General features: G+C 61.9%; 61 protein-coding genes and 1 tRNA gene (2 of these 62 running past the window's edge). 29 read left to right on the forward strand and 33 right to left on the reverse strand.

What is annotated here, in order from left to right; all coding sequences use genetic code 11:
- The 3 genes from Q5Y75_RS02205 to Q5Y75_RS02215 form a co-directional block, all read right to left on the reverse strand.
- Window positions 1-26, reverse strand: partial view of a DUF2927 domain-containing protein gene (locus Q5Y75_RS02205; protein ID WP_306193870.1) — the 5' portion only. The gene continues 1,342 nt to the left of window position 1, outside the view; 26 of the gene's 1,368 nt are visible here — the first part of the coding sequence; the start codon lies at window positions 24-26; the stop codon falls past the left edge of the window.
- A gap of 2 nt (window positions 27-28) precedes the next feature.
- Entirely contained in the window at window positions 29-475 is a 447-nt protein-coding gene (locus tag Q5Y75_RS02210) for a GNAT family N-acetyltransferase (protein WP_306193871.1), read from the reverse strand.
- Window positions 476-649: 174 nt separating this feature from the next.
- Entirely contained in the window at window positions 650-1,495 is an 846-nt protein-coding gene (locus Q5Y75_RS02215; protein WP_306193873.1) for an AAA family ATPase, read from the reverse strand.
- A 434-nt stretch (window positions 1,496-1,929) separates the two neighbouring features.
- Here Q5Y75_RS02215 and dksA point away from each other — a divergent pair, with 434 nt between their 5' ends.
- The gene (gene dksA / locus Q5Y75_RS02220; protein WP_306195672.1) at window positions 1,930-2,352 is read left to right on the forward strand and encodes an RNA polymerase-binding protein DksA; all 423 of its coding nucleotides are present in this window, start codon (window positions 1,930-1,932) and stop codon (window positions 2,350-2,352) included.
- 71 nt (window positions 2,353-2,423) lie between these two features.
- Window positions 2,424-3,605 (forward strand): FAD-dependent monooxygenase, encoded by a 1,182-nt coding sequence (locus Q5Y75_RS02225; protein ID WP_306193875.1) that lies wholly within the window; start codon window positions 2,424-2,426, stop codon window positions 3,603-3,605.
- A 6-nt stretch (window positions 3,606-3,611) separates the two neighbouring features.
- Here the strand turns inward: Q5Y75_RS02225 and xth are convergent, their stop codons facing one another.
- Together xth and Q5Y75_RS02235 are read right to left on the reverse strand one after the other, a co-directional pair.
- Window positions 3,612-4,391 (reverse strand): exodeoxyribonuclease III, encoded by a 780-nt coding sequence (gene xth / locus Q5Y75_RS02230; protein WP_306193876.1) that lies wholly within the window; start codon window positions 4,389-4,391, stop codon window positions 3,612-3,614.
- Between the two features lie 105 nt (window positions 4,392-4,496).
- A complete protein-coding gene (locus Q5Y75_RS02235; RefSeq protein WP_306193877.1) occupies window positions 4,497-4,820 on the reverse strand; it encodes a HesB/IscA family protein in 324 nt (107 codons plus the stop codon).
- A gap of 54 nt (window positions 4,821-4,874) precedes the next feature.
- Between Q5Y75_RS02235 and Q5Y75_RS02240 the strand changes: the two genes are divergently transcribed.
- A complete protein-coding gene (locus tag Q5Y75_RS02240) occupies window positions 4,875-6,056 on the forward strand; it encodes a deoxyguanosinetriphosphate triphosphohydrolase (protein ID WP_306193878.1) in 1,182 nt (393 codons plus the stop codon).
- A gap of 58 nt (window positions 6,057-6,114) precedes the next feature.
- On the opposite strand, the gene Q5Y75_RS02245 is transcribed toward Q5Y75_RS02240, so the two are convergent.
- Entirely contained in the window at window positions 6,115-6,651 is a 537-nt protein-coding gene (locus tag Q5Y75_RS02245) for a hypothetical protein (protein WP_306193879.1), read from the reverse strand.
- Between the two features lie 123 nt (window positions 6,652-6,774).
- On the opposite strand from Q5Y75_RS02245, the gene argS reads away from it, so the two are divergent.
- The 6 genes from argS (at window position 6,775) to Q5Y75_RS02275 (ending at window position 12,426) form a co-directional block, all read left to right on the forward strand.
- On the forward strand, window positions 6,775-8,520 hold the full coding sequence (gene argS, locus Q5Y75_RS02250; RefSeq protein ID WP_306193881.1) for an arginine--tRNA ligase: 1,746 nt from the start codon (window positions 6,775-6,777) through the stop codon (window positions 8,518-8,520).
- Between the two features lie 86 nt (window positions 8,521-8,606).
- The gene (locus Q5Y75_RS02255; RefSeq protein ID WP_306193883.1) at window positions 8,607-9,686 is read left to right on the forward strand and encodes an SPOR domain-containing protein; all 1,080 of its coding nucleotides are present in this window, start codon (window positions 8,607-8,609) and stop codon (window positions 9,684-9,686) included.
- Window positions 9,683-10,690, forward strand: coding sequence for a beta-N-acetylhexosaminidase (nagZ, locus tag Q5Y75_RS02260; RefSeq protein ID WP_306193884.1), 1,008 nt, complete (start codon window positions 9,683-9,685; stop codon window positions 10,688-10,690). The genes Q5Y75_RS02255 and nagZ overlap by 4 nt, the downstream gene beginning before the upstream one ends.
- A complete protein-coding gene (locus Q5Y75_RS02265) occupies window positions 10,680-11,474 on the forward strand; it encodes a segregation and condensation protein A (RefSeq protein ID WP_306193886.1) in 795 nt (264 codons plus the stop codon). Before nagZ ends, Q5Y75_RS02265 begins: the two co-directional genes overlap by 11 nt.
- A gap of 46 nt (window positions 11,475-11,520) precedes the next feature.
- Entirely contained in the window at window positions 11,521-12,132 is a 612-nt protein-coding gene (scpB, locus tag Q5Y75_RS02270; protein ID WP_306195673.1) for an SMC-Scp complex subunit ScpB, read from the forward strand.
- 72 nt (window positions 12,133-12,204) lie between these two features.
- Window positions 12,205-12,426, forward strand: coding sequence for a hypothetical protein (locus tag Q5Y75_RS02275; protein ID WP_306193887.1), 222 nt, complete (start codon window positions 12,205-12,207; stop codon window positions 12,424-12,426).
- Window positions 12,427-12,438: 12 nt separating this feature from the next.
- Here Q5Y75_RS02275 and Q5Y75_RS02280 read toward each other — a convergent pair whose 3' ends face one another.
- The 8 genes from Q5Y75_RS02280 to Q5Y75_RS02315 all read right to left on the reverse strand — a co-directional run bounded on the left by Q5Y75_RS02280 (window position 12,439) and on the right by Q5Y75_RS02315 (window position 17,855).
- A complete protein-coding gene (locus Q5Y75_RS02280; protein ID WP_306193888.1) occupies window positions 12,439-13,518 on the reverse strand; it encodes a 2'-deoxycytidine 5'-triphosphate deaminase in 1,080 nt (359 codons plus the stop codon).
- A gap of 58 nt (window positions 13,519-13,576) precedes the next feature.
- Window positions 13,577-13,653 (reverse strand) — tRNA-Pro (locus tag Q5Y75_RS02285).
- A gap of 69 nt (window positions 13,654-13,722) precedes the next feature.
- Complete coding sequence (locus Q5Y75_RS02290) at window positions 13,723-14,370, reverse strand: MerR family transcriptional regulator (protein WP_306193889.1); 648 nt, start codon at window positions 14,368-14,370, stop codon at window positions 13,723-13,725.
- 12 nt (window positions 14,371-14,382) lie between these two features.
- The gene (gene ihfA / locus Q5Y75_RS02295) at window positions 14,383-14,688 is read right to left on the reverse strand and encodes an integration host factor subunit alpha (RefSeq protein ID WP_306193890.1); all 306 of its coding nucleotides are present in this window, start codon (window positions 14,686-14,688) and stop codon (window positions 14,383-14,385) included.
- Window positions 14,689-14,785: 97 nt separating this feature from the next.
- Window positions 14,786-15,757 (reverse strand): beta-ketoacyl-ACP synthase III, encoded by a 972-nt coding sequence (locus Q5Y75_RS02300; RefSeq protein WP_306193891.1) that lies wholly within the window; start codon window positions 15,755-15,757, stop codon window positions 14,786-14,788.
- An 18-nt stretch (window positions 15,758-15,775) separates the two neighbouring features.
- Window positions 15,776-16,888 carry a phosphate acyltransferase PlsX gene (gene plsX, locus Q5Y75_RS02305; RefSeq protein WP_306193893.1) on the reverse strand — a complete coding sequence of 371 codons (1,113 nt, stop codon included), beginning with the start codon at window positions 16,886-16,888 and terminating at the stop codon, window positions 15,776-15,778.
- An 18-nt stretch (window positions 16,889-16,906) separates the two neighbouring features.
- On the reverse strand, window positions 16,907-17,113 hold the full coding sequence (rpmF, locus tag Q5Y75_RS02310; RefSeq protein WP_306193894.1) for a 50S ribosomal protein L32: 207 nt from the start codon (window positions 17,111-17,113) through the stop codon (window positions 16,907-16,909).
- 205 nt (window positions 17,114-17,318) lie between these two features.
- Window positions 17,319-17,855 (reverse strand): YceD family protein, encoded by a 537-nt coding sequence (locus Q5Y75_RS02315; protein ID WP_306193896.1) that lies wholly within the window; start codon window positions 17,853-17,855, stop codon window positions 17,319-17,321.
- A gap of 117 nt (window positions 17,856-17,972) precedes the next feature.
- Between Q5Y75_RS02315 and Q5Y75_RS02320 the strand changes: the two genes are divergently transcribed.
- The 3 genes from Q5Y75_RS02320 (at window position 17,973) to Q5Y75_RS02330 (ending at window position 21,117) form a co-directional block, all read left to right on the forward strand.
- The gene (locus Q5Y75_RS02320) at window positions 17,973-18,419 is read left to right on the forward strand and encodes an outer membrane protein assembly factor BamE (RefSeq protein WP_306193898.1); all 447 of its coding nucleotides are present in this window, start codon (window positions 17,973-17,975) and stop codon (window positions 18,417-18,419) included.
- An 86-nt stretch (window positions 18,420-18,505) separates the two neighbouring features.
- Window positions 18,506-19,243, forward strand: coding sequence for a GNAT family N-acyltransferase (locus tag Q5Y75_RS02325; RefSeq protein ID WP_306193900.1), 738 nt, complete (start codon window positions 18,506-18,508; stop codon window positions 19,241-19,243).
- Window positions 19,244-19,311: 68 nt separating this feature from the next.
- Window positions 19,312-21,117, forward strand: a complete 1,806-nt coding sequence (locus Q5Y75_RS02330; RefSeq protein WP_306193902.1) for an ABC-F family ATP-binding cassette domain-containing protein — start codon at window positions 19,312-19,314, stop codon at window positions 21,115-21,117.
- Between the two features lie 104 nt (window positions 21,118-21,221).
- Here Q5Y75_RS02330 and Q5Y75_RS02335 read toward each other — a convergent pair whose 3' ends face one another.
- Window positions 21,222-22,133: a LysR family transcriptional regulator gene (locus tag Q5Y75_RS02335; RefSeq protein WP_306193903.1), complete on the reverse strand. Its 912-nt coding sequence runs from the start codon at window positions 22,131-22,133 to the stop codon at window positions 21,222-21,224.
- Between the two features lie 119 nt (window positions 22,134-22,252).
- Between Q5Y75_RS02335 and Q5Y75_RS02340 the strand changes: the two genes are divergently transcribed.
- On the forward strand, window positions 22,253-22,846 hold the full coding sequence (locus tag Q5Y75_RS02340) for a sulfotransferase family protein (protein WP_306193905.1): 594 nt from the start codon (window positions 22,253-22,255) through the stop codon (window positions 22,844-22,846).
- A gap of 152 nt (window positions 22,847-22,998) precedes the next feature.
- Here the strand turns inward: Q5Y75_RS02340 and Q5Y75_RS02345 are convergent, their stop codons facing one another.
- The 4 genes from Q5Y75_RS02345 to tyrS all read right to left on the reverse strand — a co-directional run bounded on the left by Q5Y75_RS02345 (window position 22,999) and on the right by tyrS (window position 26,181).
- Complete coding sequence (locus tag Q5Y75_RS02345) at window positions 22,999-23,541, reverse strand: sugar O-acetyltransferase (RefSeq protein WP_306193908.1); 543 nt, start codon at window positions 23,539-23,541, stop codon at window positions 22,999-23,001.
- 10 nt (window positions 23,542-23,551) lie between these two features.
- The gene (locus Q5Y75_RS02350; RefSeq protein WP_306193909.1) at window positions 23,552-24,307 is read right to left on the reverse strand and encodes an SDR family NAD(P)-dependent oxidoreductase; all 756 of its coding nucleotides are present in this window, start codon (window positions 24,305-24,307) and stop codon (window positions 23,552-23,554) included.
- 78 nt (window positions 24,308-24,385) lie between these two features.
- Window positions 24,386-24,832, reverse strand: coding sequence for a universal stress protein (locus Q5Y75_RS02355; RefSeq protein WP_306193910.1), 447 nt, complete (start codon window positions 24,830-24,832; stop codon window positions 24,386-24,388).
- A 92-nt stretch (window positions 24,833-24,924) separates the two neighbouring features.
- A complete protein-coding gene (gene tyrS, locus Q5Y75_RS02360; RefSeq protein ID WP_306193911.1) occupies window positions 24,925-26,181 on the reverse strand; it encodes a tyrosine--tRNA ligase in 1,257 nt (418 codons plus the stop codon).
- Between the two features lie 63 nt (window positions 26,182-26,244).
- Between tyrS and Q5Y75_RS02365 the strand changes: the two genes are divergently transcribed.
- The gene (locus Q5Y75_RS02365; protein ID WP_306193913.1) at window positions 26,245-27,357 is read left to right on the forward strand and encodes an anhydro-N-acetylmuramic acid kinase; all 1,113 of its coding nucleotides are present in this window, start codon (window positions 26,245-26,247) and stop codon (window positions 27,355-27,357) included.
- A gap of 31 nt (window positions 27,358-27,388) precedes the next feature.
- On the opposite strand, the gene Q5Y75_RS02370 is transcribed toward Q5Y75_RS02365, so the two are convergent.
- The gene (locus Q5Y75_RS02370) at window positions 27,389-28,303 is read right to left on the reverse strand and encodes a fatty acid desaturase (protein WP_306193915.1); all 915 of its coding nucleotides are present in this window, start codon (window positions 28,301-28,303) and stop codon (window positions 27,389-27,391) included.
- Window positions 28,304-28,333: 30 nt separating this feature from the next.
- Window positions 28,334-28,753 (reverse strand): cupin domain-containing protein, encoded by a 420-nt coding sequence (locus tag Q5Y75_RS02375; protein ID WP_306193917.1) that lies wholly within the window; start codon window positions 28,751-28,753, stop codon window positions 28,334-28,336.
- An 87-nt stretch (window positions 28,754-28,840) separates the two neighbouring features.
- Between Q5Y75_RS02375 and Q5Y75_RS02380 the strand changes: the two genes are divergently transcribed.
- The 6 genes from Q5Y75_RS02380 to Q5Y75_RS02405 all read left to right on the forward strand — a co-directional run bounded on the left by Q5Y75_RS02380 (window position 28,841) and on the right by Q5Y75_RS02405 (window position 34,231).
- Window positions 28,841-30,259: a protein adenylyltransferase SelO gene (locus Q5Y75_RS02380; RefSeq protein WP_306193919.1), complete on the forward strand. Its 1,419-nt coding sequence runs from the start codon at window positions 28,841-28,843 to the stop codon at window positions 30,257-30,259.
- 63 nt (window positions 30,260-30,322) lie between these two features.
- Window positions 30,323-31,027: an endonuclease/exonuclease/phosphatase family protein gene (locus Q5Y75_RS02385; protein WP_306193921.1), complete on the forward strand. Its 705-nt coding sequence runs from the start codon at window positions 30,323-30,325 to the stop codon at window positions 31,025-31,027.
- Between the two features lie 82 nt (window positions 31,028-31,109).
- On the forward strand, window positions 31,110-31,523 hold the full coding sequence (locus Q5Y75_RS02390; protein ID WP_306193923.1) for a Fur family transcriptional regulator: 414 nt from the start codon (window positions 31,110-31,112) through the stop codon (window positions 31,521-31,523).
- Window positions 31,524-31,589: 66 nt separating this feature from the next.
- Window positions 31,590-32,495, forward strand: a complete 906-nt coding sequence (locus tag Q5Y75_RS02395) for a DMT family transporter (protein ID WP_306193925.1) — start codon at window positions 31,590-31,592, stop codon at window positions 32,493-32,495.
- 79 nt (window positions 32,496-32,574) lie between these two features.
- A complete protein-coding gene (eno, locus tag Q5Y75_RS02400; protein ID WP_306193927.1) occupies window positions 32,575-33,852 on the forward strand; it encodes a phosphopyruvate hydratase in 1,278 nt (425 codons plus the stop codon).
- 211 nt (window positions 33,853-34,063) lie between these two features.
- Window positions 34,064-34,231, forward strand: coding sequence for a hypothetical protein (locus tag Q5Y75_RS02405; protein WP_306193929.1), 168 nt, complete (start codon window positions 34,064-34,066; stop codon window positions 34,229-34,231).
- A 32-nt stretch (window positions 34,232-34,263) separates the two neighbouring features.
- Here the strand turns inward: Q5Y75_RS02405 and Q5Y75_RS02410 are convergent, their stop codons facing one another.
- The 4 genes from Q5Y75_RS02410 to mazG form a co-directional block, all read right to left on the reverse strand.
- Window positions 34,264-34,716, reverse strand: coding sequence for a GNAT family N-acetyltransferase (locus Q5Y75_RS02410; protein WP_306193933.1), 453 nt, complete (start codon window positions 34,714-34,716; stop codon window positions 34,264-34,266).
- Window positions 34,713-35,225 (reverse strand): GrpB family protein, encoded by a 513-nt coding sequence (locus tag Q5Y75_RS02415; protein ID WP_306193936.1) that lies wholly within the window; start codon window positions 35,223-35,225, stop codon window positions 34,713-34,715. The genes Q5Y75_RS02410 and Q5Y75_RS02415 overlap by 4 nt, the downstream gene beginning before the upstream one ends.
- On the reverse strand, window positions 35,222-36,163 hold the full coding sequence (locus Q5Y75_RS02420) for a nucleoside hydrolase (RefSeq protein WP_306193939.1): 942 nt from the start codon (window positions 36,161-36,163) through the stop codon (window positions 35,222-35,224). Before Q5Y75_RS02420 ends, Q5Y75_RS02415 begins: the two co-directional genes overlap by 4 nt.
- 88 nt (window positions 36,164-36,251) lie before the next feature.
- Entirely contained in the window at window positions 36,252-37,085 is an 834-nt protein-coding gene (gene mazG / locus Q5Y75_RS02425; RefSeq protein WP_306193941.1) for a nucleoside triphosphate pyrophosphohydrolase, read from the reverse strand.
- A 64-nt stretch (window positions 37,086-37,149) separates the two neighbouring features.
- Between mazG and Q5Y75_RS02430 the strand changes: the two genes are divergently transcribed.
- From Q5Y75_RS02430 to Q5Y75_RS02445, 4 genes are all read left to right on the forward strand, one after another.
- Entirely contained in the window at window positions 37,150-38,316 is a 1,167-nt protein-coding gene (locus Q5Y75_RS02430; RefSeq protein ID WP_306193943.1) for a M20 aminoacylase family protein, read from the forward strand.
- Between the two features lie 16 nt (window positions 38,317-38,332).
- Window positions 38,333-39,295, forward strand: coding sequence for an agmatinase (gene speB / locus Q5Y75_RS02435; RefSeq protein WP_306193945.1), 963 nt, complete (start codon window positions 38,333-38,335; stop codon window positions 39,293-39,295).
- A gap of 148 nt (window positions 39,296-39,443) precedes the next feature.
- On the forward strand, window positions 39,444-40,391 hold the full coding sequence (gene speB / locus Q5Y75_RS02440) for an agmatinase (protein WP_306193947.1): 948 nt from the start codon (window positions 39,444-39,446) through the stop codon (window positions 40,389-40,391).
- 42 nt (window positions 40,392-40,433) lie between these two features.
- Window positions 40,434-40,853 carry a DUF1499 domain-containing protein gene (locus Q5Y75_RS02445; protein WP_306193949.1) on the forward strand — a complete coding sequence of 140 codons (420 nt, stop codon included), beginning with the start codon at window positions 40,434-40,436 and terminating at the stop codon, window positions 40,851-40,853.
- On the opposite strand, the gene Q5Y75_RS02450 is transcribed toward Q5Y75_RS02445, so the two are convergent.
- On the reverse strand, window positions 40,842-41,075 hold the full coding sequence (locus tag Q5Y75_RS02450) for a hypothetical protein (RefSeq protein WP_306193951.1): 234 nt from the start codon (window positions 41,073-41,075) through the stop codon (window positions 40,842-40,844). The two genes, Q5Y75_RS02445 and Q5Y75_RS02450, sit on opposite strands and share 12 nt — an antisense overlap.
- Before the next feature lie 63 nt (window positions 41,076-41,138).
- On the opposite strand from Q5Y75_RS02450, the gene prfA reads away from it, so the two are divergent.
- From prfA to Q5Y75_RS02465, 3 genes are all read left to right on the forward strand, one after another.
- Complete coding sequence (gene prfA / locus Q5Y75_RS02455; protein ID WP_306193953.1) at window positions 41,139-42,194, forward strand: peptide chain release factor 1; 1,056 nt, start codon at window positions 41,139-41,141, stop codon at window positions 42,192-42,194.
- Complete coding sequence (gene prmC / locus Q5Y75_RS02460; RefSeq protein ID WP_306193955.1) at window positions 42,191-43,036, forward strand: peptide chain release factor N(5)-glutamine methyltransferase; 846 nt, start codon at window positions 42,191-42,193, stop codon at window positions 43,034-43,036. Before prfA ends, prmC begins: the two co-directional genes overlap by 4 nt.
- 231 nt (window positions 43,037-43,267) lie before the next feature.
- The gene (locus Q5Y75_RS02465; protein ID WP_306193958.1) at window positions 43,268-43,849 is read left to right on the forward strand and encodes a DUF4167 domain-containing protein; all 582 of its coding nucleotides are present in this window, start codon (window positions 43,268-43,270) and stop codon (window positions 43,847-43,849) included.
- An 87-nt stretch (window positions 43,850-43,936) separates the two neighbouring features.
- Here the strand turns inward: Q5Y75_RS02465 and Q5Y75_RS02470 are convergent, their stop codons facing one another.
- From Q5Y75_RS02470 to lptF, 7 genes are all read right to left on the reverse strand, one after another.
- A complete protein-coding gene (locus Q5Y75_RS02470; RefSeq protein ID WP_306193960.1) occupies window positions 43,937-44,098 on the reverse strand; it encodes a hypothetical protein in 162 nt (53 codons plus the stop codon).
- Window positions 44,099-44,306: 208 nt separating this feature from the next.
- The gene (gene rsmA / locus Q5Y75_RS02475; protein WP_306193962.1) at window positions 44,307-45,149 is read right to left on the reverse strand and encodes a 16S rRNA (adenine(1518)-N(6)/adenine(1519)-N(6))-dimethyltransferase RsmA; all 843 of its coding nucleotides are present in this window, start codon (window positions 45,147-45,149) and stop codon (window positions 44,307-44,309) included.
- Window positions 45,146-46,129 (reverse strand): 4-hydroxythreonine-4-phosphate dehydrogenase PdxA, encoded by a 984-nt coding sequence (gene pdxA, locus Q5Y75_RS02480; RefSeq protein WP_306193964.1) that lies wholly within the window; start codon window positions 46,127-46,129, stop codon window positions 45,146-45,148. The genes rsmA and pdxA overlap by 4 nt, the downstream gene beginning before the upstream one ends.
- Window positions 46,126-47,364 (reverse strand): peptidylprolyl isomerase, encoded by a 1,239-nt coding sequence (locus Q5Y75_RS02485; protein WP_371933220.1) that lies wholly within the window; start codon window positions 47,362-47,364, stop codon window positions 46,126-46,128. Before Q5Y75_RS02485 ends, pdxA begins: the two co-directional genes overlap by 4 nt.
- Window positions 47,349-49,505: an LPS-assembly protein LptD gene (locus Q5Y75_RS02490; protein ID WP_306193968.1), complete on the reverse strand. Its 2,157-nt coding sequence runs from the start codon at window positions 49,503-49,505 to the stop codon at window positions 47,349-47,351. Before Q5Y75_RS02490 ends, Q5Y75_RS02485 begins: the two co-directional genes overlap by 16 nt.
- Window positions 49,505-50,602, reverse strand: coding sequence for an LPS export ABC transporter permease LptG (gene lptG, locus Q5Y75_RS02495; protein ID WP_306193970.1), 1,098 nt, complete (start codon window positions 50,600-50,602; stop codon window positions 49,505-49,507). The genes Q5Y75_RS02490 and lptG overlap by 1 nt, the downstream gene beginning before the upstream one ends.
- Window positions 50,599-51,738 carry an LPS export ABC transporter permease LptF gene (lptF, locus tag Q5Y75_RS02500; protein WP_306193972.1) on the reverse strand — a complete coding sequence of 380 codons (1,140 nt, stop codon included), beginning with the start codon at window positions 51,736-51,738 and terminating at the stop codon, window positions 50,599-50,601. The genes lptG and lptF overlap by 4 nt, the downstream gene beginning before the upstream one ends.
- A 135-nt stretch (window positions 51,739-51,873) precedes the next feature.
- Between lptF and Q5Y75_RS02505 the strand changes: the two genes are divergently transcribed.
- Window positions 51,874-53,346 carry a leucyl aminopeptidase gene (locus Q5Y75_RS02505; RefSeq protein ID WP_306193974.1) on the forward strand — a complete coding sequence of 491 codons (1,473 nt, stop codon included), beginning with the start codon at window positions 51,874-51,876 and terminating at the stop codon, window positions 53,344-53,346.
- Window position 53,347: 1 nt separating this feature from the next.
- Window positions 53,348-53,684: the 5' portion of a DNA polymerase III subunit chi gene (locus Q5Y75_RS02510; protein WP_306193976.1), read on the forward strand. Its footprint extends 128 nt past the window's final position; the window shows 337 of its 465 coding nt (coding positions 1-337); the start codon lies at window positions 53,348-53,350; its stop codon lies beyond the right edge, outside the window.

A 53,684-nucleotide genomic window follows, 5' to 3' on the forward strand; every position in this document is an offset into this window, starting at 1 on the left:
ACAGGGAACAATAAACGTTTAAACATAATTACCTTTGGTACTTGATAAATGGCGTAACGCTGCCAACTCGATCATACAACTTTCTTGCGGTTTCGTTAAAGTCCTGTGTGAGCCAGTAGACCGTCGGGCAGTCCCGCGCATCCGCTGCGGCATAGACCGCCTCGATCAGGGCGCGTCCGGTGCCGGTTCCGCGGGCCTCTGGGCGGGCATAGAGATCCTGAAGATAGCAGACCTCTTCGATCTTCCAGGCATGGCGATGAAACAGATAATGGGTCAGCCCGACCAACCGCCCGTCCTGTTCCGCCACCAGGCAAGAGAAATCGGCGGGGTCATCCCCCAGCAGACGCGCAAACGTGACGTCATTGACCTCGGCCGAAACCGAGCTCTCATAGAAGTCCAGATAGGCTGTCCATAGCTCAGCCCATTCCGACCTGTCGCCGGACCGCAATGCGCGGATCGTCGTCACAGACGCCATGCTACTTCTGCCCCCACTCAGAAGTTAACGATCGGAGCAGTTGATCCGCAATCTGACGCAAGGTCAATGGGCGCGAGGGGGGATTCGCGCCCTGGTTGGGAAATGACGAAGGTTTGAGAAACAATCACCGCAACGCCCGGCATTCGTTTCCCCTATGGGGCCGTTAGGCAAGGTTTATCGCTGTCCGCGCGCCATGAAGGCCAGACGTTCGAACAGATGCACATCCTGCTCGTTTTTCAGCAGAGCCCCGTGCAGCTTTGGCAGGGCATTGGCGCCGTCGCGCTTGAGGTCCTCGGGCGTCAGATCTTCGGCCAGCAGCAGCTTGAGCCAGTCGAGCACCTCTGAGGTCGACGGCTTCTTCTTCAATCCGGCCGTGTCGCGGATTTCGTAGAACTGGGTCAGCGCGGTGGTCAGCAGCGCCTCTTTGATGCCCGGATGATGGACCTCGACGATCTTACGCATCGTGGTCTCATTCGGAAAGCGGATGTAGTGGAAGAAGCAGCGGCGCAGGAAGGCGTCGGGCAGTTCTTTTTCGTTGTTCGAGGTGATGATCACGATCGGGCGCTGACGTGCCTTGATGGTCTCGCCGGTCTCGTAGACATGGAACTCCATCTTGTCGAGTTCCTGCAGCAGGTCGTTGGGAAACTCGATATCGGCCTTGTCGATCTCGTCGATCAGAAGAACGGTTTTGCGTTCCGACTCAAAGGCCTGCCAGAGCTTGCCCTTCTTGATGTAGTTACCCACATCATGCACGCGCTCATCGCCCAACTGGCTGTCGCGCAACCGGCTGACCGCGTCATATTCATACAAGCCCTGCTGCGCGCGCGTGGTGGATTTGATGTTCCACTCGATCATGTCGAGCCCCAGCGCACCGGCCACCTGACGCGCCAGTTCGGTCTTGCCGGTGCCCGGCTCACCTTTGACCAGAAGCGGGCGTTCCAGGGTCACGGCGGCATTCACCGCAATGGTCAGATCGTCGGTTGCGACATACTCGGCCGTACCCTCGAAACGTGTGGTCATCTTTCGTGCTCTCCAAACCGTGGAAATTGCTGAACGGGCATGCGCAGAAAAACGCCCCTTGGCCCTAGCGACGCACGGGGCGATTTGCAAGCCGCGCCGCCCCTTTGCTACGCTGCGTGACGCGATCCGGTGCACGCGCTGGCCGCTTTTACAAAGCCAGCGGAAACAGGGTCTGAGTGCTTTGCCTCTCCGGGCAGCTGGATTGGCGGCCATCGCGCACTATTTGTGCGGGTTTGTGACTAATTTCACAGAAAAACAACAGTTTGTGACGTAGCATTTTAATTGCAACACGATCCGCGAATTTGGGGGTGTTGAGGTAGCTTTGACTAGTGACAATCTTCTGCGCGTCAGATAAACGCTGCGTCAGAAGGGGCGCCAATGGTCTTGGAACAAAAGACATGACGGACATAGTTGGCCACACCGAGGGAGCCAAGATGAAACAGGAAGTGTTTCTGCCGGAGGATTACCGTCCGGCAGAGGATGAACCATTTATGAATGAGCGTCAGCTCGAATACTTCCGCCGCAAGCTGAACAACTGGAAAAGCGAATTGCTGGCGGGCAGCCGCGATACGATCGAAGGGCTGCAGGATAACACACGCAACATCCCCGATGTCGCAGACAGGGCAAGCGAAGAGACCGACCGCGCGTTGGAATTGCGCACCCGCGACAGGCAGCGCAAGCTGGTTGCCAAAATCGACTCGGCCCTGCGCCGGATCGACGAAGGCGAATACGGGTATTGCGAAGTGACCGGTGATCCGATCTCGTTGCGTCGTCTGGACGCGCGTCCGATCGCCACCATGAGCCTTGAGTCGCAAGAACGTCACGAGCGCCGCGAGCGGGTCCACCGCGACGACTAACCGCGCCTGACGCGACGAAGAACCAAGCGCCGGGGCCTGTCGCCCCGGCGTTTTTGCGTTAAACGGGCGCCATGAGTATTCGCGATCAGAAAATCGTTGTGGTCGGGGCCGGTATTGGCGGGCTTTCAGCAGCGCTTGCCCTGCGACAGCGCGGCGCCGATGTGACGGTTCTGGAACAGGCCGCCGCGATCAGCGAAGTGGGCGCAGGCCTGCAGATCTCGCCCAACGGGGTGGCGGTGATGCGCGCGCTTGGTCTGGCGGATGAACTGATCGCGGCAGCTGTCAAGGCGCGTGCGGTATCGCTCAGGGATTATCGCCGCCCCGGAGAGGTTTTGCGGCTGGATCTTGAAACCTATGCACCGGATCTGAGCTATTGTTTTGTGCATCGCGCCGATCTGATCACAATTCTGGCCGATGCGGTGCGCGCCAGCGGTGTGACCATCCGGTTGCTGCAAAGGCTCGATTCGGTCGATCTGGACGAGCAGGTGGTCCTGAACATGGGCAATGGGGCCCGCATCCGGGGCGATCTGGTGGTGGGTGCGGATGGGATGCACTCGCGGCTGCGCAGCCATCTCAACCCCGCTGAGCAGCCGTTCTTCACCGGGCAGGTGGCCTGGCGCACCACGGTTGCCAACAGTATCGACATGCCGCCCGAGGCGCAGCTCTATATGGGGCCGGGGCGGCATCTGGTCTGTTACCCGCTGCGCGATGGCCACCTCGTCAATATCGTGGCTGTAGAAGAGCGCAAGAATTGGACCGCCGAGGGCTGGAACCATCAGGACAGGCCCGAGACTCTCAGGCGTGCTTTCGCGGAGTTCCGAGGCGCGCCCAAGGCGCTGCTGGATCAGGTGTCAGAGGTCAACCTCTGGGGATTGTTCCGGCACAAGGTGGCGGAGCGTTGGCACAGCGCCAACGCGGTGCTTCTGGGCGACGCGGCGCATCCGACGCTGCCATTCCTGGCACAGGGGGCCAACATGGCGCTGGAGGATGCCTGGGTTCTGGGCGATGAATTGGCGCGCGCGGACAGTCTCGAAAGCGGGCTGGCGCTTTATCAGGCGCGCCGGCACGCCCGCGCAAAGCGGGTGATCGCGGCGGCCAATGGCAATGCGTGGAAATACCATCTGAGGTTTCCACCATTGCGCGGGGCGGCGCATCTTGCGCTGCATCTGGCCGGTCGTGTTGTGCCCGCGCGCATGGTGGGGCAGTTCGACTGGCTCTACCGCCATGATGTCACCCAGGAGCGTGCCGCCTGAGCGGCGTCAGTTGTCGAGCGTCACCCAGACTGGCACGTGATCCGAAGGCTTTTCATGGCCGCGCACCGCTGCGTCGATCTGGCAATCCGTCATCAGATCGGCGGCTTGTGGGGTGAGCAGAAAATGATCGATGCGAATGCCGTCATTACGGTTCCAGGCTCCGGCCTGATAATCCCAGAAGGAATAGTGCTCGGGCCCCCGCGTGCGAGCGCGGAAGGCTTCGGTAAAGCCCAGATTCAGAATGCGCCGGAACGACGCCCGGCTTTCGGGGCGAAACAGCGCATCCTCGCGCCAGGTGTCCGGGCGTTTGGCATCTTCGGCCTGTGGGATGATGTTGTAATCGCCCGCCATCAGCGCCGGGATCTCCTCGGCCAGCAGGGCTTGCGCGCGCTTGTATAGCCGTTCCATCCAGGCCAGCTTATAGTCGTATTTCGGCCCCGGCACCGGGTTGCCATTGGGCAGGTAGAGCCCGCAGATGCGCAGCGCCTGTTTGCCCACGACCGTGGCCTCGATCCAGCGCGCCTGCTCGTCACTGTCATCGCCGGGCAGGCCACGGCTGACATCCTCCAGCGGCAGTTTCGACAGAATCGCCACCCCGTTGAAACTTTTCTGCCCATGGGTTTCGACATTGTAGCCACGCTCCTCGAAAATCTCGCGCGGGAAGTTCTCGTCGACCGATTTGATTTCCTGCAACAGCACGATATCGGGCTGCGCCTCATCCAGCCAGCGGGGCAGCGCCTCGGCTCGGGCCTTGATGCCGTTGATGTTGAATGTGGCGATTTTCATGGGTGGGTCTCCGGCTGCCTGTGATGATCTATCGCCCAGATAGAAGGGCGGAGCAAGATCAGGACAGCCGCGAATGTGTGAGGCTCTGCCTCACGCACCCGATCCCTACATCGAGAAGCTGGTGCCGCAGCCGCAAGAAGCGGTGGCGTTCGGGTTGTCGATCACGAATCGCGCGCCGATCAACTCTTCGCTGAAATCGATCACCGCGTTTTCCAGAAATGGCAGCGAGACCGAATCCACCACGACACGTTCGCCCTGACCTTCGAGCACCAGATCATCATCGGCAGGCGCGTCCAGCGCGATCTCGTACTGAAAACCGGAACAGCCGCCGCCTTCCACTGCGACGCGCAGCGCCTGACCCTGATCGGCGGCGCCGATCTCAGCAAGACGGGCAAAGGCGCGGTCTGTGACTTTGGGCGGCAGGTTCATGGGGCCAACTCCGGCGGTTTTCTTATTGAGCGAGGACCAATATAGAAAGCCTTGATGCAGGCGACAAGGACAGGACGTATGGAACGGGCAGGTTTCGCCTCGGATCCCGCAAAAGCGCGGGGCAGGCTGGTAGCGGAAGAAGAAAGCAGTTTTCGGTCATGTTTCCAGCGTGACCGCGACCGGATCATCCACGCCAGCGCCTTTCGGCGGCTGAAACACAAGACGCAAGTGTTTGTCGAACATGAGGGCGACAATTATCGCACAAGGCTGACCCATTCGATCGAAGTGGCGCAGGTGGCCCGTACCATCGCGGGGACTTTGCGGCTGAACCCGGAACTGACCGAGGCCGTGGCGCTGGCCCATGATCTGGGCCACACGCCGTTTGGGCATACCGGAGAGGACGCGCTGCACGCCTTGATGGCACCTTATGGCGGGTTCGATCACAACGCGCAGGCCATCCGTATCGTGACCCGGCTGGAACGGCATTACGCGGCATTTGACGGGTTGAACCTGACCTGGGAAACCCTTGAAGCCATTGCGAAACATAACGGACCGGTGCTGGGAGAGCTGCCCTGGGCACTGGCGGAATGCAACGCGGCGTTTGATCTGGAACTGCATACCCATGCCAGTGCCGAGGCACAGGTGGCCGCGCTTGCCGACGACGTTGCGTATAACAATCACGATCTGCATGACGCCCTGCGCGCCGGGCTGTTTTCCGACGATGACATCGCGACCCTGCCCATAATCGGCGCCTGTTACGGCGAGGTCGACACGCTCTGGCCGGGGATCGAGGCCAAGCGGCGGCGGCATGAGGCGCTGCGGCGGGTCTTTGGCGTGATGGTGTCGGACGTGATCGAAACCTCGCGCTCCCGGCTTGCGGCAAGCGGGGCCGAAACGGTCGAGGACATCCGCGCGCTGGATCATCCGGTGATTGCCTTCTCGGACGCGCTTTGGCGCGATCTGAAAGAGATACGGGCCTTTCTGTTCACCCGCATGTACCGTGCGCCCAGCGTGATGAAGAAGCGCGCGGAAGTCGCTAAGGTCGTTGAGGAATTATTCCCGATCTATCTGGGTGACCCGCATCAGATGCCCCAGCGATGGCACCCGGAGATCGACGCCGCGCCGGACGAGACCGCATTGGCGCGGATTGTGTCGGACTATATTTCAGGCATGACCGACCGCTTTGCGGTGCAGGACCATGCGCGCCTGACCGGGGCCGATCCGGCGCGGCTATGAAGCGCGACCCGCAAAGTGTGAAGCGGTTTTCGGAACAAATTGGGCGCTCAAAACGGGCTTACTCGATCCCGATATAGGCCACCGCCCAGACCTGCAGGTTGCCAAGCTCTTCGGTCAGCGCCGGGTCTTCGACTTTGGGAAAGATCACCACCGAGGGGCCGTAACCGCCCAGGGCCAGCGGTTTTTGATCGGCATGGGTGGCCAGGATCGGCTCGAACCTCTCGATCTGTTCCCAGGAGATTTCAGCGCGGTAGCCGTCCAACGCGATGGGGATGGCGATTTTTCCGGTCGCCCCGGCCTGTGCCATCACATCAGCCAGTCGCGGGCCGGTCATGGCGCGGTCAACCGCCTGACCGGGCGGGCCGAAGGGCACGGTCAGCTCATATTGCTCCATCGCACCGAGAGCGTTGGCATCAAAGCCCATCCCGTTGGCATAAGTGATGTCAAGGAACCCGAACAACCCGCCATCGTCCTCGCCGCGCGCGGGCAGGTTGGAAGTGGCCAGATCGCCCCCCAGCGTCACCAGAACCGGTCCCTGCGCCTTGGCCATCAAGGGCAGGCAGAGCGCCAGAGCCAGTATGATCATGCGTTTCATCGCGAAACTCCCTGTTGTTTTTCGGCAGGCTACAGGGTTGGGGCGCGAATCCAAGCGGTGATCGCCCGCATTGACCTTGGCGGCTTGCGTGGTAAACCGCCCGCAACCAAGAGGACGCAAGTCATGAACCTATTTTCCGAAATCCGCAGCCTTGTGCTGGACGCGCTGGCGCAGATGCAGGCCGAGGGCGCGCTGCCCGGTGATCTGAGCTTTGACAATGTGGCGGTCGAGCCGCCCCGCGATGCGGCCCATGGCGATATGGCGACCAATGCGGCGATGGTTCTGGCGAAACCGGCCAAGATGAAGCCGCGCGACATTGCCGAAGCATTGGCCGCGAAGCTGGCAGAGGATGACCGGATCACCAGTGCCGAAGTGGCCGGGCCGGGGTTCCTGAATATGCGGCTGGCCTCTGGCGTCTGGCAATCGGTGCTGGCGGCTGTCCTGCGGGGCGGCGCGGAGTATGGCAAATCGACCATGGGGCAGGGCCGCAAGGTCAATGTAGAATATGTCTCGGCCAACCCGACAGGTCCGCTGCATGTGGGTCATACGCGGGGCGCGGTCTTTGGCGATGCGCTGGCAGGGTTGCTGGATTACGCGGGCTATGACGTCACGCGCGAATACTACATCAACGATGGCGGCGCGCAGGTCGATGTCCTGGCGCGCTCGGTCTATCTGCGTTACCTCGAAGCGCATGGCGAGGCGGTCGAGTTCCCCGATGGCACCTATCCCGGCGAGTATCTGGTCGAAGTAGGCCAGGCGCTCAAGGACAAGGTGGGCGATGAATATGTCGGCAAGGGCGAGCAATATTGGCTGGCCGAAATCCGGGAATATGCCACCGAAGCCATGATGGATATGATCCGCACCGATCTGGCGCAACTTGGCGTCGTAATGGACCGGTTTTTCTCGGAAAAATCGCTTTACGGTACGGGCCGGATTGAGCAGGCACTGGACAGCCTCGATGCCAAGGGTCTGATCTATGAAGGCGTGCTGGAACCGCCCAAGGGCAAGAAGCCCGAGGATTGGGAGCCGCGCGAGCAGACGCTGTTCAAATCGACCGAACATGGCGATGACGTGGACCGGCCGGTTAAGAAATCCGATGGCAGCTGGACCTATTTTGCGCCCGATATCGCCTATCACTACGACAAGGTGACCCGCGGCTATGATGCGCTGATCGATGTGTTTGGTGCCGATCATGGTGGGTATGTGAAGCGGATGAAGGCGGCTGTTTCGGCGCTGAGCGACGGCAAGGTGCCGCTGGATATCAAGCTGACCCAACTGGTGAAGCTGTGGAAGAATGGCGAGCCTTTCAAGATGTCCAAGCGGGCGGGGAACTTTGTCACTCTGCGCGATGTGGTCGATCAGGTGGGCCCGGATGTGACCCGCTTCGTAATGCTGACCCGCAAGAATGACGCCCCGCTCGATTTCGATTTCGATAAGGTTTTGGAGCAGAGCCGCGAGAACCCGGTCTTTTACGTGCAATACGCCCATGCGCGGGTGATGAGCGTGCTGCGCCGCGCCGCCAAGGCGGGCGTGGCAGCGGATGATGCGACCCTTTCGGGGGCAGACCTGAGCAAGATTTCGCATGAGGCTGAGCTGATCGTTGCCAAGAAACTGGCAGAATGGCCACGCCTGGTCGAGATCGCCGCGCGCACCAATGAACCGCACAGGATCGCTTTCTATCTCTATGAATTGGCTGGGGATTTCCATGCGCTGTGGAACCGTGGCAATGAGCTGCATGAGCTGCGTTTCATCCAAGATGGCGATGTTGCCACAAGTCAGTCGAAAATCGCGCTGGCCCGCGCTGTTTCCGTTGTGATTTCAGCGGGTCTCGGTATTCTTGGCGTCACACCGGTGCAGGAGATGCGGTAACTCAAGCCGCCCAGACCGCCGGTTCGAGGCAGAAACAAGAAAACCTTGAACGCAAAAGGCTTTGCGTGATGGGCAGTGAGGCGGAAATGGCGAGTTACGATGGTGGCGGGCAATATGACCCGCGTGGTCCCCGATATGACCAATATGGTCAGGAAGTCCACTATGACGATTACCCAGAGGCTGACATGGATGTGGCTCGGCCGTCGCTGGGTGGCAGGCTGAGCCGGATGGCCAGCATGTTGGGGGCGGTCGGCTCGCTGGCACTGGTTGTGGGGATTGGCGTCTGGGGCGTGAAACTGGTGGTGCGCGACGTGAGCGGCGTGCCGGTGGTGCGCGCGCTCGAAGGGCCAATGCGTATCCAGCCCGAGAATCCCGGCGGAGAACGTGCCGATCATCAGGGTCTGGCCGTGAACAACGTGGCCGCGCGCGGCACCGCCGCGCCGCCGCCCGATCGTCTGGTTCTGGCACCGCGCCCGGTCGATCTGGCCGAAGAGGACGGCCCGATGGGCGAGATCAACCCAAGTCAGGAAGAGGTCGAGAGTGCTAAACCGGTGACTGACGGAGCTGTTGCCGCCTTCAAACAGGGCAGCGTTGATGCGCTGGTGGCCGAGCTGACCAAGGATGTGCAGCCAATGGTGCAGAATGCGGTTCTGACCGGCGATGCGCCCGACGAACAATTGGCCGCGATCACGCAGACTGATCCGCTGCCTGCCATTGATCCGGCCGATCTGGTGGCGCAACTGCCTGATCCGGACCTGCTTGAGGCTCCGGGTGTCAAACGCTCGCCACGGCCCATCATCCGGCCCGCGCGCGCCGTGCCCTCGGGCAATGTGGTCAAGGCCAGCCTCAACGACGCGATCAACGCTGCTGTCGAAAGTGCCGCCGGGCTGGAGGTTGATCCTGCGGAGATTCCGGCCGGCACACGGCTGGCGCAGCTTGGGGCGTTTGAGTCCCCAGAAATTGCGCGCTCCGAATGGGATCGGCTGTCAGGGCAATTCTCGGATTACATGTCGGACAAGCAGCGCGTGGTGCAGAAGGCGACCAGCAACGGGCGCACCTTCTATCGCCTGCGTGCCATGGGCTTCAGCGACATGAGCGATGCGCGCCGCTTCTGCGCCACCCTGGGTGCCGAACGGGTTGATTGCATCCCGGTCACCGTCAGGTGAGGTTCGGCGCCACGATCCAGGATGCCGAAGGGCTGCGGCTGACGGCGGAGGAAAAGGCGCTGTTCCGGAGGGAGAACCCGTTTGGGTTCATCCTGTTCGGGCGCAATATCGACACTGCCGATCAGATACGCGCGCTCTGCGGTGATTTCCGCGAGGCGGTTGGGCGCGACTGCCTCATCACCATTGACCAAGAGGGCGGCCGTGTGCAACGGCTGCGCCCGCCTTTGGCGCGTGACTGGCTGCCGCCCCTGGATGAGGTGGCGCGGGCGGGCGAACTGGCCGAACGCGCGATGTATCTGCGTTATCGCCTGATCGCGCATGAATTGCGGGCGCTTGGTATCGACAGCAACTGCGCACCGACACTCGATCTGGCCTTTGCCGAGACCCATTCGTTCCTGCGCAACCGTCTCTATGATGGCGACCCGGCGAAGGTGGCGCGTATCGGGCGCGCGGTGGCGGACGGCTTGATGGAAGGCGGCGTGTTGCCGGTGATGAAGCATATGCCGGGGCATGGCCGCGCCACGCTCGACACCCATCACGAGCTGCCGACGGTGTCGGTGGACACTGACCAGTTGGACAGCAGCGATTTCGCGCCGTTCTTGGCGTTGAACGATCTGCCGATGGGGATGACCGCGCATCTGGTCTTTGACCGGATCGGGCCGGACCCCGCCACTATTTCTGCGCCGCTCATCACGCTGATCCGTTCGCAGATCGGCTTTGACGGGTTGTTGATGACCGATGACATCTCGATGAAGGCGCTCAGCGGGTCTGTTGCTGACAAGGCCACACGCGCCATCGCCGCCGGAGTTGACGTGGTTCTACATTGCAACGGAACCTTTCAGGATCGCGCCGCCGTGGCCGAGGCCGCAGGCGAAATGAGTTCCGTCGCCCAAACCCGCGCCGAACGGGCCATGGCGCAGCGCCACGCACCACAGCCGCTTGACATCGAGGCCGCCGAAGCGGAACACTCCCGCCTCATTGGCGGGCAGGGCTATGGTGGATAATTTCAGTTCCGAAGATCCGATTTCAGTTGCCGAACGGCTGGCCGCCGAGGCGCTGATCGTCGATGTGGACGGGTTCGAAGGCCCGCTGGATGTGCTGCTGACCCTGTCGCGCACGCAAAAGGTGGATTTGCGCAAGATCTCGGTGCTGGAACTGGCGCATCAGTATCTGGCCTTTGTTGAACGCGCCAAGGAATTGCGCATCGAACTGGCTGCCGATTACCTCGTCATGGCCGCCTGGCTGGCCTTCCTGAAATCCCGCCTGCTGCTGCCCCCCGATCCCGAGGATGAGGGGCCATCGGGTGAAGAACTGGCGGCGCATCTGGCCTTTCAGTTGGAACGGCTGCAGGCCATGCGCGACGTGGCCGCACGGTTGATGGCGCGCGATCAATTGGGGCGCGATTTCTTCCGGCGCGGGCAGGGCGAAGATGTGACGCGGCTCAGGACCGTGACCTATTCCGCAACGCTGCTGGACCTGATGCAGGGCTATGCCCGTATCCGCACCCGCGACGAATTCCGCCCCTTCGTGATGGATCGCGAGGCGGTCTTTACCATGGAGCAGGCGCTGGACCGGATGCGCGGGCTGATCGGCTTTGCCGGAAGCTGGACCGAGATGGCCAGCTATCTGCCCGAAGGCTGGGAGCTGGACCCGATGCGGCGCCGCTCGGCCACCGCTTCGACCTTCGCCGCCTCACTGGAACTGGTCAAGGAAGGCCATCTGGAAATCCGCCAGAGCGACACATTCGCGCCGATCCATCTGCGCAAGAGGACAGAAACACGTGACTGAAGACCCCCAGGACGCCCCAGCAGAAAGCCTGTTTGATGCGCCGCCCATGGCCGAACAGGAACGCATGGTCGAGGCGGTGCTGTTTGCCAGCCCCGATCCGGTCAGCGTGCGCGATCTGGAAGCCCGGATGCCCCATGGCAGCAACGCGTCCCAGGCGCTGGAACTGCTGCGCAAGCGCTATGAGGGGCGCGGCGTGCGTGTGGTGCAGGTGGGCGAGGCCTGGGCCATTCGCACCGCGCCCGATCTGGGCTTTCTGATGCAGAAGGAAACGGTTGAAACCCGCAAACTGAGCCGCGCCGCGATCGAGACGCTCGCGATCATCGCCTATCACCAGCCCTGCACACGGGCCGAGATCGAAGAGATCAGGGGGGTTTCGGTCTCACGCGGCACCATCGATCAATTGCTTGAGATGGAGTGGATTCGACTGGGCCGCCGCCGCATGACGCCGGGCCGCCCCGTGACTTTTGTGGTCACGCCCGAATTCCTCGACCATTTCGGGCTGGAAAGCGCCCGCGATCTGCCGGGCCTGAAGGAGTTGCGCGCCGCTGGCCTGCTGGAAAACCGGCCCCCGCCGGGGGCGATGCCGCTGGGTGAGGGGCAGGACGCGGGCGAGGAGTCCGACGACGAGGATCAGATCGAGCTCTTCGAGGAAGAGTGAACGGACAGGCCCTGAAATTGGCGCAATCAGGCGCTATCTTGCAGGGTGAGGCTCAGCAGAGAGGCAAGGCTGATGAATGTTGAAAGACTTCTGAACATGGTGATCCGCAGGGTGATGCAGCGGGTGGTGTTCCGGGGTGTTGATGCCGGAATCGACGCCATGGCGCGCAAGGGCAAGGGAGCCGGTGCGCAAGCCGACGCTCCGCCAAGCCCAGAGATTACGCGCGCTCAGAAGGAAAACACGCGCAAGGCAAAGAGGGCGGCGCGGATGAGTGCGCGGATGACGAAGTTCTGAAATATCAGTCCGTTAACCTGTGGGCTTGAAGTGCTTCGACAGCTTCAGCCCCTGACCCTGATAGTTCGAGCTGATACCCGCGCCATAAAGTTGCGAGGGTGTCTCTGCCATGCGTTCATAGACCAGACGGCCCACGACCTGCCCGTGCTCCAGCACAAATGGTGCCTCGTGGCAGCGCACTTCCAGCACTCCGCGCGAGCCTGATCCACCCGCAGCGGCATGGCCGAAACCGGGGTCAAAGAATCCGGCGTAATGCACCCGGAACTCCCCGACCATGGCCAGATAAGGCGCCATTTCAGCGGCGTAATCGGGCGGGATATGCACCGCCTCGCGACTCACCAGAATGTAGAAGGCGCCGGGATCGAGGATGATGCGACCATCGCTGCTGTGCACTTCCTCCCAATATTCTGCTGGGTCATAGGCGCCGATCCGGTCCAGATCGATCACACCGGTATGCGGCTTGGCGCGGTAGCCCACCAGATCGGTCTCGGGCAGGCGCAGGTCGACGGAGAAGCCCAACCCGTCCTGAATCACCGCCTCGCCATCAACCAGAGGGGTTTCGCCATGCAGCTTTCGCAATTGATCGTCGGTCAGAACGGCCTGCCCGGTGCGAAAGCGGATCTGGTTAAGCCGCATGCCGGGCCGGACCAGCACCGAAAAGGAACGCGGGCAGATCTCGGCATAAAGCGGCCCGGTATAGCCTGCGGGCACCCGGTCGAACTCGGTGCCGCCGTCGGTGATCGTGCGGGTCAGCAGGTCAAGCCGCCCGGTCGAACTTTTGGCATTGGCCACCGCGCTGATATCGGCGGGCAGGGCCAGCGATTCCATCAGCGGCACCAGATAGACACAGCCCTTTTCCAGAACCGCGCCCTGGCTCAGGTCGATCTGGTGCATCTCAAATTCAGAGAGCCGTTCGGCCACCGAGTTGCCCTCACCTGCAAGAAACGAGGCGCGTACGCGGTAAGCCACTGCGCCCAAACGCAAATCAAGGCTGGCGGGCTGGATCTGCCCCTCGGGCATCGGCGCGGGCGCGATGATCTCGCCTGCGGCGATCATCGCTTCGATCTGCTGGTTCGGGCAAACACCGGTCATACAAAACTGCTCCATTCCCTTTGGGGCCGGAGTGCAGTCTTGCAGCGAGGGTGTGAATTGGTCGGGCTAGCAGGACTCGAACCTGCGACCTTCCGTCCCCCAGACGGACGCGCTACCAGGCTGCGCCATAGCCCGACTTTGAGGTGTTCATAAAGGTTTTGCGGGCGGGGGCAAGAGGAAATCATTGCCTTTTTCTTATCCGTCTCAGCGCGCTGCCTGCCGCTCGATCCAGGTTTTCAGATTCCGCGCGACGCGTGCTGCTGCGGGCAGGTCGGCGGGGTCAAACCGGGCGACTCGCGCCAGTTTCGACAGCGGTCCGGGCGCGTGGGAGAGGCTGCTTTCATGGGCCAGATCGGGCTGTTCGAGGATCAGCGGTTCGGTGGCTGATATCGGATCGACCGTTTCCGATTCGGGGGCTTCTGTGCTCGTCGCCGTAGCCTCTACTACCGGGGCAGGCTTTGCTGGAGGCTCCGACAAATCCATATCGATCTGGGAAACAACAGGCCGCGCTTCGATCGGCGGTTCATGCAGCCGGATGACGTTTGCAGCTTCGGACAGATCGTCAGGGGCTCTCTGTTCCAGGCTTTGTGAAAACCCCTGCACATGGGCCACGCCTTCTTCACGCAGCAGTTTCTGGAGGCCTTTGATCGTCATGCCGTCATCGTGAAGCAGGCGTTTGATGCCACCCAGCAGCAGCATGTCGGCAGGCCGGTAATAGCGCCGCCCACCGGCGCGTTTGACCGGTTTTACATGGGTGAACTTGCTTTCCCAGAACCGCAGCACGTGGGCTTGCACACCCAACCAGTCCGCAACTTCACTGATGGTGCGAAACGCGTCACGAGACTTTGCCATAAGGAGGTGGTCCTAGGTTTTGCGGTTGCCGTCGGCGACCCGGTCTTTCATCAGATGCGAGGGACGGAAGGTCAGAACACGGCGCGGCTGGATCGGTACTTCTTCGCCGGTTTTCGGGTTGCGCCCGATCCGGGCCGATTTGTCGCGCACGCTGAAGGTGCCGAAGGACGAGATCTTGACCTGTTCGCCGCGCACCAGAGCATCCGACATGTGGTTCAGAAGGCTTTCCACCAGTTGCGCGCTTTCATTGCGCGACAATCCAACTTCGCGGAAAACGGCTTCGCTCAAATCCATTCTGGTTAAAGTCTTGTCGCCCATGCTGATCCCCTTGTTATTGAGCGAGCATAGGGTGCCGGGTTTTTCTCTGTCAATATCAATGAAATTCAATCGTTTGGCTGGGCTGGTTTGTGCCGGATCACCAGCGCAGGACAACAGCGCCCCAAGCCAGCCCACCGCCGATCGCCTCGGTCACGATCAGGTCGCCCTGTTTGATCTGACCGCGCGCCTTGCCCACCGACATGGCCAGCGGGATGGAAGCAGCGGATGTATTGCCGTGATCCTGCACCGTGACGACCACATTCTCCATCGGCAGGCCCATTTTCTTGGCCGTGCCCTGGATGATGCGGATATTGGCCTGATGCGGCACGATCCAGTCGACGTCCTTGTTTTCCAGCCCCGCCTTTTCCAGAGCCGTCTCGGCGGCATTGGTCAGCTTTTCAACCGCGTGGCGGAAGACCTGGTTGCCCTGCATGCGCAACTGCCCGGTGGTCTGGGTCGATACGCCGCCATCCACATAAAGCAGGTCCTTGAAACGGCCATCGGAATTCAGGTCAACCGAGAGGATGCCGCGATCGGCATTGGTGCCGGATTCGTCCTGATATTCCAAGACCAACGCGCCGGCACCATCGCCGAACAACACGCAGGTCGCGCGATCCGACCAGTCCATGATCCGCGAGAATGTCTCGGCGCCGATCACCAGAACGCGTTTGGCCTGACCGGACAGGATCAGCGCGTTGGCATTGCACAAAGCGTAGACGAAACCAGCGCAGACCGCCTGCACATCAAAGGCAAATCCGCGTGTCATGCCGATCTTTGATTGCACCATCGTTGCGGCAGAGGGGAAGGTCAGATCAGCGGTCGAGGTGGCGACGATGATTGCGTCGATGTCATCTGGCTCCAGCCCAGCATCCGCCAGTGCGGCGCGGGCGGCGTTTGACGCCAGATCCGAGGTAGTCTCACCCTCGGCGGCGAAATGCCGCCGTTCAATGCCAGACCGGGTCCGAATCCATTCATCGGTCGTGTCCAGTGTCGCCTCGAACTCGGCATTTGGAACGATGCGCTCGGGCAAATAGTGTCCAATGCCTTTGACGACTGCACGGCCTGTCATGGGTCACCTGTGTATTTGTTATTGTTCTGCCGTCTCATTGGCGTGAGCGGCATCTTGAGTAAGCTCGCCGGTGGATGCAACCCGTGCGGCCAGTTTTTCCGTAAAGCCGGACTGCGCAAGGGTGAAGGCCAGTTTGACGGCGGCCGACACACCGGTGTCATCGGCCGAACCATGGGATTTGATAACCGTGCCGTTCAGCCCGAGGAACACGCCACCATTGACCCGGCGCGGGTCGATCCGTTTTTTCAGGCGGTTGAGCGAGGTGATCGCCAGAACCGAGGCCAGCCGAGACAGGAACGAGTATTCGAACGCCTCGCGCAGCAGCCCGCCGACCATACTGGCAGTGCCTTCGCCGGTCTTGATCGCCACATTGCCGGTAAACCCGTCGGTCACGATCACGTCGGCCACGTTGCCGGTGATATCGCTGCCCTCGACGAATCCGGCGAAATCGAAGTTCGACCGGTCGGCAAACTCCGAGATCAGCGCATGGGCCTCTTTCAACTCGGCGCGGCCCTTGTGTTCTTCGGTGCCCACATTCAGCAGCCCGATGCGGGGGCGGGGAAGCTCCATCCCGTTGCGCGCGTAGGATGCGCCCATCAGCGCATATTGCAGCAGATCGCGGGCATCGGCGCGGACATCCGCGCCCACATCCAGCATCACGTTGAACCGTTGCGGATTGCGGGAGGGGAACAGGATCGCGATGGCAGGCCGGTTCACTCCGGGCAGTTTGCGCAGGCGCATCATGCTCAGCGCCATTAGCGCGCCGGTATTGCCGCAGGAGACAGCGCCGGACGCCTCGCCATTGCGCACCGAATCCAAAGCCGACCACATCGAGGTCTGTTTGCCGCCGCGCACAACTTGGCTGGGCTTGTCATCCATGGTGACAACGTCCTGCGCATCACGAAATTCGACGCGACCTTCAAGGCCGCGCCGTTTCGCAACTAGCTTGCGCAAGCTGTCTTCCGGACCGTGCAGGATGAACCCGATATTGGGGTTCTTTTCCGCCGATTTGGCGATTCCCGCCACGACGACCGAAGGACCGGCATCACCGCCCATCGCATCAACCGAGATGATGATCCGCCCTTTCGTCGATCCGGGGGCTGATCCGGTTTGATCGGGCTGTGCCGTCATGCTTCAGTCTGCAACCATTCAGGCCGCGTCTTCGTCCAGATCGATCTCGTCGGCCTGAGCGATGACCTCGCGGTCAGCATAGTGGCCGCAGGACGGGCACACGTGATGCGGACGGCGCAGTTCGCCGCAATTGGGGCATTCGTTCGGGTTTGCAGCAACCAGTGCATCGTGCGCGCGGCGATTGTTGCGGCGCGACTTGGATACTTTATTCTGTTGGACAGCCATTGTCTCAACCTTTGTCTCGCTAAGGGCCGCGGTCAGTGCCGGAGGGCCGGTTATTGTCTACGTTTCTCTTGGTGTGACGCGCGTGTAGGGCGTTGCCCCCGCATTGTCCAACCTTAAATCCGATGAGCGCGCGAAAATACTGCGAATCTCGTCATGTTCAAGCGGTTTTTCTGGTCGCGTCCTATGACATGCCAAAGCGGTGTTGTCATGGCTCTTTTTTGAGCGCATCGCGCAAATCGGCCAATCCTGCAAAGGGTTTGGCATCCTCGTCGCGCATCGGTGTCTTGCCCGGTTCGGTGAACACCATCTCGCCGGAGTCAGCCCCTGCGCTGCGGGGATAGAGCGGCAGCGCCAGCGCCAGCGACTCGGTCATGATCTGCGACAGGTCCAGTTCGGGGGGCAGCGCCTCGGTCTCGTCATCCTCGGGCATTTCAACCTCGGAGGCTTCGGGCTCCTGCCAATCCGCCAGGAACAGCCGCTTGACGGGAATGTCGATGCGGGTGGTTACAGGCTCAAGCGTCACGATACAGGGCTGCACGACCGTGGCGCCCAGCTTGCCGGTGAGCGCCCAGTCCTTGCGACCCTGGGTCGCGATATCGCCCGAAAAAACCAGTTTTCGCAGGCCCAGCAAATCCAGGTCCGCAGCGATCCGCGACAGTTCCGGTGCTGCGGGGCGCAGATGGAATTGGGTGGGGCTGTTCTGGGGCAGGTCTGCGACCCGAAACACATCCTTGTGGGGCATGACAGGACTTTCGTTGGTTGAACCACTTGGCCGGTTTATGTAATCGGGATAAAAGGCGCGCACAGCCAAGGCAAGGGGGCCGGGATGATAGACGCTGCAAAGCTGCCAGGACAGAGGATGTCCCGCATCGTTGTGATGGGGGCTCTTGCACTGTGCCTGTCCGCTTGTGCCGAGATCTATCGCAACCACGGCTATGTCCCGCCCGCCGAAGACCTGTCGAAAGTCACCGTTGGTGTCGACACGCGCGACAGCGTGATCGAATCGATCGGTGCGCCAACCGCGTCAGGCGTGCTTGAAGATAGTGGCTTCTATTATGTGCAGACCCGCTTCCGCCATTATGGCGCCCGCGCACCCCAGATCGTGTCGCGCGAGCTGGTGGCGATCAGTTTCGACAACTCGGGCGTTGTGCGCAATATCGAACGTTTTGGCTTGGAAAAGGGCCAGGTGGTGACATTGCAGCGCCGGGTGACCGAATCGAGCCTTGAGGACAAGACCTTCCTGCGGCAGCTGCTGGGCAACCTGGGTAACTTCGATCCGGGCACGGTGCTTCCGTCACAGGAATAATCTGGAAGCCGTCAATCTTGTGTCATACTTTGCGTGATAGTGACCCACCCATCGGGAAGTCGTACAGCACTGCGGAGGGCGCGATCATGGCGCAGGTGATGCTGAACAACGGGCGCTACCAGGCGCGGCTTGCGGCGGGCGAGGCGGATATCGCCGCCGCGCAAGGCTTGCGCACACGGGCCTTTGCCACTGAAACCATGGACAGCGATTCTTATGACCACCAGTGCCAGCATGTACTGGTCGAGGATACGCGGGCGGACAATCATCTGGTTTGCTGCTTCCGGCTGTTCGACATGCAGGGCGGGTCAGAGATCGGGCGCAGCTATTCGGCGCAATTCTATGAATTGTCGGCCCTGAAGGCGTTTGAAGGGCGGATGGTGGAAATGGGCCGGTTCTGCATCGACCCGGACTATAGCGATCCCGATATCCTGCGTACGGCCTGGGGGGCGATGACGGCTTATGTGGATGAAAACGGGATCGAGATGCTGTTTGGCTGTTCTTCCTTCGCCGGGACCGAGACCGAGGCCTATCTGGATGCTTTTGCGATGCTGAAGCACCGCCATCTGGCCCCCAAACGCTGGCTGCCGCGGGTCAAGGCCCCTGATGTGTTCCGCTTTGCCGCGCGCCTGCGCCGCAAACCCGATTCGAAAAAGGCGATGCTGCGGATGCCGCCTTTGCTGCGCAGCTATCTGGCGATGGGCGGCTGGGTCAGCGATCATGCGGTGGTGGACCGGGATCTGAACACCCTGCATGTGTTCACAGGGCTGGAAATCGGCGCGATCCCCCCCGCGCGCAAACGGCTGCTGCGCATGATTGCCGGGTGAGCTGGCGCAATCGGAACAACTAGGCACAGGACGTTGACGCGCTGAGCCAGCCGGTTTAGCTGGCGGGCATGGCACGTATTCCTCTTTTGCAGATGTCCGGTATCTCGCTGACTTTCGGCGGCGATCCGGTGTTTTCCGGGCTCGATCTGGTGGTTCAGCCGGGCGACCGCGTGGCGCTGGTGGGGCGTAACGGGTCGGGCAAATCCACCCTGATGAAGGTGATGGCCGGACTGGTCGAAGCGGATGCGGGCGAGATCACCATCCCGCCGGGCAAATCGGTGGGCTATATGGAGCAGCACCCGGATATGGCGGGGTTTGCGACATTGGGCGATTATGCCTCAAGCGGGCTGGGGCCGGGCGAGCTCTACAAGGTGGAACGCGCGGGCGAGGGGCTGAAATTCGACCCTGCCCGCCCGGTCGATACCGCCTCTGGCGGGGAACGTCGCCGTGCGGCGCTGGCCAAGCTGATGGCCGAAGCGCCCGATCTGATGCTGCTGGACGAGCCGACCAACCATCTCGACATTCAGGCGATTGGCTGGCTGGAACGGGAATTGTCCAGCACCCGCGCGGGCTTTGTCCTGATCTCGCATGACCGGGCATTTTTGCGTGCATTGACCCGCGCAACCCTTTGGATCGACAGGGGAATGGTGCGGCGGCAGGAAAAGGGCTTCGACGCCTTCGAGGCCTGGCGTGACAAGGTCTGGGAAGAGGAAGACAGCGCACGCCACAAGATGGACCGCCTGATCAAATCCGAAAGCCGCTGGGCGGTCGAGGGCATCAGCGCTCGGCGAACCCGCAATCAGGGCCGGGTGCGCGCGTTGCAGGCGCTGCGCGCCGAACGCGCCGCGCAGATCCGGCGGCAGGGGGCTGCGGCGATGGCGCTGGAGGCGGGGCCGAAATCGGGCCGCAAGGTGATTGAGGCGCAGGGGATCGCAAAAAGTTTCGACGGCAAGCCGCTCATCCGCGATTTCGACCTGCTGGTGCAGCGCGGCGACCGGGTGGCCTTTGTCGGCCCCAATGGCGTCGGCAAGACCACCGTGCTGAATATGCTGCTGGGACAGGTTCCGCCCGATGAAGGTCAGGTCAAGCTGGGCACCAATCTGGAGGTTGCCGTGTTCGATCAGGCCCGCGCGCAGCTTGATCCCGACATAACGCTTTGGGACAGCCTGACCGGCGATCCGAGTATGCGGGTCTCGGGCAAGGCCGATCAGGTCATGGTGCGCGGCACCCCGAAACATGTGGTGGGTTACCTCAAGGAGTTTCTGTTTGACGACCGGCAGGCCCGCGCTCCGGTGCGCTCGCTGTCGGGGGGCGAAAAGGCGCGGCTGCTCCTGGCCAAGCTGATGGCGCAAAGCTCGAATGTTCTGGTGTTGGACGAACCGACCAACGATCTGGATGTGGAGACGCTGGATCTGTTGCAGGAACTGCTGGACGATTATGACGGTACCGTGCTGCTGGTCAGCCACGACCGCGACTTTCTGGACCGCATCGCCACAACAACCATCGCCATGGAGGGCAACGGCCGCGCCACCGCTTATGCGGGCGGGTGGAGCGACTATCAGGCGCAGCGCGCACCGGATGATCCGCAGGTCAAAGACGCGCCCAAAAGCGCGAAACCCAAACCCAAATCAGCCCCGAAACCCAAAACAGGCCTGTCCTTCGCTGAAAAGCACCGCCTGGAAAATCTGCCCGCCGAGATCGAGCGCTTGGAGGCCGAGATCGGCAAGCTGGAGGGTTTGTTGGGTGATCCGGAGCTTTACTCCCGCGAGCCGGTCAAGTTTCGGAAAGCCACGCAAGCCCTTGTGGAACGGCAGGAAAAACTCTCTGCCGCCGAAGAAGAATGGTTGCTGCTGGAAGAAAAGGCCGAAGGCTAGCTTCAAAACGTCAGATCAGTTCGTCCAATAAGCCAAGACTACCCCAAATGGGGATGCAACGGGCGCGTTATGAAGGTCCGCACCGAGTCCAAAGTTGCCTTTCGTTACTGACCCATTTGGGCTTCTTCTTTGATGACGGAACGCACCCAGGTGGCCAGTTTTGAGCGATCGGAAGAGGCTGTCCAATACATGTGCTCGGCCATACCTGTCTCGAAGGCGAAAGGCTTCAGGGTCAATCGGTCTGCAAAACGTTGCGCCATTCTGGACGGCAGAGCAGCCAGTAGGTCTGTTCCTACGAGAAGGTCTCCAAAGGAAATTGCATCGCTGCTTACAACCGCGCGGTTAAGATTGATCCCCTGCTCTCTGGCATAGCGAACAGGGGCCTGCTGCCATCCGGGTCTCGGCTCAAAATAGATAAAGTCGGCATCACGAATATCGGCCAAATCAATGACCGATCTTCCAGCCAGGGGATTTGACGGGTCCATCATGCACAGGTGTTGTTCGCTGTTGAGGAATTCTTCTCCGTAGACACCGTTTGTATCTATTCGCTGTGGGCCAAGATAGATGTCGGCGCGTCCACTAAGAAGAATATCCTTTGCCGAGCCAAAATTGTAGTTCAGCACCAATCTGATACCAGGCGCCTCGCTTCTGAGGCGTCGCACGACATTTGGCAGAACCAACATCGTTTCGTAACTGCTGATGTTTACGGTGATTTCGCCAGCGGCGCGACAAGGATTGAACTCTTCATCATCTTGAAATTGTTCAGCTTCTCCCAGAATGACATCCACGCGATTAATCAGTCTGTCACAATGCTCCGTAGGAACAACGCCACCGCCCCGTTTGATAAAAAGTGGGTCTTTGGCGGCTTTTCGGACGCGTTCGATGGTATAGCTGATAGAGGATGGGTTCATCCCCAATTCTGAGGCTGCATTTGCAAATGAACGGTGCTTGTGAACCAATTTCAAAGTCCGCAGTGCAGCAAAATCCAGTGCGAGAATTTCAGGTGAAAGGGACATGGATGCGACCTGAGAGTTAGATTGAAAAGTTCAATCTAGAATATCGAATTGATCTGATTGTTCAATGCGCGGTCGAAATTCAGTTTCATGAATTAGGACTTAGAGACAGGAGATTTGAGATGACTTTGAAAGTGATTGGCGCTGGATTCGGACGAACGGGAACAGAAAGCCTAAAGCGTGCCCTTGAAATTCTGGGGCTTGGGCCCACGCATCACATGTACGAGGTCATGGACAGCGAGAAACAACGGGATCGTTGGAGCGCATTCGTGAACGGAACCGTTCCTGATTGGCCGAAACTTTTCGACGGATTCAACAGCGCCGTGGACTGGCCTTCTGCGGCTTACTGGCGTGATACTATGGCCTTTTATCCAGACGCAAAGGTGGTTTTGACTCACAGACCCGCCGAAGATTGGTGGTCCAGTTTCACTGGCACAATACAGAAAGCTCTGAAATCAGGCAAAGACGTAGGGGGTATTGGCTCAAGGGTCGTCACCGAGCGGGTCTTTGCGGGCAATATCGACGACAAAGCGCATGTTCTTGCAATCTACGAAGCATCGATCGCCTGTGTTCGTGCCGAGGTTCCCGCTGACCGGCTGATTGATCTGCCGCTTGGAGCCGGTTGGAAGCCACTGTGCAGCGGGCTTGGTCTTTCAGAGCCAGAGATTGCATACCCAAAGGGTAATACTAAGGCCGGGTTTCGCTCAGTCGCATAGCCATTTCATCATTGTTGCCAAAGTCCGCTTCGTCCGCAGAGCCGTCATTGGCTCTGACATGTGGCAAGCTTGTTTCAAGACTGACCGGTAACGCAATTAATGCAGGCTTCAGAACATCGACTGTGTTGAGCCTAAGATGCGTGATGTTCCAACTAGCGCGCCCTCGCCGGGTTGCCCATAACCGTCTGGTCGGGCGCGACATCCCGCGTAACCACGCTGCCTGCGCCGACAATGGCGTTATCGCCGATTGTCACGCCCGGCATGAGGGTCGCGCCGCCGCCGATCCAGACATTGTCCCCAAGTGTGACGGGCAGGGCGATCTCCATGCCTTTGGCGCGCTCGACGGGGTCCTTGGCGTGTTGCGCGCAATAGATCTGCACCGCAGGTCCCAGCATCGTGCCAGCCCCGATCCGCACCGGCGCGGAATCGAGAATGACGCAACCCGCATTCAGGTAGGACAGGTCGCCAAGCGACAGGTTGACCCCGTAAGAACAATGAAACGGGGCCTCGATCATGCACTCCCGGCCGACATGACCCAATAGCTCCGCCAGTTGCGGCGCCATCTGACCTCTTGCATCGGGCGGCATCGTATTGTGTTGATGCACGGCGGTGCGGGCGCGCTGTCGCATCATCTCCAATTCGTCATCAAGGCAGCTATACCATTCGCCTGCCAGCATTTTTGCTTTCTGGGTCATGAGCCCGGAATTACCTCATCCGCAACGCGCCGTCGAGCCGGATGACCTCGCCGTTCAGATAGCCCATCTCGACAATGAAGCCCGCCATCCGCCCAAACTCCGCCGGGTCGCCCAGCCGGGGTGGGTTGGGGACATCTGCTGCCAGTTGTTGCTGCACCTCTTCCGGCAGACCCGCCAGCATCGGTGTCATGAAGATGCCGGGCGCAATGGCCATCACGCGGATACCGGAGGAAGCCAGATCGCGTGCCATCGGCAGGGTCATCCCTACTATTCCACCCTTTGAGGCCGCATAAGCCGCTTGCCCTTTCTGCCCGTCAAAGGCGGCGATCGAGGCGGTGTTGATGATCACTCCGCGCGCGCCGTCAGGATCGGAGTCGTTCCGGGCCATTTCGGAGGCAGCCAGGCGCGAGACGTTGAACGAGCCGACGAGATTGATGTCGAGGGTCTGCTGGAACGGTTCCAACCCGTGCGGGCCGTCCTTGCCAACGGTTTTCATGCCGATCGCAATGCCTGCACAGTTCACACAGGCGGTGATCTTTCCCATCCGCTCCAGCGCGACGGCAATGGCACCGGCAGCCGATCCCTCATCGGTCACATCGGTCTGCACGAAATGCCCGCCAATCTCGTCGGCAACGCGCGCTCCGCGTTCGCCGTCCCGGTCCAGTAGCGTGACCTGCGCGCCCTGCGTGGCGAAATGGCGCGCGGTGGCTTCTCCCAGCCCCGAGGCACCCCCGGTCACGATCGCGGCTGTATCGGGCAGTTGCATGGCAAGGCTCCATTATTTGAACATGTGTTCAAATAGCCGGGAAGCCGGTGTCCTGTCCAGTGTTGGATGCGGCCTGCGTCAGACGACAGACAGGCAGGAGCAGTTGGACAGCTTTCCGATACGTTGCGTGGTGCTGCCCTGGACCAGCGCCTGCAAGTTGCCCAGCCCGCGCCGACCGGTGACGATCAGGTCCGCGCCCGCGCTTTCGGCGCAGTGCACGATCTGCTCGGCCGGATCGCCGCGATCGGTATGGGTTTCGGCGATCTCTATGCCTTTCTCGTCGGCGATCGCCTTACCCGCGTTTACGATCTTGTCCGCGGCCTGCTTGACCTCAACCTCGGTCGGCATGGTTGTCACCGCGTGATAGCCCATCGTCGCGCCAAGGGCGAAAGCAACGGTCTGCGGTTGCGGTGTGTGGACCAGGATGATCCGGGCGCCGAATTTTCCGGCAAGCTCGCAAGCCACGCGCATGGCGCGATCCGATGGCTCCGATCCGTCGAGGCCTACAACGATTTTCTCAAACATTAGTACCCTCCTCTTTGGTTCATGCCGCAATGATGGGGCAGGCAGAGCGCCTGCCCCATGACATGGATCAACAGAAGGGGGTCTACGCCGCGTCAGACGTCCAGTTTAACCAGGGCATGGCGCTTCTTGCCCGCACTCAGCTTGATCGGTGCAGCCAGTGCGCCCGCGTCGATCATCAACCCGGCATCGGTCAGCGGCGCATCATCCAACTTGGCACCGTTTTCGGCAATCAGGCGCTTGGCCTCCTTGCCGGATTTGGCCAGACCGGATTTCACGATCAATTGCACGATGGACATGCCGTCCCCCAAATCAGCGGCACTCAGCGTCAGGGTGGGCAGGTCGCCACCGACGCCGCCCTTTTCGAACACTTCGCGGGCGGTGGCCTCGGCCTTGGCGGCGGCCTCGGACCCATGCAGCAGCGTCGTGACCTCATTGGCCAGCCGGATCTTGGCCTCGTTGATTTCGGAGCCTGCCAGCGCACCCAGACGGTCGCATTCATCGACGGGCAACTCGGTATAGAGCTTCAGGAACCGGCCCACATCCGCATCTGTCGTATTGCGCCAGAACTGCCAGAATTCATAAGGCGAGAGCATATCGCCATTCAGCCAGACCGCGCCGGATTGCGATTTGCCCATCTTCTTGCCGTCGCTGGTGGTCAGCAAGGGTGAGGTCAGGCCATAGACCTCGCCCTCGATCACCCTGCGGGTCAGGTCGATACCGTTGACGATATTGCCCCATTGGTCGCTGCCGCCCATCTGCAAGACGCAGCCATAGCGGCGGTTCAGCTCAAGGAAGTCATAGGCCTGCAGGATCATGTAGTTGAATTCGAGGAAGGACAGCGATTGCTCGCGATCCAGCCGCGATTTCACCGATTCGAAGCTGAGCATCCGGTTGACCGAGAAATGCCGCCCGATATCGCGCAGGAAGTCGAGATAGTTCAGATCATCCAGCCATTCGGCATTGTTCAGCATCAGGGCGGCGTTTTCCGCGCCGCTGTCATAGTCGATATAGGCGGCGAACACCTTCCTGATCCCGGCAATATTGGCGTCGATCTGTTCGGGGCCGAGCAGCGGGCGTTCATCGGCGCGGAAGCTGGGATCGCCCACCTTGGTGGTGCCGCCGCCCATCAGCGTGATCGGCCTGTGCCCGGTTTTTTGCAGCCAGCGCAGCATCATGATCTGGATCAGGCTGCCCACATGCAGCGACTTGGCCGTGGCGTCAAAGCCGATATACCCCGGCTGACACCCTTTGATCAGCGCCTCGTCAAGGCCCTGGTAATCGGTACAGTCGGCCAGAAAGCCGCGCTCAATCATCACTGCGATGAAATCCGATTTGGGATGGTAGGTCATGTCTTGCCTCGGGGTTGAATTGCGAGGCAGGTTATAGGCGGCAGGAATGAGAAGGAAAAGGCCATGAATAGGGCCATTGCGAAGGCAGGCACGGTAAAGGCGCTTGGGGCGATGTCGGGCACCTCGCTGGACGGGGTGGATACGGCTGTGATCGAAACCGACGGGCAGGTGATCACCGGCTTCGGCGAGACCGGCTATCGCGCCTATTCAGAGGCCGACCGCGCGTTGCTGCGCGCCGGGCTGGGTCAGTGGCACGGGGCCGAGGTCGAGGCCGCGGGCGATCTGGTGACCGAGGCGCATCGCGCGGCGCTGTCGGGATATGAGGGGATCGACCTGATCGGTTTTCACGGCCAGACGCTCAGCCACGAGCCGCGTGGGCGCGGCACCTTGCAGGTGGGCGATGGCGCGGCGCTGGCTCATGCGCTGGGTGTGCCGGTGGTCTGGGATTTCCGATCGGATGACATAAATCTTGGCGGCGAGGGGGCGCCCTTGGCACCGTTCTTCCATTTTGCCTGCGCCAAATGGGCCGGGCTGCGTGAGCCGCTCTGTTTCCTCAACCTCGGCGGGGTCGGCAACCTGACCTTTGTTGATCCGATTTTCGACCGCCCCGAAGATGCGGGCGCGCTGCTGGCTTTTGACACCGGGCCTGCCAACGCGCCGATTGACGATCTGGTGCAGGCGCGGCTGGGCCTGCCGATGGATCGCGACGGCGCGCTTGCGCGCAAGGGCAGTGTGGAAACCGGCGCGCTGGAGCTGTTTCTGGCCGAGCCATACTTTGCAAAAATGCCACCCAAATCTCTGGACCGGAACGATTTTTCTGAAATGATCGAGCTGGTGCGCGAATTGAGCGACGCTGACGCCGTGGCCACGCTGACTGGCATGTGTGCCGCCGGTGTGGCCCAAGGGGTCGAGCATTGTCCGGTCCCGCCATCGAGGGTTTTGGTCACCGGCGGCGGGCGGCTTAATCCGGTACTGATGCAGATGCTTGAGGTCTCGCTCGATTGCCCGGTAGAACCGGTTGAGGTGGTTGGCCTGAACGGTGACATGCTGGAGGCGCAGGCCTTTGGCTATCTCGCGGTCCGGGTCGCGCGCGGTTTGCCGACCAGCTGTCCCGGCACCACCGGGGTCAGCGCGCTGGTGGGCGGCGGGGTTGTGAGCATTCCGGTGCCTGCCTGATCGGGCGCGGGGCGCTGCCCCTGGGATATTGTTAGCCGGATGACGGGCGGATCGGGTCTCGGCGCATGCTGCGCGCATAGGTGGTCGCGAACCCGGAATAGCCATTCGAGGTCGATTTCAGAAGCGCCTGCGTCAGGGTGTGAAACTGGGGCAGCTTGTGGAACGGCACGTTGGGAAAGGCGTGATGTTCGGCATGATAGGGCATGTTCCAGGCCATAAACCGCACCAGGCGGGTGGTGAACGTAGTGCGCGAGTTTTCCAGCATATCGGCGACCGGCGGGCAGAGCCCGTGTTCGGCCAAAAGGTAAAGCCGCAGGAAGGGCTGACCGAGCAGCACCGGCAGCAGCCAGACCCACAACAGCAGCGGTGAGAGGAGCAGGCTGAGCGCGCCCAGCCCGTAAAGCGCGAGCAGAAGCCGGGCCTCGCGGCGCATGGCGGCGTGCTGGCGATCCGGCAGGTAGGGGGCGTCGATTTTGCCGAATGCGTTCTGAACCAGCACCTGCGCCATTCCGCGCCAGTAGAACCATCCGCTCAGGTAAGCAAGCAGGCTCGGCCAGCTATCGGGGCGCGGTTTGCCGGCAAGCTCGGGGTCGCGCTCGGGGTCATTGGTCCATTTGTGATGGGCCAGATGGAAATAACGAAACCAGATGAAGGGCAGGGCGATGGGGACTGCGCAGGCATGGCCCACCACCTCGTTAATCCAGCGGGTCTGGAACGGGGTCTGATGGGTGCATTCATGGCTGAGCGTGAAGAGAAACACCAAAAGCAGCCCCTGCGGCAGGATCAGCAGCGGCCAGAGCGGGATTTTTGCGATGATGGCAAGACTCGTGAGACCTAGCGCGAGGCCATAGAGAGCCAGATGGCGCAGACCGGCACCATCGGATCGCGCCGTGAGCGCAAATTTGGTCTCGGGCGGAAGTGAGGCAATCAGAGCGCGGTGATCCATCCAAGCAGCCTAGCCGGGGTGCCGCTTACGTCAAGCGCGCGGGATGTCGAAGCCGGGGGCGGCCAGTTCGAACCCCTCGAACTCAAAGCCGGGGGAAACGGTGCAACTAACCAACGTGTAATCGCCGGTTGTGCGCGCCGCTTGCCAATGTTCCTTGGGCACAATCACTTGCGGCTGGCCCTTGCTCAGATCGGGGGTCAGCACATGCTCGGCCGCTGGTCCCTGATCATCGGCGCTGAGCGACAGGATCAGTGGCGCTCCGGCATGGTAAAGCCAGATCTCGGTGGCATCGACCCGGTGCCAATGGCTGCGCTCATCCGCCTTGAGCAGGAAATAGATGCAGGTGCCGGTGGCGCGACCGGGAGTGTCGGGGCGCCAGGTCTCGCGGAACCAGCCGCCCTCGGGATGTTGCTCCAGACCCAGATGGGCGATGATCTCGTCTGCGGTCATGATGGTGCCTTCCGATTTGCGCTGCCGGTGATATGCGCAAAGCCAGATGCCTCTGGCAATCCCCGGGCGTGCGCATATGTTCAGCCCATGACATTGATGATCCCCTTCGACAACAGCTATGCCCGCCTGCCCGATGCCTTCTATACACGGCTGGAGCCGCAGCCGGTGGCGGCGCCGCATCTGCTGGCCTTCAACACCGATCTGGCCCGACTCATGGGGATCACCCCCGGTGAGGTCACAGAGATGGCGCAAGTCTTTGCAGGCAACGCCATCCCCGAGGGGGCCACGCCGCTGTCACAGCTCTATTCCGGTCATCAGTTTGGCAATTACAACCCGCAACTGGGTGACGGGCGCGCGGTTCTGCTGGGCGAAACGGTGGGCACGGACGGGGTGCGCCGTGACATCCAGCTCAAAGGATCGGGGCGCACGCCTTATTCGCGGGGCGGAGACGGGCGTGCCTGGCTGGGGCCGGTGCTACGGGAATATGTGGTGTCCGAGGCGATGCACGCGCTTGGTATCCCCACCACGCGGGCGCTGGCGGCGGTTGAAACCGGCGAGCAGGTATATCGCGAAACCGCCTTGCCCGGCGCTGTGCTGACGCGCGTGGCCTCCAGCCATCTGCGTGTGGGCACCTTTCAGGTCTTCGCCGCGCGTGGGCAAACCGACAACCTCAAGCGCCTGACAGACTATGCGATTGAGCGCCACTATCCGCAGGCCGACGGGCCGATGGGATTGCTGCGTGCGGTGAGCGAGGCGCAGGCGCGGCTGATCGCGCAGTGGATGGCGGTGGGCTTTATCCACGGTGTGATGAACACCGACAATTGCTCGATCGCCGGAGAGACCATCGATTACGGCCCCTGCGCCTTCATGGACAGCTATCATCCCAACACGGTCTACAGCTCGATCGACCGGATGGGGCGCTATGCCTATTCGAATCAGGCCGATATCGTGGTCTGGAACATGGCGCAGTTTGCGACCGCGCTGATCCAGCAGATGGACAGCCGCGATGCGGGCGTCGAAGAGGCGACCGAGATCGTGCATGCGATGCCCGGATTGCTGCAATCCGAATGGCTGACCCGGTTCCGCGCCAAGCTGGGACTGACGCAACAGGAAGAGGGCGATCAGGCCATGATCGCCGATCTCTTGACCCGCATGGCCGAGAACCAGGCGGATTTCACCAACACGTTCCGCGCGCTTGGCACCGGTGAGGCTCGCGATCAGTTCCTCGACCCTGAGGCGTATGACGCATGGGAGCCCGGCTGGAAAGACCGATCCGAGCGGGAGGCGGACCCGGCAGCGGTGCTGCGCGCCGCGAACCCTTCGGTTATTCCCCGCAATCACCGCATCGAACAGATGATCGAGGCTGCGGTCGCGGGCGATTATGCGCCATTCCACCGGTTGAACGCGGTCCTGTCGCAACCCTTTGACGATCACCCCGATGATGCCGATCTGACCCGGCCACCGGCTGAGAGCGAAGTGGTTCAAGCGACATTCTGCGGCACCTGAGCAATCTTGCATCCGCAGCGACCTCATCGCAAAAAGAACCGGCCTCGCTGAACCGGACCCCTCATGCGCCAAACCGCTACGCTGCGCCTTGCCAGCTACAACATTCAGAAATGCGTCGGGCTCGACCTGCGGCGCCAGCCGCGGCGTATCCTGCAGGTGCTGGACCGGTTGGGCGCGCAGATCGTGGTGCTGCAAGAGGCCGACAAGCGCCTGCCGCCGCGCCCGGCGGCGCTGCCGCATTTTGTGCTGGATGAGGCCGGCTGGCAGATCGCTGATCTGGGCGGGGCGGGGTCTCTGGGCTGGCACGGCAATGCGGTGATTTGGAAAGGCGACGGAATCACGGTCGACACGTTGGCCCATCACGATCTGCCGGGGTTTGAGCCGCGCGGCGCGGTGCGGGTGGAACTGGCAACGCCCATCGGCCCGCTCAGGGTGGTTGGGCTGCATCTGGGGCTGCTGGCGCAGTCGCGCCGACATCAGGTCACCCATCTGGCGCAGGACATTGCCGCGCTGCCGGTGATGCCCACGGTCTGGGCCGGGGATTTCAACGACTGGTCGCGCCAGCCCAGCCTTGACCGGCTTGCCCCCAGCATGCGCTTTCTGCGGCCCTTGCCCAGCTTTCCCGCCCTGCGGCCGTTGGGCCCGTTGGACCGGATCGCACTGGGGCCGGAACTGGAAGCCGTGCGGCACGAGGTCTTTTCCGATCAACCCGCCCATATCGCCTCGGACCACCTGCCGGTCTGGGCGGATCTGCGACGGCGCGATTGAGCTCGGGTTTTGAGCGAAATCCGGTGGCGCTGCGAGGCGCAAGGCATTAAACCGGGGACCCAGACGGAGCAGAGGGCGAACTATGTCCAGTACGATCATAACCAGATGTGAGGCCAAAGGGCTGCGTCTGACCGGGCAACGCCGCGTCATCGCAAAAGTGCTGGAGGAAAGCGCCGATCACCCCGATGTCGAAGAGCTCTATGCCCGCGCCATCGCCATTGATCCGGGCATCTCCATCGCCACCGTCTATCGCACCGTCAAACTGTTCGACGAGGCGGGCATTCTGGACCGGCTGGAATTCGGTGACGGGCGCGCGCGTTATGAGGATGCCGAACGCGATCACCATGACCACCTGATCGACATGAACTCGGGCGAGGTGATCGAATTTGTCGACCCCGAGATCGAGGCGCTGCAGGAAAAAATCGCCGCCAAGCTGGGCTATGAGCTGCGTGGTCACAAGCTGGAACTTTACGGCGTCCCGCTGCGAAAACGCTGAGGCGGGCTTGCGCATTCCGGCCAAAGCCTGCACTGGGTTCTCCGACGATCCCGCAGGAGAACCGAGATGAGCAAGATAGGCGCAAACCTGCGCGGTGCGACCTTGATGACGCTGGCGATGCTGGGCTTTGCGATCGAGGATATGTTCATCAAGTTGATGGCTGAACTGCTGCCCACCTGGCAGATATTGGCGGTTCTGGGCACAGGCGGCGCGCTCGTCTTTGCCGCGATGACCAAGATCAGCGGTCAGCCGCTCTGGACGCGGGCCTATCTGAAGGGGCCGGTTCTGCTGCGCAATGTGGCCGAGATTGTCGGCACGGTTGGCTTTGTGACCGCCATTGCGCTGACCCCGATTTCGCAGGCATCGGCCATATTGCAGGCGACGCCGCTGGTGGTGACCCTCGGGGCCGCGCTGTTTCTGGGCGAGCAGGTTGGCCTGCGCCGCTGGAGCGCGGTTATGATCGGGTTTCTGGGCGTGTTGCTGGTGATCCGTCCGGGCACCGAAGGTTTTGACGCCAAATCTCTTTTTGCAGTGCAGGGCGTGATCGGTCTGGCGGTGCGCGATGTGGTAACGCGGCGCGTGGGTGCCGAAACCTCATCGCTGCAGCTCAGCTTTCTGGCCTTTCTGACCTTGATCCCTTCCGCCGTGATCCTGGCCCTTTTTAGCGACCGGCCCTTTGTCCCGACCTCGCTAGACCTCTGGGTCATATTTGCGGTCTTCATCCTGATTGCGGCGGCGGCTTATCTGGCGATTGTTGCCTCGATGCGGGTCGGTGAGGTTTCATTCGTGACCCCGTTTCGCTATTCGCGCATCGTATTTGCCCTGATCATTGGCATGACCGTGTTCCGCGAAAGGCCGGATATGATGATGCTGATCGGGGTTGCAGTGATCGTCGGGGCAGGCATCTATGTGATCTGGCGCGAGCGTTTGGCGGGCACTCAAGCCGAAAAAGATGCAATTCCCGGGATTTGAGCCGCGATCAGGTGTGGTTTCCTGCGGGTCAACTCTGTTAAGACGCCCTCAATCAGGAACCAGCTGGGAAAAGAACATCATGAGCACGATAATCGACATTTATGGTCGTGAGATTTTGGACAGCCGGGGCAATCCGACGGTTGAGGTGGATGTCGTGCTCGAAGATGGCACGATGGGCCGCGCCGCGGTGCCCTCGGGTGCCTCGACCGGGGCCTATGAGGCGGTCGAAAAGCGCGACGGTGACAAGGCGCGCTATCTCGGCAAAGGCGTGCTGGAGGCGGTGGCCGCCGTCAACGGCGAGATCGCCGAGGCGTTGGTGGGCTTTGACGCCACCGAGCAGGAAGCCATCGACGGCACCATGATTGAACTGGACGGCACGCCGAACAAGGCGCGTCTGGGCGCCAATGCGATCCTCGGCGTCAGCTTGGCCGTGGCCCGTGCAGCGGCTGATTTCACCACCCAGCCGCTTTATCGCTATGTGGGCGGCACCCAGGCGCGGGTGCTGCCGGTGCCGATGATGAACATCATCAATGGCGGCGAACATGCCGACAACCCGATCGACATTCAGGAATTCATGATCATGCCGGTCGCGGCGGATAACATCCGCGACGCGGTCCGCATGGGCTCCGAAGTGTTCCACACGCTGAAGAAAGAGCTGTCGGCGGCGGGCCTGTCCACCGGGATCGGCGATGAGGGTGGTTTTGCGCCCAACCTGTCCAGCACCCGCGACGCGCTGGATTTCATCCTGAAATCCATCGAGAAAGCGGGTTACAAACCGGGCGACGATATCTACCTGGCGCTCGATTGTGCGGCGACGGAATACTACAAGGACGGCAATTATGTCCTGTCCGGCGAAGGAAAAACCCTGACCTCGGAAGAAAACGCGGCCTATCTGGCGGCGCTGGTCAATGACTATCCGATCATTTCGATCGAAGATGGCATGTCCGAGGATGACTGGGACGGCTGGAAAGCGCTGACCGACGCCATTGGCGACAAGGTGCAACTGGTGGGCGATGACCTGTTCGTGACCAACCCCGAACGTCTGGCGATGGGGATCGAGCGCGGCTGCGCCAACTCGATGCTGGTGAAAGTGAACCAGATCGGCACGCTCAGCGAGACCCTGCGCGCGGTGGAAATGGCGCACCGGGCGCGGATGACCAATGTGATGAGCCACCGCTCGGGCGAGACCGAGGATTCCACCATCGCCGATCTGGCGGTGGCGACCAATTGCGGTCAGATCAAAACCGGCTCGCTGGCCCGCTCGGACCGGCTGGCCAAATACAACCAATTGATCCGCATCGAGGAAGCGCTGGGAGAGACCGCGCAATATGCAGGGCATTCTATCCTGCGCGGTTGAGTTAAGCAGCGTGAAGACATCCAAAACCCCGGTCGATTGGCCGGGGATTTTGCTTTTGCGGGCGCTGCGGCGGGTCTGTCGCTGCCGACAAGCCACCGGACAGAACCGGATCAGACCGCCGCAACGTCATCCTGAAAATTGATTGGGATCAAGGACCGCGCCTGTGCTCAAGTGGCAGATTTTGCGCATGACTTCAAAAGAGGAAGCGCAAATGACCCCCTTTACAAAAGCCCTGCTTGCCGCCGTTGCAACCCTTGCCCTGTTGGGCGCTTGCGTCAAAGAAGACACCTATCCTGTCACGGGTGAGCAATGCGGTCCGGAAGATCCGGTCAAGGAACTGGATGCCGCCGATTGTTATGTCCCGCCCGCAGGTATCTAGCGGTTTCCAGGACAGACTCTTGACTCGGCCTGTCACCCCAGCGAACGGCTCATAAGCATGTAGCGTTCGCGCGATTTGAACCCGCTGCGCAGATAGAGCTTCTGCGCGGCGGAATCTTCGCGGTCGACCTCAAGATGAACCGCCTTGATCCCCCCTGTCGCAAGCGCCTTTGGCAGTTCCAGCAGTGTTTCGCTGGCAATGCCGCGGCGTCGGACCGCAGGGCGGATATAGATCTCATCCACAAACGCGTCCATGCCGCCAAATTCCACCGACCAGCCGAAGGTCAGGATGATATAGCCCAGCGGCGCGCGGGCCGGGCCGATCAGGTAGATGCAGCCATGGGGGATGCCCTGCAGCAGCGGTAGCAAGGCCGCGTGCCGATGCTCTTCGTCCTGATCAATGCCCATTTCGGCGTGAAAGGCCGCAACAAGGCCCATGAGCCGGGGCAGATCCTCTGGCTGGGCGAGGCGGAGTTGCGCGCTCATGTCTGACGCTCCAATGCTGTGCGTTCGGTTTTATCGATCCAGCCGGATTTGCACGCGCCATAAGCCCTGTGATCGCCCGGGTGCAGAGCGGCGCATCTGGCCTTGACCGAGCTGTAAGCCGCCCTGAGAGCTGCGTTCTGACGCAGCGCGTCGCGGAAGGCAAGATGGCGGGTTATTTCTGCCGATCCGGCGGCATAACAATGCGCGTGGATCAGACGCGTTCCTGTTTCCGGGTCGTCGCGACGCATATAACGCCGCCCGGGCAGCCCAAACGCGCCCATCCATTCGTAGCCAAGCGCTTCGATAGGCTGGCGCGCCGCGTCGCAGGCCTCAAGCCGCTCGAAAACCGGCAGCAGATCGATGATCGGTTTGGCGGGCAGTCCGGGGACGGCGGTCGAGCCGATATGATGGATCGCGATCAGGCCCTGCATGCCGGAGCTGCGCCAGCGTTCAGCCTCGGCCTGCGCCTGGGCGGGCCAGGTCGGATCAGGGGCCGAAAGCAGGCTCATAGCCGGGCCAGACGCTCGGTCAGCAGCTCAAAGAAACCGTCCGCGTCGATCTCGCCCATGAACATCGCGTTGGGTGTGCGGCCCGTTACGCGCCACCAGTCGGCGACCGTCATGCCGAGGGTCAGTTCCGACTGCGTTTCGATTTCCACATTGATATGGCGGCCCGAAAACAGCTCAGGGCGTATCAGATAGGCGGTCACGCAGGGATCATGCAGGGGCGCGCCGTCGGAGCCATATTTTTCCTTGTCGAAGCGTTCGAAAAAGTCCGTCATCTCGGCGACGGCATGGCCGATCTTGCTGTTCAACGCGCGGAAGGCGTCATTGCGGTGTGGTGTGACCAGAGCATCATGGGTGACATCCAGCGGCATCACAACAATATGAATGCCGGATTTGAAAACGATATCAGCGGCTTCAGGGTCGACATAGATGTTGAATTCAGCAGCGGGCGTGATGTTACCCACCTCGAAATAGGCGCCGCCCATCAACACGATCTCCTGCACCCGCGGGATGATATCGGGCGCCTTTTGGAAAGCGCTGGCGATATTGGTGAGCGGCCCCAGAGGGCAGAGCGTGACCGTGCCCGAAGGTTCGCGGCGCAGCGTGTCGATGATGAAATCGACCGCATGGCCTTCGGCCAGCGGCATCTCTGGGTCGGGCAGCACCGGCCCGTCGAGGCCTGTCTTGCCATGCACATGTTCCGCCGTGACCAGCTTGCGTTTGAGCGGCGCGTCACACCCCGCATAGACCGGCACATCAGGATGGCCCGCCAACTCACAGACAATGCGGGCATTTTTGGCGGTCAGACGCAGCGGCACATTGCCTGCAACGGCGGTGATGCCCAGCACATCGATCTCGTCGGGGCTGGCCAGCGCCAGCAGGATCGCAACGGCGTCATCCTGTCCGGGATCGGTGTCGATAATGATCTTGCGGGCGGTCATGGGCGGCTCCTGTCAGCTGCGGCGGGACAGTCGCATCGGGGCCGCGCCCTGTCCAGAGGGTGTGTGCGGCACAAGCCGGGAACCGCCATCAGGCGGTCTGTCGCGCCGCCTGTTTTTCTTCGTGCTTGACCTCGTCCCAGAGCGCATCCATCTCGGCCAGATCGCTTTCTGACGGGGTTCTGCCGCGCAGCGCCAGCCGGTCTTCGACGGCGGCAAAGCGACGGGTGAACTTGGCGTTGGTGCGGCGCAGGGCGGCTTCGGGCTCGATCCCCAGATGGCGGCCCAGATTGACCATCACGAAGAGCAGATCGCCAAACTCATCCTCCAGCGCGTCGGGGTCCTTGGCGTTGCGCGCCTCTTCCAGCTCGGCGGCCTCTTCGGTGATCTTGGCCAGCACATGACTGGCATCGGGCCAGTCAAAGCCGACGCGGGCGGCGCGTTTCTGCAGCTTATGGGCGCGCAGCAGAGCGGGCAGATTGGCGGCCACCCCGTCCAGCGCACCCTTCTGTTCCTTGCCCGCGCGCTCTGCCGCTTTGATGGTTTCCCAGTCCAGCGTCTGCTGTTCGGCGGATTTGTCGCGGGATTCGTCGCCGAAGACATGCGGGTGGCGGTCGACCATCTTGTCGGACATGGTGCGCACCACGTCCTGAAAGGTGAAATGGCCCGCCTCGCTGGCCATCTGCGCGTGAAAGACCGACTGGAACAGCAGATCGCCCAGCTCGCCCTTCAACTCGTCCCAGGCCTCTCGTTCGATGGCGTCGGCAACCTCATAGGCCTCTTCGATCGTGTAAGGGGCGATGGTGGCGAAATCCTGTTCGATATCCCAGGGGCAGCCGGTCTCGGGATCGCGCAGGCGGCGCATGATTTCCAGCAACCGCTCGATCCCGGCATCGCTGTCATTGATCAAAGCATTATCTGTCATTGCGGCGGCCCCTGTTCCGGTGTCTGATGCATCAATTCCCGACGTTGACGCAGGAGTCCACCCCATGCCCGTTGTAAACCGCATTGCCGATTATGCGAGCGACATGACGGCATGGCGTCAGCATCTGCATACTATCCCCGAACTCGGGCTGGATTGCCCCAAGACCTCGGCGTTTGTGGCGGCGAAGCTGCGCGCGTTTGGGGTGGATGAGCTGCATGAGGGGATCGCCCGCACGGGGCTTGTCGCGATCATCAACGGGCGTGGTGACGGGGCGACCATTGGCTTGCGCGCCGATATGGATGGGTTGCCGATCACTGAGGCGACGGGGCTGGATTATGCCTCGGAGCATGAGGGGTGCATGCATGCCTGCGGCCATGACGGCCATACCACGATGTTACTGGGGGCCGCGCGCTATCTGGCCGAGACGCGCAATTTCGCGGGACGCGTCGCGCTGATCTTCCAGCCCGCCGAAGAGGCTGGCGGCGGCGCGGAAATCATGGTGCAGGAGGGCATCATGAACCGGTTCGATATTAGCGAAGTCTACGCGCTGCATAATGCGCCGGGCTTTGGCGAAGGCGGGTTTTATACCACGCCCGGTCCGATCATGGCGGCGGTGGATACGTTCCACGTGCATGTGAAGGGCGTCGGCGGGCACGGCGCCATGCCGCATGAGGCCCGAGACCCGGTGATGGCCGCCTGCGGCATCGCGCAGGCGCTTCAGACCATCGTCAGCCGCAACCATTATGCGCTGGATGATCTCGTGATCTCGGTGACGCAAATCCATGCCGGGACGGTGGACAATGTGATCCCCGACACCGCCTATCTGAACGGCACCATCCGGACCTTCGACCCGGCGGTGCAGGCGATGGTGCAGGGGCGCATGGAACAGATCGTGGCCGGGCAGGCGGCCAGTTACGGGGTCGAGGCACGCTTGGACTATGAGATCGGCTATCCGGCAACCATCAACCACCCCGATAAGACGCGGTTTGCCGCCGCGGTTGCGCGTGACGTTGCAGGCGAGCATCGGGTGATCCCGGATACGGGGCGCGAGATGGGGGCAGAGGATTTTTCCTACATGCTGCAGGCCCGGCCCGGCGCTTACCTGTTTCTGGGACAGGGCGATAGCTCAGGGCTGCACCATCCCGAATACAATTTCAACGATCAGGTGGCACCGATCGGGGCGTCGTTCTTTGCCCGCCTGGTCGAAACGGCGCAACCGCTGGCGCGGTAGGGAAGGGTATTTGGGAATGGCACTGGAAGATGCAAAAAATCAGGTGGATGAGGCCTTTACCCGCACCGATCTGCGCGGGCCGTCTTTCGAGAACACATTTGGCGGGGCGACCTCGTTCCTGCGGCGCAAATACACCAAGGATCTGCGCGGCGTCGATATCGCGGTGACCGGCGTGCCCTTCGATCAGGCGGCGACCAATCGGCCCGGCACGCGGCTGGGCCCGCGCGCGATCCGCGAAGCCAGCGCGCTGCAATCGCCCGATGCGCCCTATGGCTGGCCTTTTGATGCGCTGAGCGAGCTGGCCATCGTCGATTATGGCGATGTCGCCTTCGATTATGCCAATGTGCCCGCCTTTCCCGATACCGTAAGCGATCATATCCGAGGCATTCTGGCGGCGAACGTCGCCTCGGTCACTTTGGGGGGTGATCACTATATCAGCTTCCCAATTCTCAAGGCCTATGCCGAAAAATACGGGCCGATGTCGCTGCTGCAATTTGACGCCCATACCGACACCTGGGTCGACGACGACATGACCCGAGTCGATCATGGCACCATGTTCTACAAGGCGGTGAAATCGGGGCTGGTGGACCCGGTGCGCTCGGTTCAGGTGGGGATCAGAACCACCAATGACGACACGCTGGGCGTGAACATCATCGACGCGCGCGAGGTTTACGAGGCCGGGCCAGCCGCCACGGCGCGCAAGATCAAGGAGATTCTGGGTGACCACCCGGTCTATCTGAGCTTTGATATCGACGGGCTGGACCCGGCCTTTGCGCCCGGCACCGGCACCCCGGTCTGGGGCGGGATGAGCTCGATCCAATCCTCGATCATCCTGCGCGACATCGCCGGGATCAACATCAAGGGCGGCGACGTGGTCGAGGTCTCGCCCCCCTTCGACACTACCGGGGCGACGGCCATCGCCGGCGCCCATATCGCCACCGAGATCATCTGCCTGCTGGGATGGAACAAATTCAGATGAAGGGCACTCTGCGCGGGGTTATCGGCGCTGTTGCTCCGGTTGGTGTGCTGGTGCGCAGCCCGATCTTTCGGGGTCTTAACATTTGGTTAGTCATACTTCCGGTATTCGCTGTAGTTGGCAATAAGACCGGGTGGGAGAAGCAAAGAGCATGAGCGAGTTCAACCAACCCATCAGCGGCAATGATCTGGCGCGGTTTTCCGGACCCAACACCTTCATGCGGCTGCCGCAGGCGACCAATTTGGACGGGCTGGACGTGGCCGTGCTGGGTATTCCGATGGATATCGGCACCTCTTGGCGGTCGGGCACGCGGTTCGGACCCAAGCAGATCCGGGCGGAAAGCGCGATGATCCGGCCTTATAACATGGCCACCGGGGCAGCGCCCTTCGAAAGTTTGCAGGTCGCTGATATCGGTGATCTGGCGATCAACACGTTCTCGTTGTCCGACAGTCTGAAGATTATCCGCGACAGTTATTCCTCGATCCTGAGCTCTGACGTGATCCCGGTGGCGATGGGGGGCGATCACTCGATCACCCTGCCGATCCTGCGCGCTATTGCAGCCAAACACGGCCCTGTAGCGCTGGTCCATGTGGATGCCCATGCCGATGTGAATGACGATATGTTCGGCGAGCGCGAGACCCATGGCACCGTCTTTCGCCGCGCTTATGAAGAGGGGCTGATCCAGCCCGACCGGACCTATCAGATCGGCATTCGCGGCTCGGGCTATGCCGCGACGGATTTCAGTGAGGCGCAGGGCTGGGGGTTCCGGCAATTCCCGGCCTGGGATCTCTGGCACAAGAGCCTGGCACCGCTGGGAGTCGAGATTTGCAAGGAGATCGGAGAGAGGCCCGTTTATGTCACCTATGATATCGACAGCCTCGATCCGGCCTATGCGCCCGGCACCGGCACACCTGAGATTGGCGGGCTGACCACGCCGCAGGCGTTGGAGCTGATCCATGCGCTGAGCGCGGCCAATATCGTCGGTTGCGATCTGGTCGAGGTCTCGCCGCCTTATGATCCGTCCGGGAACACCGCGCTGACTGCGGCAAATCTACTCTATGAGCTGATTTGCGTTCTGCCTGGTGTTGCGGCGCGCTAGGCTGGGTCTCGCCGCAATGGCCACAACCATGAGGAACCGGGCTTGGGACGGATCGCGATGCTGATTTGGGTGCTGTTGATCGCCGTTGTTGTGGTTCTGGGCTATATCCGCCTTGCGCCGTCTGAGGTGACAGAATGGCACGTGGCCCCGGTTGGGGACAGCGATGCTGATACGCGCGGCAGTGTGTTGCGGGTGCTGCAGGCGGGGCCGGAGGCGCTCAAACAGTTCGATGAGGTGGCGCGCGCCGATCCGGGTACCAGGGTGCTGGCCGGATCGCTCGATCAGGGGATGATCACCTATATCACCCGCAGCAAGGTCTTTGGTTTTCCCGACTACACCACGGCGCAACAACAGGGTGAGATATTGCGCATTTATGCAAGGCTGCGCTTTGGCAGGTCTGACCTCGGCGTCAATCGCGCGCGGGTCGAAGCCTGGATCGCGCAGATGCCGTCAGGAGGATAAGCAGCCCTTCTGAACCTCGCGCCACATCGGTACGTTCAGCGACATCTGGCATTGCGCCATGAACATACGCCCATCGACCTGCATGCAGATTGTCTGCCCCAACTCGATGCGCGACCCGCTCTTGTCGGTGCAATAACAGTCCTGAACCTTGCCGCCGGGACCCGTGACATCGGCCAGAACCGGGCTGGCGATCAGCAGAAAAACAAACAGGTGTCGTATCATGGCCGGAAGCCTAGCACAGTCTAAGCTCTTGACCAAAGCCCCGCGATATCGGACACCGCCGGGATGGTTCCTGAAGAACGACTAGAACAGATTACCCAAAGGTTTCAGTACCTCGAAGCGGCCATGGCCGATGGCGCGGCGGGCGGTGATATCGCCCGGCTGGCAAAGGAGTATTCCGATCTGAAACCGGTGGTGGACCAGATCGCCGCCTGGCGTCAGATTCTCGCCGATCTGGCCGAGGCCGAGGCCATGCTGTCGGACCCCGACATGAAGGAACTCGCCGAAGAGGAACTGCCCGCCCTGCGCGAACAGCTGCCGCAGGCCGAGCACGCGTTGCAACTGGCTTTGCTGCCCCGCGACGAGGCCGATGCGCGCGCCGCGATGCTGGAAATCCGTCCCGGTACCGGAGGGGATGAGGCGGCCTTGTTCGCCGGGGACCTCCTGCGCATGTATCAGCGCTTTTGCGAGGCGCGCGGCTGGAAATTCGAGATTGTCGAGGAGCAGGTCACCGAACTAGGCGGCATCAAAGAGGTTGTGGTGCATATCAAGGGCGAGAATGTCTTTGCCCGGATGAAATACGAATCCGGCGTGCACCGGGTCCAGCGGGTGCCGACCACCGAAAGCGGCGGGCGTATCCATACCTCGGCGGCCACCGTGGCCGTGCTGCCTGAGGCCGAGGATGTCGATGTGCAGATCGACGCCAACGATCTGCGGATCGACACGATGCGCAGTTCCGGGGCAGGGGGGCAGCATGTGAACACCACCGATTCCGCCGTGCGGATCACCCATATCCCCAGCGGCATCGTGGTCACCAGCTCCGAGAAATCCCAGCACCGCAACCGCGAGATCGCCATGCAGGTGCTCAAGACCCGGCTCTATGATCTGGAACGCCAGCGGATCGACAGCGAACGCTCGGCGGATCGGGCCAGCCAGGTGGGCTCGGGCGACCGGTCGGAGCGCATCCGAACCTATAATTTTCCGCAAGGCCGCATGACCGACCATCGGATCAACCTGACGCTCTACAAGCTCGATCAGGTGATGCAGGGCGATCTGGATGAGGTGATCGATGCGCTGACCGCCGATGATCAGGCGCGGCTGCTGGCCGAGATGGGCCAATGACCACGGCGCAGACAGCCGCGCAGGCGATGGTTGCGGCCACAGCCCGGTTGCGGGCCGCAGGCGTGCCCAACCCAGCCCGCGACGCGCGGGTGCTGCTGGCCCATGCCGCGCGGATCGAGGCCAGCCGCGTGACGCTCATCGCGCCCGAGGATCTGGCTCTCGAGATTGCCGAGCGCTACGACCATCTGATCGCCCTGCGCGCCATACGGGTGCCGGTCTCGCACCTGCTGGGCGAGCGGGAATTCTATGGCCGCCGCTTCAAGCTGAGCCGCGACGTGCTGGACCCGCGCCCCGAAACCGAAACCCTGATCGAGGTGGCGCTGTCGCTGCCGTTTGAGCGAGTGCTGGATCTGGGCGTGGGCTCGGGCTGTATTCTGGTGACGCTGCTGGCCGAACGCCCCGATGCCACCGGGATCGGCGTTGATTTGAGTGAGGCCGCCTGCCTGCAGGCCAGCGCCAATGCGGTGCTGCACCGGGTCGAGGATCGAGCCGAGATCAGGCGCTCGGACTGGTTCGGTGCGGTTCAAGGCAAGTTCGATCTGATCGTCGCCAACCCGCCTTATATCGCGCTGGATGAAATGCCCGGCCTCGCCGCCGAAGTGCGCGAACATGAGCCGGAAATGGCGCTGACCGATGGCGGGGACGGGCTGGAGGCCTATCGCCAGATCGCTGCCTCGGCCTGCGATTTTCTGGAGCCCGGAGGACGCCTGATCCTTGAGATAGGCGCCACACAGGCAGAGGCGGTTAGCGCTCTGGTGCAAGCGGCGGGGCTGGCGCAGGTGCAGGCGATCCGCGATCTTTCCGGCCATGACCGGGTCATTCAGGCGCAACATCCCGGCTGAAACCGGCTCTCTCAAGCGTCAAATAGCCATATCACGCGCAAATTTTCGTTTTTTTCGAACTGCCCTCTTGTTTGTGGCGGCAGGACGTGTTTACTCAGACATGTCGCAGCGGATGAGGCATTAGGCTCGCCCGCGACACCAAGCCCAAAAAGTCGATACCCGGCGCAAGTGGTCGCATGAAGCGGAAAACAGGGTGGTCGACATTCGAAAGACAAGGCTGACTAAAACAAAATGAGATCGTCCAAATCCCGTTCGCGGTCGAAGAACAACCGTAACCGGCCCTCTGGTGGCAATGTCGTCAATCGCGTGTTTGACAGCTCCGGCCCCGAAGGCAAGGTGCGCGGTACGCCGCAGCAGATCATTGATAAATACAACCAGCTTGCCCGCGATGCGCAGCTTGCCAATGACCGCGTGGCCACCGAGAACTTCCAGCAGCATGCCGAACATTACCTGCGGCTTCTGAGCGAAGCGCAGCGTGAGATGGATGCGCGGCGCGAAGAGCAGGAGCGCCAGAACCGCGAACGCCAGGCAGAGCGCGACCGCGAACGCGCGGAACGTCAGGAGCGCGAAGCGGCGGCCCCGGCTCCGGCGCAACCTGCCCCCGTTGTCGACCCGGCAGAAACGACGCAGCCCGATGTTCTGGACGTGGCGGGTGAGGATCAGTCGGGCGATAGCGGATTGGTCGAAACGCCGGAAAGCAAGCCCAAGAAACCGGCGCGCCGACCTCGGACCCGCAAGCCTAAAGCCAGTGACAGCGCCGAGGCCACGACGCCCGCCGCTGACTCCGGTGACGCGCCCGAAGCGGCAGAATAAGATCGAAAAAACTGCGTTGGAACGCCTGCGGATCAAGCCGGGCGTTCTATTAGATGTGCGTTCTCGATTGCGCGCAGATGCGCGGGATCAGGACAGGATGAATGCCGCCAGCGCGCCGGTCACGCCGAAGGCGCAGGCAAAGATGACCAACTCAAGCACGGGAAAGACCGCGCCAGCGTCGCTGGCTTTGCGCGAAGACGCATCGCGCGCCGCTGAAAAAGCGTTGTTTGGGTGATGAATGGTTTTCAAAACGGGCCTCACACACACAGAAACTGACCAACAGGGCTATTAGCTTAGCCGATCAGCGCCGTCCGGACTGTGATTTTGTTCACTTCGCTGATTTTGAGGCCCGTGAGCGCTGCTATTCCGAACAATGAAGGGTTTTACGCCCTCATTATCGCGATTTTGGCGTCAATGAGAGCGGATTGGAGCGGCTTTTCCACCTGCGCGGCGGCGTTTAACCCTCCTCGATCTGGCGGGCGAGACTGCAGAATGCCTCAAGCGAGACCTGCTCGGCGCGCTCGGTGGGCTTGATTCCCGCCGCCAGCAACCGGTCCTCGATATCCGGGCTGACGCCCTTGAGCGCGGCGCGCAGCATCTTGCGGCGCTGGTTGAAGGCGGCGGCGACCACGCGGCTCAGCACCTGCGGATCGGCCGGAAAGCGCGGCGCGGGCAGGGCGGTCAGGTGGACCACGGCGCTGGACACTTTGGGCGGCGGGGTGAAGGCGCCGGGCGGCAGGGACATCACGATTCGCGCCTCGGCCCGCCATTGGGCCAGGATGGCCAGCCGCCCATAGGCCTTGCTGCCGGGCTGCGCCACGATGCGATCCGCCACTTCGCGCTGGAACATCAGCGTCAGGCTCTGCCAGAAGGGCGGCCAGTCTTTCGGCGTTAGCCAGCGCACCAGTAATTCGGTGCCGATATTGTAGGGCAGGTTGGCTGCGACCCGAATCGGTGGTGTGAGATGGGCCAGCGGGTCGACCTCCAGCGCGTCACCATTGAGAACCTCCAGCCGACCGGGATAGGCGGCGGCGACCTCTTGCAGCGCAGGTATGCAGCGCGTGTCCTTTTCCACCGCCAGAACCTGGCGCGCGCCCTCAGCCAGCAGGCCCCGGGTCAATCCGCCGGGGCCGGGTCCGATCTCCAGCACGTCGCATTCCGAAAGCGCGCCTGCCTGCCGGGCGATCTTGGCGGTCAGGTTCAGATCCAGTAGGAAGTTCTGGCCCAGCGATTTGCGCGCGGATAGCTGATGGGTCGCGATGACCTCACGCAGGGGCGGCAGAGTGTCGATGGCGCTCATTGAGGCGCGCCTTTGCGGGTCTTTGCCATCTTCTGCGCCAGTTTCAACGCCTCGATCAGGCTTGTCGGGTTGGCAACACCCTTACCGGCGATGTCAAACGCGGTGCCGTGATCGGGTGAGGTGCGGATGAAGGGCAGGCCAAGGGTGATATTCACGCCCTGGTCGAAATCGAGCGTCTTGATTGGGATCAGCGCCTGGTCGTGATACATGGCGATGGCGGCGTCATAGCGCGCCCTTGCGGCGGCGTGAAACATCGTGTCGGCGGGGTGCGGGCCCGTGATGCGCAGGCCTTCGGATTGCATCTGTGCAATCAGGGGCGCGATCCAGTCCAGTTCTTCCTGCCCCATCGCGCCGCCTTCGCCGGCATGCGGATTGAGGCCCGCTATGGCGAGCCTTGGCTCGGTAATGCCGAACTGATCAGTCAGGCCTTGTGCGGTGATGGCGACGGTGTTGCGCAGCAGGTCGGGGGTCAGGGCCGAAGGCACCTGCGCAAGCGGGATGTGGATCGTGGCGGGCACCACGCGTAGTGCGTCGCTGGCCAGCATCATCACCACATGGTTCACCTCGCCCAGAGCAGCCAGAAACTCGGTATGGCCGGGATAGGCGAAGCTGGCCCCGTCAATCAGCGCCTTCTTGTGGATCGGCGCGGTACAGAGCGCTGAGGCGTGGCCGGAGCGTACCAGATCGACGCCGGTCTCGATGGCCGAGATCACGCCTTTGGCGTTACGCGGGTCGGGCTGGCCGGGCGCCGTGCTGCCCGCAAAGGGCAGCGGCAGCACCGGCAGCGCCGAGGCCGAGATCGCCCCCGCAGTCGCCGGGTCCGCAACCGTCACGATCGGTGTACCGGCGGGCAGGTGGCGGGGATCGCCGATCCAGACAAAGGGGCAGGTATCGCGCAGCGCCTGCCACGCGCTCTGCGCGATCTCCGGGCCGATCCCGGCCGGTTCGCCGCAGCTGAGCGCGATGGGCAGCTCGCTCATTGCTCGACGATCACCGCGTCGGCGCGCAACTGTTCCATCAGGCTGGCGGCAAAGGCGTTCAGGCGTTGTTCGGTCAAGGCGCGGGCCACATCCTCACGCGAGGCATCATCGCCCAGATCGCGGGTCCGGCTGCAGAGCATGAGCAGCACCAGTGTCTGGCCATTGTTGCGGGTCAGCGTGGTCGAGACCTCGTCGGGGTCGAGCTTGGCCAGCTCCAGCGCGATATCCTTGGGGATTTCCGAGGGCTTCACGTTTTTGCGTTCCAGCACGGTTTCGGGCTGGCCCTTGGCGATGCCATAAAGATCATCGCAGGTATCGATCCGCTCAGTGATTTCGGCGGCCCTGGACAGCGCTTCAGGGGTGCGGCCACCGGAGATGAAATAGGTGGCATAATCGATGCTCGCATAGGGGGGCGTGCCGGTTGCGACTTCCTGAATGCCGCGCATCTGGAACAGGGCAATGGCGTTGGGCAGCGGGATCGGCGGTGTGATGTCACCGGGGGCCAGCGCCAGGATCTGGGGCTGCAGGGCGGGCGGGATCTGAGTGATGGGCAACCATTCTAGGCGGCCACCATTGGTGCGCGTATCTGACGCCGAATACTGCGCTGCAGCGGCTGAGAAAGCGTCATAACCCTGGACTTGCGAAATCTCTTTGGCCAGCTCCTCGGCTTGCGCAAGGGTCTGAGGGGTGATCGGAATGATCACCTCCGACATCAGCACCCGCAACCCGCCGCTGCCACCTGCCTGACCCAGCGCGCGGTCGATCTCCTGCTGGGTGGGGCGGGCCTGTGACAGGTAGCGCGCCTGAACATAATCGCGCCAAGCTAACTGGTTACGGACGAAATCGCGCAGCGTTTCCTGTGAAATACCAACGTCGGTCAACGCCTCAACAAACTCTTCGCCCGTCAGATCGGCGCGGCTGGCAAATTCGTCGATCCCAAGCTGCACATCCTCAGGCGCCACCTCGATTCCGGCCTCGCCAATCACCTGTTGGCGCAGGCGGTCGTCGATCAGCGCTTGGCGGGCGTCTTTTTCGGGGTCGCCGGGCAGGTTCAGGATATCCATGAACCTGACACGCTGCTCGAGTTCGAAATTGGTGATGATCCCCTGATTGACGCGGATCGCGGGCGAGAACAGGCCCTGCGCCTGCGCCGTACCCTGGGTCAGGATCACGCTCAGCACCAGGGCGATGCCAAGCGCGAGAGGTCTCGTCAACTGTGTCAGGTCTTTCTGCATGATCGCCTGTATTCTTTGCTTGCGCCTTCGACGGCAAACCCGTCCAGTGAAAGCGAGATTCCGAAGTCCGTGGACGGTTCCACGCTGGTTGAGGATGTATAGCGGCGGCTCAGGGAAATGTTAATGGTCAGGCATTCGTTCTTGTAGATGGCTCCGATCCCGGTTCGCACCGCGCGCGAGTCCTGAATATCATAGCGCACATCCGCCAGCGCCCGCCAGTTCGGATCGACCTGATAGCCACCATCAAACCACACTTCCGAGACTGCCATGTCACGGTCTTCCTGCGGATCACGCCCAAGCCAGAGATAGGTGCTGCTGAAATTCAGCCGCTCGCTGAACCAGTCTGCCCGTACCTCTGCCTTGTTGAAATTGAACGACCCGTTCAGCAGACCCCGCGTAGTCAGGGCCAGCCCGTTATCCATGCGAATCTGCCCGGCGAGCAGCAGGTCAGACGAGGTGCCGTTCAGCCCCGATGTCTTGGTGAAGTTCGCGTTCGCGTATTGCCGGAACACCTGACCGATCGTGGCATAGGCCTGCCAGCCATTCGGATCGAACCGCGCCCAGTTCAGGCCATATACGAAGGTTGCGCCATCCTCGCGCACATCAGGTGCCGGAAAGCGTGACAGGCGCAGCAGATCGCCCTGATCGAATTCAACAAAGCCGCTTTCGTCATTTGGAACGTCCTGATTGGTCACATGGGTCCAGCCCACCTGCGCGATCGGTTCGAGATATTGCGTGGCACCGGAGTCCTCGCGACGCGTCATCGGATAGCGCAGGGTAAGCGCCGCCCGCGGTGTCGCGCGCAGAATACTGTCGGGAGAGGTGGTGTCGTCGCGAATCTCGAACCCGTCCACCGATGTACCCAGATGCAGATCGGTGCGCAGGCCCGTGCCCAGAATCCAACGGCGGTCCCAGGCCGCATCGGCCGTTGCACGAGCAAGATCGCGACCGACAATGTCCTCGTTCGAAGACCTGTGATGGGCATGCCCCTCAAAGCTCAGGCGAAACTCGCCGCCGATCCGGGACGGGAAATAGCGCCTCTCATAGTCCAGATCGATCACGGCAGAGGCGGTCTCGCCATCCTGGTCATCGTCACGCAGCGACTTGTAGTGAATGAAACGGGCCAGGAAAGCCTCGTCGCGGGTGGTACGCTCCAGCGCGACCTGGCTGCGCAGACGGTCAAAATCGGGCAGGCCGTAATCCAGCAGATAGCCATCATCAGAGACGGTTTTGAGGTCGAAGCTGAGCTTGTAGCCATTGCGCAGCGCAAATGCCCCGTCCGCAAAGAGATACCCTCGGTCCTCGCCCGGCAGAATATCATCGCGGGTAAACGCGCCGTTGATGTTGATGCGACCGCGCCGGAAGGCCTGCCGATAGCGGAAGCCCAGCGTTCTTGTCTTGGGCGACAGGTAGGGCGTCAGCGTCAAATCCCGGTGATCGCCGATCTTGAAGAAATAGGGCACCCGCACCCCAACCCCCAATTGCGAGGTGGACCGGATCGAGGGCACAAGGAACCCGCTTGCGCGGTCAAGCGTCGGGTCGGGCAGGCGCAGGGCCGGAAAATAGAAGATCGGCACATCCAGAACCCGGAACTGCGCCCCTTCGAAATAGAGCTGCCGCTCGGCCTGATCATGGGTCACCTTCTGCGCCCGGATCTGCCAGAGCGGCGGGCGGCCATCCTCGCAGACATGACATGAGGTGACGGCGGTCTTGTAGAGCTGCGTATAGCGGCCTCCGACGCGGGTCATCTGCAGCGAGGCCAGCTGCACCTGCTGCTCGAACACCATGCGCGCGCCGCGCAACAGGCCGTTCTGTAAGCCCTGATCCATCTCGGCGGCATTGGCCAGAATAGTGATCTCGCCGCCTTGATCGATGCGGATCGGGCCTTCGATGGATAAGGTGCCGTTTTCGCGGTCAAAGGTGATCTTTTGCGCCCGCAGCCGCACGTCGCCCTGATAGGCCTCGACATTGCCTTCTGCGATCAGTTGCCGCTCGGGCGTGATAAAGACCTGATCGGCCACCAGCAGCGCCGGGGTCTGTTCCAGTGTTTCGGAGTCTGGCGGCAGGGCGGTGGTCTGCGCTTGCACGGAAGGGGCCGCAGCCAAACAGGCAAGCAAGAGGACAAGGGGCAGTCGGGGCATTATCCGTCCTCTGCGTGCAGCAGCAGACCCAGCGCCAGCATGATTGCGGCGGCCGGCGGTGCCCAGGCGGCCAACGCCGCGGGAATCTGCCCGTTTTCGCCCAGAACCTGCGCGAAATTGCGAATGAAATAGAGCGTGAAGCCCAGCAGGATCGAGGCCAGAACCGCGATGCCCGTACCGCCAAAGCGCGCGTGTCGCATGGTGAAGGCCGCGCCGATCAACACCATCGAAATCAGGAACAGCGGCCGGGCCAGTTCCACCTGCAGCCAGACCTCGTGCCGCTTGGTCGAAAACCCGGCCTCGCCCAATTGCTGGATCATCTCGGGCAGATCATAGATCGAGATGCTTTGCCGCCGCCCGATACTGTCGCGGATGCGCTCTTCGGTGATGGTTGTGCCGATCTCAAGCGTGTCATGGAAAGCGGCGTTGGTTTCCGGGTTGATCCCGGCGATCAGCGGCCAGACCTTGGCGTTGCGCAGAATCCATTGGTCATCAACCAGTTGCGCGCTTTCAGCATCAATTTGGCGCAGCGGCCCGCCATCGGGGGCATAGGTCAGGATGGTGACGCCTTGCAATGTGCGGCTGTCCTCCTCGAAACCGGTTGCGTGGATGACCGATTGCCCCTGATCATCGCCCTGCCGCAGCCAGAGACCCTCACCGCTCAGCGACAGGACAGAGGGGCCGCCATTGCGATAGGTGTCGCCCAGAATCTGTACCCGCTCCGAGGTTGCCGCCACCATCGGGTTGAGTGTCGAGACCGCAAGCCCGCCGATGCAGGCTGCAACCAGCACAGGCGCGACCAGCACGCGCAGGCCTGATCGACCGGTGGCGCGTGTGACCACCAATTCCGAGCTGCGCGCCAGCCCGACAAACAGCACGATGGTCGACAGGATCATCAGCAAGGGTAGGATTTCGTTGATAGCGGCAGGGGCGCTCAGCAGCGTCAGGGTGAAGATCTGACCGATGCTGACATCCTCGCCCTCGAAACGGCGCAGCTGTTCGATCAAGTCAATCAGCAGGATGAGGGTCAGAAAGACCATGCCGATCACCATGAACCCCTGCATGAAACGGCGGGCGAAATAGCGGTCCAGAATCATGTCGCCTGTCCCCCGGTCTGGCGCGACCCGCGCAGGATGACCGAAAGCGGCCGCGATCCGATCTGCAGGAACAGGCAGGCAATCGCGATCCCCAGCACCGTGGGCAGATAGGTCAGCGGCCAGAGGCTGGCATCCTCCAGCACCGCATCCGACACCACACCGCGCAGCACCTCAAGACAGATCAGGATCACAAAGGCCAGCAGCGCCTGCTGCCAAACGCCAAACCGCGAGAACCCGCCCAGCATTAGCGTGGCATAGCCGATCATCGTCACCGCGATACAGACCAGCGCCCGGGCAAAGCGCAGATGCAGCTCTTCGGCGATCTTGCCGGGGCTCAGCTCGTCCTGTTCCCCGACTCCTTCGGGGTCGCGGATCATTTCGATCGTCGGGATGGCGCGTACATTGCGTTTGCGCATTTCGCTGCGGCGGATCAGGCTGGTAATGTCGTAAGAAAAGTCGGAAAAAGCGGTCGAGGACAGCGTGTTGCCCGCCTTGTTAAGACGCAGTGCCAGCCCGTCCACCATGATCAGATTGGCATTGTCGCCATCACGCACCAGAAACGCCTTGGCTCCGGTATAGATGGTGCTTTCTTCCGGATTGCGGCGATCGGACAGGAACACGTCGTTGAGCGTGCCGTCTGTGTCGATCTGGCGGATATAGAAGGTGACACCATCGGCCGGGTTCAGAAAGCTGCCCTCGGTCAACAGGCGCGCGGTGACATTGCGGGCCACCTCGGATTGGCGTAGTTCCAACTGCTGGATCGAAGAGGGCAGCAGGAAGTTGGTCAGCGCGCTCATCATCAGCGCGGTTACCAGACCAAAGACGATGGCGGGCCGTGCCAGTCGCCAGGGGCCGGAGCCTGTGGCCTGCATCACCGTCAACTCGCTGTCGTTCTTGAGCCGGTTGGTGACATAGACCGCCGCCGCAAACGCCGCCAGAGGCAGAACCATGCGGATCAGGTTGGGCAGGGCCAGCGCAGTGAATTCCAGGAAAACCAGCGCCGACTGGCCATCGCTGATCAGCGTATCAAACAGCGACACCGCCCGGTTGATCCAGAAGACGGCAACCAGAATCAGGGCAAAAAACCCGAAGAAGAGCAGAAACTGCGACAGCACATATCTGTCGTATCGTGTCACTGCGATCTCCTCGAACCTGCCAATCGTTTCTTTTCGCGCGACATTAGATCAAATGATGCGCCGGGAAAACTGCTATCTGGTCAAGGCAGGGGCATCGCGTTACCTCTTGGGGCAAATGATGCCAAGGAGCCGCAGATGAGCAGCCTGATCCCGATCCGTTTCCAGCCCACCGATCTCGACACCATCGCCGAAGCCACCGGTCGCGTGGTTATCATCGTGCCGCCCGAAGGCAAGCTGGACCCGGCAGCGCGGCGCGCCAACCGGCTGACCAAGGGCGGCGTGGCGCGGCTGGTCGAGAGCGAGAAGTTCGAAAAGGCCAAATCCGGTCAGGTGATCACGCTGGCCTGGCCTGCGGGTATGCAGGCCGAGGCGCTGGATGTGCTTGTGCTGCCGCGCCGTCCGTCTGTGACCGAGGCCCGCAAGGCAGGCGCAGCACTTGCCAAGGTCAAGGGTGCGGCTGCAATGCAGGTCATGGCCGGTAGCCAGAACAAGGCTGAGGATCTGGCGCTTGGCGTCGCTCTGCGAAGCTACAGCTTTGATGCGCATAAAACGGCGGATGCCGAGGACCCGGGCGAGGTGGTGATCGCGCATACCAAATCCGATGAGGTTGCCGAGGCTGCTGCACCCCTGCTGGCGATTGCCGAGGGCGTGCATATGACCCGCGACCTGATCAACGAACCGGCCAATGTGCTGACCACCACGGAGTTTGCCGACCGTGTCAGCGCCCTGTCCGAGCTGGGCGTCCTGGTCGAGATCCTCGAAGAGGACAAACTAGCCGAACTGGGCATGCGCACGCTGTTGAGCGTCGGGCAGGGCTCCGACAGCCCCTCGAAAGTGGCCGTAATGCAGTGGAAGGGCGGCGCCAAGGATGACGCGCCGCTGGCGCTGGTCGGCAAGGGCGTGGTGTTTGACACCGGTGGCATCTCGCTCAAGCCGTCGGCGGGCATGGAAGACATGACCATGGACATGGGCGGCGCGGGGGTTGTCGCGGGCACCATGAAGGCGCTGGCGCTGCGTAAGGCCAAGGCCAATGTGGTCGGCCTGATCGGTCTGGTGGAAAACATGCCCTCGGGCAATGCCACGCGGCCCGGCGACGTGGTGACCTCGATGAAAGGCGACACGGTCGAGATCATCAATACCGACGCCGAGGGCCGCCTCGTGCTGTGCGACGTGATGTGGTACGCGCAGGAGCGGTTCAAACCGGCGGGCATGATCGATCTGGCGACGCTCACCGGCGCGATCATCATCGGCTTGGGGCATGAGAATGCCGGGGTGTTTTCCAACAATGACGAGCTGTGCAATAGCTTCCTCAAGGCGGCAGGGGCCGAGGATGAGGGGGCCTGGCGGATGCCGCTGGGCAAGGCCTATGACGACCTGCTGAAATCCCGGATTGCGGACATGAAGAATATCGGCGGTCGCCCGGCAGGTTCGATCACCGCCGCGCAGTTTTTGGCCCGTTTCGTGAAAGAGGACACACCCTGGATTCACCTCGACATCGCCGGGGTCGCTTCGGTCAAGGGTGAGACCTCTTATGCGCCCAAAGGGGCGACCGGCTGGGGTGTGATGGCGCTCAACCGGCTGGTGCAGGACAAGTTCGAGCAGGGCTGAGATGGGGGCTGCCTACTTCTACCACCTGACCCGGCGGCCATTGGAGCAGACGCTGCCCGTGTTGCTGGAAAAGGCCCGCGGCGCGGGCTGGCGGATCGCCGTGCGGGGCACCGATGCGGGGCGGCTGGACTGGCTGGATGAACGGCTGTGGCTTCACCCCGAAGAGGGGTTTCTGCCCCATGGCCGTGCCGGCGGTCCGCATGACGCGGCCCAGCCCATCCTGCTGACAGACCGTGCCGAAGCGGCAAACGACCCGGCCTGCGTCATGACGATCGACGGCGCGGAGATCTCACCCGAGGAAATCGCCGCGCTGGAACGGGTCTGCATCCTGTTTGACG

It is taken from the genome of Ruegeria discodermiae, from assembly GCF_030758345.1.
Lineage (GTDB): Bacteria > Pseudomonadota > Alphaproteobacteria > Rhodobacterales > Rhodobacteraceae > Ruegeria_C.

Excerpts from the sequence above, each read along its gene's own strand:
- Q5Y75_RS02210 (WP_306193871.1), bottom strand. The coding sequence starts at position 475 with ATGGCGTCTGTGACGACGATCCGCGCATTGCGGTCCGGCGACAGGTCG.
- Q5Y75_RS02215 (WP_306193873.1), bottom strand. The coding sequence starts at position 1,495 with ATGACCACACGTTTCGAGGGTACGGCCGAGTATGTCGCAACCGACGAT.
- dksA (WP_306195672.1), top strand. The coding sequence starts at position 1,930 with ATGAAACAGGAAGTGTTTCTGCCGGAGGATTACCGTCCGGCAGAGGAT.
- Q5Y75_RS02225 (WP_306193875.1), top strand. The coding sequence starts at position 2,424 with ATGAGTATTCGCGATCAGAAAATCGTTGTGGTCGGGGCCGGTATTGGC.
- xth (WP_306193876.1), bottom strand. The coding sequence starts at position 4,391 with ATGAAAATCGCCACATTCAACATCAACGGCATCAAGGCCCGAGCCGAG.
- Q5Y75_RS02235 (WP_306193877.1), bottom strand. The coding sequence starts at position 4,820 with ATGAACCTGCCGCCCAAAGTCACAGACCGCGCCTTTGCCCGTCTTGCT.
- Q5Y75_RS02240 (WP_306193878.1), top strand. The coding sequence starts at position 4,875 with ATGCAGGCGACAAGGACAGGACGTATGGAACGGGCAGGTTTCGCCTCG.
- Q5Y75_RS02245 (WP_306193879.1), bottom strand. The coding sequence starts at position 6,651 with ATGAAACGCATGATCATACTGGCTCTGGCGCTCTGCCTGCCCTTGATG.
- argS (WP_306193881.1), top strand. The coding sequence starts at position 6,775 with ATGAACCTATTTTCCGAAATCCGCAGCCTTGTGCTGGACGCGCTGGCG.
- Q5Y75_RS02255 (WP_306193883.1), top strand. The coding sequence starts at position 8,607 with ATGGCGAGTTACGATGGTGGCGGGCAATATGACCCGCGTGGTCCCCGA.
- Q5Y75_RS02265 (WP_306193886.1), top strand. The coding sequence starts at position 10,680 with ATGGTGGATAATTTCAGTTCCGAAGATCCGATTTCAGTTGCCGAACGG.
- scpB (WP_306195673.1), top strand. The coding sequence starts at position 11,521 with ATGGCCGAACAGGAACGCATGGTCGAGGCGGTGCTGTTTGCCAGCCCC.
- Q5Y75_RS02275 (WP_306193887.1), top strand. The coding sequence starts at position 12,205 with ATGAATGTTGAAAGACTTCTGAACATGGTGATCCGCAGGGTGATGCAG.
- Q5Y75_RS02280 (WP_306193888.1), bottom strand. The coding sequence starts at position 13,518 with ATGACCGGTGTTTGCCCGAACCAGCAGATCGAAGCGATGATCGCCGCA.
- Q5Y75_RS02290 (WP_306193889.1), bottom strand. The coding sequence starts at position 14,370 with ATGGCAAAGTCTCGTGACGCGTTTCGCACCATCAGTGAAGTTGCGGAC.
- ihfA (WP_306193890.1), bottom strand. The coding sequence starts at position 14,688 with ATGGGCGACAAGACTTTAACCAGAATGGATTTGAGCGAAGCCGTTTTC.
- Q5Y75_RS02300 (WP_306193891.1), bottom strand. The coding sequence starts at position 15,757 with ATGACAGGCCGTGCAGTCGTCAAAGGCATTGGACACTATTTGCCCGAG.
- plsX (WP_306193893.1), bottom strand. The coding sequence starts at position 16,888 with ATGACGGCACAGCCCGATCAAACCGGATCAGCCCCCGGATCGACGAAA.
- rpmF (WP_306193894.1), bottom strand. The coding sequence starts at position 17,113 with ATGGCTGTCCAACAGAATAAAGTATCCAAGTCGCGCCGCAACAATCGC.
- Q5Y75_RS02315 (WP_306193896.1), bottom strand. The coding sequence starts at position 17,855 with ATGCCCCACAAGGATGTGTTTCGGGTCGCAGACCTGCCCCAGAACAGC.
- Q5Y75_RS02320 (WP_306193898.1), top strand. The coding sequence starts at position 17,973 with ATGTCCCGCATCGTTGTGATGGGGGCTCTTGCACTGTGCCTGTCCGCT.
- Q5Y75_RS02325 (WP_306193900.1), top strand. The coding sequence starts at position 18,506 with ATGGCGCAGGTGATGCTGAACAACGGGCGCTACCAGGCGCGGCTTGCG.
- Q5Y75_RS02330 (WP_306193902.1), top strand. The coding sequence starts at position 19,312 with ATGGCACGTATTCCTCTTTTGCAGATGTCCGGTATCTCGCTGACTTTC.
- Q5Y75_RS02335 (WP_306193903.1), bottom strand. The coding sequence starts at position 22,133 with ATGTCCCTTTCACCTGAAATTCTCGCACTGGATTTTGCTGCACTGCGG.
- Q5Y75_RS02340 (WP_306193905.1), top strand. The coding sequence starts at position 22,253 with ATGACTTTGAAAGTGATTGGCGCTGGATTCGGACGAACGGGAACAGAA.
- Q5Y75_RS02345 (WP_306193908.1), bottom strand. The coding sequence starts at position 23,541 with ATGACCCAGAAAGCAAAAATGCTGGCAGGCGAATGGTATAGCTGCCTT.
- Q5Y75_RS02350 (WP_306193909.1), bottom strand. The coding sequence starts at position 24,307 with ATGCAACTGCCCGATACAGCCGCGATCGTGACCGGGGGTGCCTCGGGG.
- Q5Y75_RS02355 (WP_306193910.1), bottom strand. The coding sequence starts at position 24,832 with ATGTTTGAGAAAATCGTTGTAGGCCTCGACGGATCGGAGCCATCGGAT.
- tyrS (WP_306193911.1), bottom strand. The coding sequence starts at position 26,181 with ATGACCTACCATCCCAAATCGGATTTCATCGCAGTGATGATTGAGCGC.
- Q5Y75_RS02365 (WP_306193913.1), top strand. The coding sequence starts at position 26,245 with ATGAATAGGGCCATTGCGAAGGCAGGCACGGTAAAGGCGCTTGGGGCG.
- Q5Y75_RS02370 (WP_306193915.1), bottom strand. The coding sequence starts at position 28,303 with ATGGATCACCGCGCTCTGATTGCCTCACTTCCGCCCGAGACCAAATTT.
- Q5Y75_RS02375 (WP_306193917.1), bottom strand. The coding sequence starts at position 28,753 with ATGACCGCAGACGAGATCATCGCCCATCTGGGTCTGGAGCAACATCCC.
- Q5Y75_RS02380 (WP_306193919.1), top strand. The coding sequence starts at position 28,841 with ATGACATTGATGATCCCCTTCGACAACAGCTATGCCCGCCTGCCCGAT.
- Q5Y75_RS02385 (WP_306193921.1), top strand. The coding sequence starts at position 30,323 with ATGCGCCAAACCGCTACGCTGCGCCTTGCCAGCTACAACATTCAGAAA.
- Q5Y75_RS02390 (WP_306193923.1), top strand. The coding sequence starts at position 31,110 with ATGTCCAGTACGATCATAACCAGATGTGAGGCCAAAGGGCTGCGTCTG.
- Q5Y75_RS02395 (WP_306193925.1), top strand. The coding sequence starts at position 31,590 with ATGAGCAAGATAGGCGCAAACCTGCGCGGTGCGACCTTGATGACGCTG.
- eno (WP_306193927.1), top strand. The coding sequence starts at position 32,575 with ATGAGCACGATAATCGACATTTATGGTCGTGAGATTTTGGACAGCCGG.
- Q5Y75_RS02405 (WP_306193929.1), top strand. The coding sequence starts at position 34,064 with ATGACCCCCTTTACAAAAGCCCTGCTTGCCGCCGTTGCAACCCTTGCC.
- Q5Y75_RS02410 (WP_306193933.1), bottom strand. The coding sequence starts at position 34,716 with ATGAGCGCGCAACTCCGCCTCGCCCAGCCAGAGGATCTGCCCCGGCTC.
- Q5Y75_RS02415 (WP_306193936.1), bottom strand. The coding sequence starts at position 35,225 with ATGAGCCTGCTTTCGGCCCCTGATCCGACCTGGCCCGCCCAGGCGCAG.
- Q5Y75_RS02420 (WP_306193939.1), bottom strand. The coding sequence starts at position 36,163 with ATGACCGCCCGCAAGATCATTATCGACACCGATCCCGGACAGGATGAC.
- mazG (WP_306193941.1), bottom strand. The coding sequence starts at position 37,085 with ATGACAGATAATGCTTTGATCAATGACAGCGATGCCGGGATCGAGCGG.
- Q5Y75_RS02430 (WP_306193943.1), top strand. The coding sequence starts at position 37,150 with ATGCCCGTTGTAAACCGCATTGCCGATTATGCGAGCGACATGACGGCA.
- speB (WP_306193945.1), top strand. The coding sequence starts at position 38,333 with ATGGCACTGGAAGATGCAAAAAATCAGGTGGATGAGGCCTTTACCCGC.
- speB (WP_306193947.1), top strand. The coding sequence starts at position 39,444 with ATGAGCGAGTTCAACCAACCCATCAGCGGCAATGATCTGGCGCGGTTT.
- Q5Y75_RS02450 (WP_306193951.1), bottom strand. The coding sequence starts at position 41,075 with ATGATACGACACCTGTTTGTTTTTCTGCTGATCGCCAGCCCGGTTCTG.
- prfA (WP_306193953.1), top strand. The coding sequence starts at position 41,139 with ATGGTTCCTGAAGAACGACTAGAACAGATTACCCAAAGGTTTCAGTAC.
- prmC (WP_306193955.1), top strand. The coding sequence starts at position 42,191 with ATGACCACGGCGCAGACAGCCGCGCAGGCGATGGTTGCGGCCACAGCC.
- Q5Y75_RS02465 (WP_306193958.1), top strand. The coding sequence starts at position 43,268 with ATGAGATCGTCCAAATCCCGTTCGCGGTCGAAGAACAACCGTAACCGG.
- rsmA (WP_306193962.1), bottom strand. The coding sequence starts at position 45,149 with ATGAGCGCCATCGACACTCTGCCGCCCCTGCGTGAGGTCATCGCGACC.
- pdxA (WP_306193964.1), bottom strand. The coding sequence starts at position 46,129 with ATGAGCGAGCTGCCCATCGCGCTCAGCTGCGGCGAACCGGCCGGGATC.
- Q5Y75_RS02485 (WP_371933220.1), bottom strand. The coding sequence starts at position 47,364 with ATGCAGAAAGACCTGACACAGTTGACGAGACCTCTCGCGCTTGGCATC.
- Q5Y75_RS02490 (WP_306193968.1), bottom strand. The coding sequence starts at position 49,505 with ATGCCCCGACTGCCCCTTGTCCTCTTGCTTGCCTGTTTGGCTGCGGCC.
- lptG (WP_306193970.1), bottom strand. The coding sequence starts at position 50,602 with ATGATTCTGGACCGCTATTTCGCCCGCCGTTTCATGCAGGGGTTCATG.
- Q5Y75_RS02505 (WP_306193974.1), top strand. The coding sequence starts at position 51,874 with ATGAGCAGCCTGATCCCGATCCGTTTCCAGCCCACCGATCTCGACACC.